General features: G+C 70.5%; 49 protein-coding genes and 1 pseudogene (1 of these 50 running past the window's edge). 17 read left to right on the forward strand and 33 right to left on the reverse strand.

The genetic code is table 11. The features are described from left to right. Positions 1-95 precede the first annotated feature (95 nt). From ABD256_RS27315 to ABD256_RS27360, 10 genes are all read right to left on the reverse strand, one after another. Positions 96-767, reverse strand: a complete 672-nt coding sequence (locus ABD256_RS27315) for a DNA alkylation repair protein (RefSeq protein ID WP_344424890.1) — start codon at positions 765-767, stop codon at positions 96-98. 86 nt (positions 768-853) lie between these two features. Continuing rightward, complete coding sequence (locus ABD256_RS27320) at positions 854-1,597, reverse strand: dienelactone hydrolase family protein (protein WP_344424893.1); 744 nt, start codon at positions 1,595-1,597, stop codon at positions 854-856. Positions 1,598-1,687: 90 nt separating this feature from the next. Continuing rightward, positions 1,688-2,452 (reverse strand): ion transporter, encoded by a 765-nt coding sequence (locus tag ABD256_RS27325; RefSeq protein ID WP_344425249.1) that lies wholly within the window; start codon positions 2,450-2,452, stop codon positions 1,688-1,690. Positions 2,453-2,706: 254 nt separating this feature from the next. Continuing rightward, a complete protein-coding gene (locus ABD256_RS27330; RefSeq protein ID WP_344424896.1) occupies positions 2,707-3,510 on the reverse strand; it encodes a S1 family peptidase in 804 nt (267 codons plus the stop codon). A 150-nt stretch (positions 3,511-3,660) separates the two neighbouring features. Next, positions 3,661-5,034, reverse strand: a complete 1,374-nt coding sequence (locus tag ABD256_RS27335; protein ID WP_344424899.1) for a TfuA-like protein — start codon at positions 5,032-5,034, stop codon at positions 3,661-3,663. A gap of 6 nt (positions 5,035-5,040) precedes the next feature. Then, positions 5,041-6,207 carry a YcaO-like family protein gene (locus ABD256_RS27340; RefSeq protein ID WP_344424902.1) on the reverse strand — a complete coding sequence of 389 codons (1,167 nt, stop codon included), beginning with the start codon at positions 6,205-6,207 and terminating at the stop codon, positions 5,041-5,043. Positions 6,208-6,292: 85 nt separating this feature from the next. After that, the gene (locus tag ABD256_RS27345) at positions 6,293-6,433 is read right to left on the reverse strand and encodes a hypothetical protein (protein ID WP_344424905.1); all 141 of its coding nucleotides are present in this window, start codon (positions 6,431-6,433) and stop codon (positions 6,293-6,295) included. Between the two features lie 110 nt (positions 6,434-6,543). Further along, positions 6,544-7,755, reverse strand: coding sequence for a cytochrome P450 (locus tag ABD256_RS27350; protein ID WP_344424908.1), 1,212 nt, complete (start codon positions 7,753-7,755; stop codon positions 6,544-6,546). 156 nt (positions 7,756-7,911) lie between these two features. After that, a complete protein-coding gene (locus tag ABD256_RS27355; RefSeq protein WP_344424911.1) occupies positions 7,912-8,829 on the reverse strand; it encodes an LLM class flavin-dependent oxidoreductase in 918 nt (305 codons plus the stop codon). A gap of 10 nt (positions 8,830-8,839) precedes the next feature. Beyond that, the gene (locus tag ABD256_RS27360; RefSeq protein ID WP_344424914.1) at positions 8,840-9,394 is read right to left on the reverse strand and encodes a TetR/AcrR family transcriptional regulator; all 555 of its coding nucleotides are present in this window, start codon (positions 9,392-9,394) and stop codon (positions 8,840-8,842) included. 95 nt (positions 9,395-9,489) lie between these two features. On the opposite strand from ABD256_RS27360, the gene ABD256_RS27365 reads away from it, so the two are divergent. Together ABD256_RS27365 and ABD256_RS27370 are read left to right on the forward strand one after the other, a co-directional pair. Further along, positions 9,490-10,917 carry an MFS transporter gene (locus tag ABD256_RS27365; RefSeq protein WP_344424916.1) on the forward strand — a complete coding sequence of 476 codons (1,428 nt, stop codon included), beginning with the start codon at positions 9,490-9,492 and terminating at the stop codon, positions 10,915-10,917. Positions 10,918-11,195: 278 nt separating this feature from the next. After that, positions 11,196-12,797, forward strand: a complete 1,602-nt coding sequence (locus ABD256_RS27370) for a hypothetical protein (RefSeq protein ID WP_344424920.1) — start codon at positions 11,196-11,198, stop codon at positions 12,795-12,797. On the opposite strand, the gene ABD256_RS27375 is transcribed toward ABD256_RS27370, so the two are convergent. Then, the gene (locus ABD256_RS27375; protein WP_344424923.1) at positions 12,787-14,910 is read right to left on the reverse strand and encodes a hypothetical protein; all 2,124 of its coding nucleotides are present in this window, start codon (positions 14,908-14,910) and stop codon (positions 12,787-12,789) included. The genes ABD256_RS27370 and ABD256_RS27375 overlap by 11 nt on opposite strands. A gap of 71 nt (positions 14,911-14,981) precedes the next feature. Next, positions 14,982-17,375: a cation-translocating P-type ATPase gene (locus ABD256_RS27380; RefSeq protein WP_344424926.1), complete on the reverse strand. Its 2,394-nt coding sequence runs from the start codon at positions 17,373-17,375 to the stop codon at positions 14,982-14,984. A 91-nt stretch (positions 17,376-17,466) separates the two neighbouring features. Here ABD256_RS27380 and ABD256_RS27385 point away from each other — a divergent pair, with 91 nt between their 5' ends. The 7 genes from ABD256_RS27385 to ABD256_RS27415 all read left to right on the forward strand — a co-directional run bounded on the left by ABD256_RS27385 (position 17,467) and on the right by ABD256_RS27415 (position 25,542). After that, the gene (locus ABD256_RS27385) at positions 17,467-18,657 is read left to right on the forward strand and encodes an ROK family transcriptional regulator (RefSeq protein ID WP_344424929.1); all 1,191 of its coding nucleotides are present in this window, start codon (positions 17,467-17,469) and stop codon (positions 18,655-18,657) included. A gap of 211 nt (positions 18,658-18,868) precedes the next feature. Next, positions 18,869-20,383 carry a sugar ABC transporter ATP-binding protein gene (locus ABD256_RS27390; protein ID WP_344424932.1) on the forward strand — a complete coding sequence of 505 codons (1,515 nt, stop codon included), beginning with the start codon at positions 18,869-18,871 and terminating at the stop codon, positions 20,381-20,383. Further along, positions 20,380-21,405: an ABC transporter permease gene (locus ABD256_RS27395; RefSeq protein WP_344424935.1), complete on the forward strand. Its 1,026-nt coding sequence runs from the start codon at positions 20,380-20,382 to the stop codon at positions 21,403-21,405. The genes ABD256_RS27390 and ABD256_RS27395 overlap by 4 nt, the downstream gene beginning before the upstream one ends. A gap of 15 nt (positions 21,406-21,420) precedes the next feature. Then, positions 21,421-22,467: a substrate-binding domain-containing protein gene (locus ABD256_RS27400; protein WP_344424937.1), complete on the forward strand. Its 1,047-nt coding sequence runs from the start codon at positions 21,421-21,423 to the stop codon at positions 22,465-22,467. 19 nt (positions 22,468-22,486) lie between these two features. Further along, the gene (locus ABD256_RS27405) at positions 22,487-23,641 is read left to right on the forward strand and encodes a Gfo/Idh/MocA family protein (RefSeq protein WP_344424940.1); all 1,155 of its coding nucleotides are present in this window, start codon (positions 22,487-22,489) and stop codon (positions 23,639-23,641) included. Then, positions 23,638-24,642: a sugar phosphate isomerase/epimerase family protein gene (locus ABD256_RS27410; RefSeq protein WP_344424943.1), complete on the forward strand. Its 1,005-nt coding sequence runs from the start codon at positions 23,638-23,640 to the stop codon at positions 24,640-24,642. Before ABD256_RS27405 ends, ABD256_RS27410 begins: the two co-directional genes overlap by 4 nt. A 351-nt stretch (positions 24,643-24,993) precedes the next feature. Then, positions 24,994-25,542, forward strand: a complete 549-nt coding sequence (locus ABD256_RS27415) for a snapalysin family zinc-dependent metalloprotease (protein ID WP_344424945.1) — start codon at positions 24,994-24,996, stop codon at positions 25,540-25,542. Positions 25,543-25,689: 147 nt separating this feature from the next. Here ABD256_RS27415 and ABD256_RS27420 read toward each other — a convergent pair whose 3' ends face one another. The 4 genes from ABD256_RS27420 to ABD256_RS27435 all read right to left on the reverse strand — a co-directional run bounded on the left by ABD256_RS27420 (position 25,690) and on the right by ABD256_RS27435 (position 29,665). After that, entirely contained in the window at positions 25,690-26,787 is a 1,098-nt protein-coding gene (locus ABD256_RS27420) for an AAA family ATPase (protein WP_344424947.1), read from the reverse strand. Between the two features lie 11 nt (positions 26,788-26,798). Further along, positions 26,799-27,836, reverse strand: a complete 1,038-nt coding sequence (locus ABD256_RS27425) for an aliphatic amidase (protein ID WP_344424950.1) — start codon at positions 27,834-27,836, stop codon at positions 26,799-26,801. Positions 27,837-27,865: 29 nt separating this feature from the next. Further along, positions 27,866-28,483, reverse strand: coding sequence for an AmiS/UreI family transporter (locus tag ABD256_RS27430; RefSeq protein ID WP_344424953.1), 618 nt, complete (start codon positions 28,481-28,483; stop codon positions 27,866-27,868). 102 nt (positions 28,484-28,585) lie between these two features. Further along, complete coding sequence (locus tag ABD256_RS27435) at positions 28,586-29,665, reverse strand: substrate-binding domain-containing protein (RefSeq protein ID WP_344424956.1); 1,080 nt, start codon at positions 29,663-29,665, stop codon at positions 28,586-28,588. Positions 29,666-29,756: 91 nt separating this feature from the next. Here ABD256_RS27435 and ABD256_RS27440 point away from each other — a divergent pair, with 91 nt between their 5' ends. Then, the gene (locus ABD256_RS27440) at positions 29,757-30,176 is read left to right on the forward strand and encodes a MarR family transcriptional regulator (protein ID WP_344424958.1); all 420 of its coding nucleotides are present in this window, start codon (positions 29,757-29,759) and stop codon (positions 30,174-30,176) included. Between the two features lie 89 nt (positions 30,177-30,265). Here ABD256_RS27440 and ABD256_RS27445 read toward each other — a convergent pair whose 3' ends face one another. After that, positions 30,266-32,038: a hypothetical protein gene (locus tag ABD256_RS27445; RefSeq protein WP_344424961.1), complete on the reverse strand. Its 1,773-nt coding sequence runs from the start codon at positions 32,036-32,038 to the stop codon at positions 30,266-30,268. A 188-nt stretch (positions 32,039-32,226) separates the two neighbouring features. Between ABD256_RS27445 and ABD256_RS27450 the strand changes: the two genes are divergently transcribed. Further along, entirely contained in the window at positions 32,227-33,234 is a 1,008-nt protein-coding gene (locus tag ABD256_RS27450) for a LacI family DNA-binding transcriptional regulator (protein ID WP_344424964.1), read from the forward strand. Here ABD256_RS27450 and ABD256_RS27455 read toward each other — a convergent pair. The 8 genes from ABD256_RS27455 to ABD256_RS27490 are packed head-to-tail and all read right to left on the reverse strand — an operon-like array spanning position 33,231 to position 41,933. Further along, the gene (locus ABD256_RS27455; protein ID WP_344424967.1) at positions 33,231-34,721 is read right to left on the reverse strand and encodes an aldehyde dehydrogenase family protein; all 1,491 of its coding nucleotides are present in this window, start codon (positions 34,719-34,721) and stop codon (positions 33,231-33,233) included. The two genes, ABD256_RS27450 and ABD256_RS27455, sit on opposite strands and share 4 nt — an antisense overlap. Further along, positions 34,718-35,845 (reverse strand): C45 family autoproteolytic acyltransferase/hydrolase, encoded by a 1,128-nt coding sequence (locus ABD256_RS27460; protein WP_344424970.1) that lies wholly within the window; start codon positions 35,843-35,845, stop codon positions 34,718-34,720. Before ABD256_RS27460 ends, ABD256_RS27455 begins: the two co-directional genes overlap by 4 nt. After that, positions 35,842-36,840 (reverse strand): P1 family peptidase, encoded by a 999-nt coding sequence (locus ABD256_RS27465; RefSeq protein WP_344424973.1) that lies wholly within the window; start codon positions 36,838-36,840, stop codon positions 35,842-35,844. The genes ABD256_RS27460 and ABD256_RS27465 overlap by 4 nt, the downstream gene beginning before the upstream one ends. Further along, positions 36,837-37,583, reverse strand: a complete 747-nt coding sequence (locus ABD256_RS27470) for an ABC transporter ATP-binding protein (RefSeq protein WP_344424976.1) — start codon at positions 37,581-37,583, stop codon at positions 36,837-36,839. Before ABD256_RS27470 ends, ABD256_RS27465 begins: the two co-directional genes overlap by 4 nt. After that, positions 37,580-38,527 (reverse strand): ABC transporter ATP-binding protein, encoded by a 948-nt coding sequence (locus ABD256_RS27475; protein ID WP_344424979.1) that lies wholly within the window; start codon positions 38,525-38,527, stop codon positions 37,580-37,582. Before ABD256_RS27475 ends, ABD256_RS27470 begins: the two co-directional genes overlap by 4 nt. Beyond that, positions 38,524-39,354, reverse strand: a complete 831-nt coding sequence (locus tag ABD256_RS27480) for an ABC transporter permease (RefSeq protein WP_344424982.1) — start codon at positions 39,352-39,354, stop codon at positions 38,524-38,526. Before ABD256_RS27480 ends, ABD256_RS27475 begins: the two co-directional genes overlap by 4 nt. Further along, the gene (locus ABD256_RS27485; RefSeq protein ID WP_344424985.1) at positions 39,351-40,310 is read right to left on the reverse strand and encodes an ABC transporter permease; all 960 of its coding nucleotides are present in this window, start codon (positions 40,308-40,310) and stop codon (positions 39,351-39,353) included. Before ABD256_RS27485 ends, ABD256_RS27480 begins: the two co-directional genes overlap by 4 nt. An 18-nt stretch (positions 40,311-40,328) precedes the next feature. Beyond that, positions 40,329-41,933: an ABC transporter substrate-binding protein gene (locus ABD256_RS27490; RefSeq protein ID WP_344424988.1), complete on the reverse strand. Its 1,605-nt coding sequence runs from the start codon at positions 41,931-41,933 to the stop codon at positions 40,329-40,331. A gap of 351 nt (positions 41,934-42,284) precedes the next feature. On the opposite strand from ABD256_RS27490, the gene ABD256_RS27495 reads away from it, so the two are divergent. Both ABD256_RS27495 and ABD256_RS27500 read left to right on the forward strand, forming a co-directional pair. Beyond that, positions 42,285-44,189, forward strand: coding sequence for a primary-amine oxidase (locus ABD256_RS27495; RefSeq protein WP_344424991.1), 1,905 nt, complete (start codon positions 42,285-42,287; stop codon positions 44,187-44,189). Position 44,190: 1 nt separating this feature from the next. Beyond that, positions 44,191-44,850: an FMN-binding negative transcriptional regulator gene (locus ABD256_RS27500; RefSeq protein WP_344424994.1), complete on the forward strand. Its 660-nt coding sequence runs from the start codon at positions 44,191-44,193 to the stop codon at positions 44,848-44,850. On the opposite strand, the pseudogene ABD256_RS27505 reads toward ABD256_RS27500, so the two are convergent. Both ABD256_RS27505 and gabT read right to left on the reverse strand, forming a co-directional pair. Then, positions 44,835-44,930, reverse strand: a pseudogene (locus ABD256_RS27505) (cupin domain-containing protein); the annotation flags it as partial. The gene ABD256_RS27500 and the pseudogene ABD256_RS27505 sit on opposite strands and share 16 nt — an antisense overlap. A 119-nt stretch (positions 44,931-45,049) precedes the next feature. Next, the gene (gene gabT, locus ABD256_RS27510) at positions 45,050-46,396 is read right to left on the reverse strand and encodes a 4-aminobutyrate--2-oxoglutarate transaminase (protein WP_344424997.1); all 1,347 of its coding nucleotides are present in this window, start codon (positions 46,394-46,396) and stop codon (positions 45,050-45,052) included. A 165-nt stretch (positions 46,397-46,561) separates the two neighbouring features. On the opposite strand from gabT, the gene ABD256_RS27515 reads away from it, so the two are divergent. Both ABD256_RS27515 and ABD256_RS27520 read left to right on the forward strand, forming a co-directional pair. Beyond that, positions 46,562-47,710: a CaiB/BaiF CoA transferase family protein gene (locus ABD256_RS27515; RefSeq protein ID WP_344425000.1), complete on the forward strand. Its 1,149-nt coding sequence runs from the start codon at positions 46,562-46,564 to the stop codon at positions 47,708-47,710. Continuing rightward, positions 47,707-48,867, forward strand: a complete 1,161-nt coding sequence (locus tag ABD256_RS27520) for an acyl-CoA dehydrogenase family protein (RefSeq protein WP_344425002.1) — start codon at positions 47,707-47,709, stop codon at positions 48,865-48,867. Before ABD256_RS27515 ends, ABD256_RS27520 begins: the two co-directional genes overlap by 4 nt. A 35-nt stretch (positions 48,868-48,902) precedes the next feature. Here ABD256_RS27520 and ABD256_RS27525 read toward each other — a convergent pair whose 3' ends face one another. Both ABD256_RS27525 and ABD256_RS27530 read right to left on the reverse strand, forming a co-directional pair. After that, positions 48,903-49,337, reverse strand: coding sequence for a VOC family protein (locus ABD256_RS27525; protein WP_344425252.1), 435 nt, complete (start codon positions 49,335-49,337; stop codon positions 48,903-48,905). A gap of 41 nt (positions 49,338-49,378) precedes the next feature. Then, on the reverse strand, positions 49,379-50,839 hold the full coding sequence (locus ABD256_RS27530) for a PucR family transcriptional regulator (protein WP_344425005.1): 1,461 nt from the start codon (positions 50,837-50,839) through the stop codon (positions 49,379-49,381). 178 nt (positions 50,840-51,017) lie between these two features. Between ABD256_RS27530 and ABD256_RS27535 the strand changes: the two genes are divergently transcribed. Continuing rightward, positions 51,018-51,731, forward strand: a complete 714-nt coding sequence (locus tag ABD256_RS27535) for an SDR family NAD(P)-dependent oxidoreductase (protein WP_344425008.1) — start codon at positions 51,018-51,020, stop codon at positions 51,729-51,731. Positions 51,732-51,741: 10 nt separating this feature from the next. Here ABD256_RS27535 and ABD256_RS27540 read toward each other — a convergent pair whose 3' ends face one another. The 4 genes from ABD256_RS27540 to ABD256_RS27555 all read right to left on the reverse strand — a co-directional run bounded on the left by ABD256_RS27540 (position 51,742) and on the right by ABD256_RS27555 (position 56,370). Beyond that, positions 51,742-52,329: a carboxymuconolactone decarboxylase family protein gene (locus ABD256_RS27540; RefSeq protein ID WP_344425011.1), complete on the reverse strand. Its 588-nt coding sequence runs from the start codon at positions 52,327-52,329 to the stop codon at positions 51,742-51,744. 68 nt (positions 52,330-52,397) lie between these two features. Further along, positions 52,398-53,417, reverse strand: a complete 1,020-nt coding sequence (locus tag ABD256_RS27545; protein ID WP_344425014.1) for a TolB family protein — start codon at positions 53,415-53,417, stop codon at positions 52,398-52,400. Further along, entirely contained in the window at positions 53,414-54,670 is a 1,257-nt protein-coding gene (locus ABD256_RS27550; RefSeq protein WP_344425017.1) for an MFS transporter, read from the reverse strand. The genes ABD256_RS27545 and ABD256_RS27550 overlap by 4 nt, the downstream gene beginning before the upstream one ends. A 113-nt stretch (positions 54,671-54,783) precedes the next feature. Further along, positions 54,784-56,370 (reverse strand): galactose-binding domain-containing protein, encoded by a 1,587-nt coding sequence (locus ABD256_RS27555; RefSeq protein ID WP_425546527.1) that lies wholly within the window; start codon positions 56,368-56,370, stop codon positions 54,784-54,786. Positions 56,371-56,564: 194 nt separating this feature from the next. On the opposite strand from ABD256_RS27555, the gene ABD256_RS27560 reads away from it, so the two are divergent. Next, positions 56,565-56,729, forward strand: the beginning of a protein-coding gene (locus ABD256_RS27560) for a GNAT family N-acetyltransferase (protein ID WP_344425020.1). 468 nt of this gene lie beyond the right edge of the window; the window shows 165 of its 633 coding nt (coding positions 1-165); it begins with the start codon at positions 56,565-56,567; its stop codon lies off the right edge, out of view.

The following is a 56,729-nucleotide window of genomic DNA, read 5'->3' on the forward strand; positions in this document are numbered from 1 at the left end:
ATCCGCTATGACCGCTACGCCAACCACTTTTGCGCCTTCCTCACCCTCGCCGCCACGCTTACCTGCTACAAGAAACTCACCAAATGAGACACGCTCTAAGCGCTGTGCTCTCGCCGCACTATTTCGGTGATCCAGGTGGGCGCGAACGGAGACGTGCAGTTCGGTGGGGTCGGGTAGTCCTTGAGCACCTCGAGACGTTCACCGATGTCGATCGCACGGGCCCGGTGCTCGGCGTGGGAGATGCCGATCTGGGCCAGGCAGTGGTTCATCGCCCACTGCAGGCGTTCCGGAGCGTCCTTCAGCTCCGCCTCGATGACGTCGAGCAGTCCCGCGAGGTCGAGGCCATCGGGTTTCTTCGCCACGCGTTCGGTGGTCAGCGCCCAGCCGGCACTCGCGACCACGGGATCCGGATCGGCTGTCCAGGCCACGCGGAGCTCTTCGGCGTGCGGGCTCTTCTTCACCACGTAGTTCACGAGCCAGTCGTGCACCTTGGGGGCCCGCGCCTCGCGCATCATGGCGTCCAGTTCGGCGCGTTCGAACGCCTTCGGGCGGCAGATCAGGGTCGCCAGCAGCCTTGCCGCGGTGTCACCGGTCGCCCAGAGACGGCGCGCGAGATCCTGCTGCGTCTTCAGCCGCTTCGCGACCGCACGCAGCTTGCCGAGGTTCACCCCGTGGTCGTCACCACGTTTCTCGTTCACCTCGCGTACCTTCGGATCCTCGAGCGCCGCCAGTTCGGCCAGCACCTCGGCCACGGCCGTATCGGTCACCTCGGTCTCCCCTCCGTCGCGCGTGGGAGCCAGCCTACGAGGAAGCACCGGGCGCCACCGAACAGCCGTACCGGACGGCCGCTGGGTCAGCCGCCGAGGGTGTCGGCGTACAGCCGGGTCAGCGCGGCCCAGTGGCGTTCCGCCGCGTCGGCGTCGTAGGTGGGGTTGTCCGCGACCGCGAACCCGTGCGCGGCCGGGTAGGTCTCGACGGTGTGCCGCACCCCAGCGCCGGTGAGGGCGCCTTCCAGCCGTTCCGCCTGCTCGGCGGGGAAGGACGCGTCGTCCTCGGCACCCGCGACGTAGACGCTCGCGCCGATCCGGTCGGCGCGCAGGTGCGGGCTGTCCGGATCGTCCTCCTTGGCGAGGTTCCCGCCGTGGAACGACGCGGCGGCGGCGATGCGGCCGGGGTAGTGCCCGGCCGCGGTCAGGGAGGCACGGCCGCCCATGCAGTACCCGGTGGTGCCCACCGCGGTGCCGGACACCTCGGAGCGGCTTTCGAGGAACGTGAGGAACGCGCCGGTGTCGCGGACGATCGTCTCCGCCGTCACGCTCGCGACCAGGTCCATCAGCCGCTTCCGTTCGTCGGGGTCGCCGAACACCGTGGCGACGTCGAACGGGGCGTACCCACCGGTCCGGTAGTAAGGATCGGGCAGCAGCACCGCGTACCCGAGCGCGGCGAGCCGGTCCGCCATCACGGCGAACGTCTCGCGCGGACCGGCGGCGTCGGGGTAGAGGATCACCGCGGGCGAGGGCGCATCACCGGCGGGCGTGTGCAGGGTGGCGGCACAGACGCCGTCCCCGGTCGGTACGGCGACATCCGTTCGTGGCATGCGGGCTCCTGCGCTGTGGTGGGCACTCGCTCCCGTTCTACTCCGGACGCGACCGTCCCCCCGCGCTTTTCGCCCACCGCGAAACGATTTCTACGCCCGCCCTCGGCGTTCGTCGAACTCGCGTGCGGCGGCGCGCTGGGTGCGGGTGGGCAGCTTCCCGTCGTCGTCCGCGCCCTCCTCGTTGAGGCCGAGCTCCACCGCCTGCCTGATCTGCAGCCGGTTGTCCCTGACCACGGCCGAGAAGAAGTCGTCGATGCGCGGGTCCTGGAGCACTTCCAGTACCACGCGGAACGAGGTGTCCACGACGCCGCGAACGATCTCGTCGTGGAACGGGATGTGCCGGAGCTTGCCGAGCTGCCGGTCCTCGCTGAGCTTTTCGCTGATGATCGCGCGCAGCTCGTCCTGGTTCGCGGTGAGCGACCTGGCCAGGTTCTCCGGGTAGTTCCCGGTCTCCACCACCTTCACCACCTCGTCCATCACCGCGATCGTGATCGGTTTCTTGATCGCGCGCACGATCGGCTCGGACAGCTTGTCGACGAGCCGGTAGGTGAACTGCTCGCCCACCGCGCGGTCGGCCGCCCTGCCGATCCGCACCAGCAGCAGGACCACCAGGAGGAACTGGTGCCCGGCGAGGCCGGGGTGGGCCACCGGGATCATCGCGAACAGTTCGTACCAGTTGCGTACGAGGAAGCGCACGTCCCAGCGCCGCTTGCGCCAGCGCCAGCCGAATTCGGCCAGGAACAGCGCGCAGACCGCGCAGTCGGTGTAGAACACCCACATCCCGGTGTCGCGGGCGGACGGGCTGAACGCCATGAATCCGAGCAGCCCCACCGAAACCACGGCGAGCGCGAGCATGATCCAGTCGTCGGCGTGCACGTTCCCCGGCAGCACCCCGGTGTTGAGTTCGGGCTCCCGGCCGTGCGCACCGGCTCCCGGTTCGCCGGATTCCCCGTTCGTGGCCATCGCCGAGCCTCCCAAGTCGCGCATGCGGTGATCGGCCTCGATCATGGCACGGACGAGTGCATCGGGCCGGCACGTCACGCCGTGGCAGGGCACGGCGATCGCGGCCACCCGTGGCACCGGGTGGCCGCGATCCCTCCCCTTCCCGCTCAGACGCCCGCGGTCTGCTTGATCCAGTCGCGGACTTCCTGGCTCACGACGGTCTGGTAGCCGCCGAAACCGTCGCCCTGGGTCGGTTTGTGGCCGAACGAGCAGACCCCGATGATGTTCCCGGTCGCGTCGTCGATGGCGGGTCCGCCGGAGTCGCCGCCAGAGGTTTCGCCGTCGTTGTGGATGCAGAACGCGTCGCCGAAGCCCTGGCCGCAGTCGGTCTGCTGGATGTCGCCGCTGGAGGTCTTGAGGTTCTCCGGCAGGTTCGTCCAGTCGGAGTTCTCGTAACCCCAGCCGAACACGTGCTCGGCGACCCCGACCTTGGCCTCGCCCACGTCGCCGACCTTGGCGTACTGGCTGACCTCGACCTCCTTGGCCAGCTTCACCAGCGCCACGTCGTCGGCACCCGGCGCGGTCCGGATGTCCGCGCTGTCGGCGGTCTGCCCACCGCTGGACCTGGTCAGCGAACCGATGCGGAACGTCTTGGCCGCGCCGTCCTGCACGCAGTGCTTCGCGGTGAGGATCCACTGCGGCGCGATGATCGAGGCGGTGCAGTGGAAGCGCTGGTCGTCCTTGCCGTGCAGGGCCGCGATGAACGGCACGTCCTCGGTCACCCTGTGCCCGCCCACCATGTTCGGCGTCGCGGAAGGCGGCGGCGTGGCCGGATCGCCCGGCACCGCATGGATGGTGGACGGGCCCGGCGAGCCGAGCGCGGTCGCCGGTGCGGCGGTGACGATCGCCCCCGCCGTCAGCGCCAAGCAGCACACCGCTGGGATCAACTGCCGGATGGTCGGTTTGCGCATCGCGAAGACTCCGAACACTCAACTGTCCCCGGACCCGGGGAACTCACGCGGACTGGACCCACCCAATGAAGCCCAGCGCGGATTCGCGAACAATCGAGGCGGCGGCCCGTAGGCGTACGCAACTAATTCACCGGCAACCCCACCGGTCCGTTATGAACCGGAATGCCCGTCCATCCGGAAGTCGGTGAGCGCCGCGTTGTACTTCGCGGCGAGGTAGTACGGACGGGCGGAGGCGACCAGGGTCGGTACCGAGTCGATCCCCCTGTCCAGTGCGTGCAGCTCGAGTTCGTCCGGTGTGGTGCGCCACCGGGCGGCGAACCAGTCGACGACCTGCCGTTCGGCGAGTGAAAACAGGTCGAATCGGGGGTTCTCGGCACGCGCGCCCTCATTGACCTGACGCGCGGCGCCTGCCAGCTCCGTGGCCAGTGAAACCGCCACCGGGGCGGACCGCATCGCGGTCAGCGCGCCGATGTCGTCGGGAACACCCGGCGAGACCTGGAAGCTGCGCACGAGGAAGGTGAGCACCTTCTCCGGCAAGGACAACCGGTCCTGTTCGTCGCCGGTGAGCCACGGGACCAGGAAGGAGAACTGCTCGTGATCGGTCAACGGCGGGTAGAGCCCGATGTGCACCCCGTGCGCGATCGCCCGTTCGGCGGTGTCTCGTGGGAAGACCGGGCAGTCGCGCGCGCATTCGGCGGCCAGCCGGTCGATCACCCTGGCGCGATGCCGTACGGGGTAGTCGGTCGCGAAGAGCTGGCAGATGCGCAGCACGGCGAGATCGGGCACCGGACCCGCACCCGCGGCCTTGAGCTCCCAGGAGTGCAGGAAGATCGTGCGGCTGAGCACCGGCAGCCCGGCGTGACGCGCCGGTTCGCGCGCCGCATGGCGAAGCGTGTCGAGCAGGAGCAGCGCGTCGGTTCGCTTGCGGTTGGCCGGGTTCGAGCTCTCCAACCGCTCCAGCGCGGCGATCGTCTCATCGGCCGCGCCCCGTTCCCGCGCGAGCTCGGCCGCGGCGCGGAAGGTTCGCTCGGGGTAGTACCGCTCGCCGAGGTCGCCGACGAGGGATTCCCGCATGGCGGCGTCGATCAGGCTCCGCGACTCCAGCCAGGACAGTGCGGCGCGGATGTTCACCAACGGCTCCGAGAACGCCCGGTAGCCGCTTTCGGCGGGACCGTGGCTGAGCGTCACTTCGTCGTCGGCGATCAGGGTCCCGTCGAGGTAGTCGCGGTAGATCCCGCCGACGCCTTCCATCCCGTACCCGGTGAGCTCGGCGGCGCGCAACGCGCCGATGCTGGCGGCCCCGATGACCCGTGCCCCCGAATCCAGCACCGCCATGATTTCCTTGTGCCGCACGGCTCTCGTCTGGTGGAAGTAGCCGTCGACGATGCCGACGACGTCACCGGGGGCCAGCGGAAGCCGCAGCAGGTCCCCCGCGGCCACCGGCGGCCGAACTTCGATGTCGTCGCCAGCGGCCAGTTCGGCCGCGTCGGGCAGGCTGGGACCGCAGAACAGGTGACGCCGCATGTGTCCTCACACCAGATCCGGGTTGAACACCAGGCCGGGACAGACCACCCGCGCGACCGGGATGCCGATGTCCGGCCGGGTGTGGTCGACGACGAGCGGGTCCCGCCCCGTGTGGGCCTGTACGAGCTCGCCTGCCAACCGCAGGTCCTCGGCGATCGTGCCGTGGCGCCGCGATTCGACGTCCACAAAGGACAGCGGGACGTCACCCGTCGACCACTGCGCGAGATCGGGCCTGCTCACCCGCCCGGACGAGATTCCTTCCGCGCGCACGAAACGGTCCCCCGTCACGTCGTCACGGGTACCGGCGATCGTGGTGACCCTGGACTGCACGGCCTCGGTCAACGCACGGCACAGCGCCACATCTCGGTCGAAGTGGCAGCCCATCCCGACGAAGACGACCGGGAACGAATCGCTGATGATCCTGGCGCGGAAGCAGGGCAAACCCGTCGGGCTCGGCAGCAGATCGGCCGCCGCGTCGACCCCGGCGTCGCGCAGCCGCCGGAACAACTCGCCCGACTCGCCGTCGACCGTCCGCGAATCCACCAGGTGCCGTACCGGCCCGTTACCGGCGCGGGTCAGCGCGTCTCGCTCGATGACCTCGTAAAGACCGTGCAGCACCGCTTCGTCGAGGATGTTGCCGCTCGCCAGCCCGTTGCTGCTCTTGACGAACAGCGGAGGCCGCCACCGGTCGGTGATCCGGCCGTCGAGGTCGAGCACATCGGTGGGCACCAGGGTTTCTTCCCCGCCGAGGAGGTGCCGCGCACGAGTCCAGCGCAACTTCGCCGCGGGGTTCAGATAATGGCGAGGGGCCAGCGTCAGCTCGTCCAGCCGGTAGGCGAGATCCGGCTCGACCTCGCCTGCTGTCGCCACCAGATCGCCCTCGCCGACCCGTTCCGCGTGCCAGCTCTCGATGGACTCCATCGCCGCGGACACGATCGCGTGCGCGCGGGACAGCCCTTTTCCCTGCGACACCGACATCAGGTAGGAGTTGGGCCGGACGGCCTGGTACACCGGCACCCCGATGTCGTCGAGCCAGGTGACATCGGCGAGCCGGGTGATGCCCATCCGGGGCAGCAGCGGCCGGATGCGGCGAAGGGTCTGCTCGGGATCGCACACCCGGTGTGTTCCATCGAAACACACCTTCGCCGATCCGCGTTCCGCTGCGATGGACATTTGCGCTCTCGTAGAGTTCGACCGTCAGGTTTTCGCATTCCCGAAAACCGCGCCGGGAATGCGAAAACCGTCAGACGGACAAAGGTCAGTGTGCCGCGAGATCGTCGGCGTCCAGCACCGTGCGAACCTGCGGATGACCGATTCCTGCGTTATGTGTTTCCTCGACGGCGAAATCCGTAGCCAGCTCAGCCTCGACCTGAAGGCGCGACGGAATCACAATATGCATGATCTACTCCCCAGTAGAGTGGACAACTAAGTTGAATTCCCCCGAAGCATAGCGATCATCACCCAAATCGGGCAAGCCCCCGAGTGGACCAGTCATCGAACGCCGAGGAGTCACCAGGTCACCGGCAACTCGTGGAGGCCGTAGACGGTCGCGTCATCCTTGAACGGCAGGCTCTCCACCTCGGCCGCGAGCCGCAACGCGGGCATCCGGCGGAACACCGTGTCGAACACGATCTGCAGCTCCATCCGTGCGAGGTTCTGCCCGAGGCACTGGTGGGGCCCGAATCCGAAGGCGACGTGGTGGCGTGCCCCGCGCTCGATGTCCAGCACGTCAGGCTCCGCGAACGACGTTTCGTCGCGATTGGCCGAGTGGCTGAGCGCGATCACTCCCTCGCCCGCACGGATCACCGTGCCGGCGATTTCGACGTCGGCGGTGGCCGCCCGCGACGTCGCGACCTCCGCGATCGTGAAGTACCGCAACAGTTCGTCCACCGCGCCGGGGGTCTTGCCTGGATCCGCCTTGAGCGCGGCGAGCTGCGCGGGGTGCTCGAGCAACGCCAGTATGCCGAGCGAAATCATGTTCGAAACGGTTTCGTGCCCCGCGACGAGCAACAGGGAGGCCAGCGCGACCAACGCTTCGTGGTCCACCTCGCCGGACGCTCGCTGATGGAGCACCTGCCTGCCGATGAGGTCGTCGCCGGGATCGGCTTCCTTGGCCGCGACGAGTTCGTCCAGGTAGTTCCACAGGTCTTCGAGCGCCTGCTGGCGATCGTCGAGTCCGATGTCCCTGGTGAGCACGATCCTGGTGCGCCCCTGGAAGAACTCGTGGTCGGCGTAGGGCACGCCGAGCAGCTCGCAGATCACCAGCGACGGCACGGGGAGTGCGAGCTCCGCGACCAGGTCGGCGGGCTTCGGCCCGGCCAGCATCGCGCTGATCAGCCCGTCGACGGTCTTCTGGATCCTCGGGCGGAGCTCGGTCATGCGCTTGACCGTGAACTCGCCGACCACCGCACGCCTGGCAGGCCCGTGCTCCGGCGGATCCATGCTGATCAACGACGGTTTGAACCGGGTCTTGGCCGTTCTGCCGGACTTCAGTATCAGCGGGAACCCTGGGTGGAACCGGTCCGAGCTGAACCTCGTGTCGCCGAGCACGGCGCGGACCTCGTCATAGCGCGTCAGTACCCAGGCGTTCCTCCCGGACGGGAGCTCGGCGCGAACGATCGGGCCCGCTTCACGCAGGGTCCGATATTCAGGTGGCGGCTCGAAGGGACAGGTTCTTTTCATCGGGTACCGCACGGGGCCGGGTTCGGCCAATTCGGTCATGGTGAAACCCCCAGTACAACGAAGACGACCTCGACGATTCAAAGTCGAGGATTCGAGAGTAATGAGACGCGACCACGTCGCGCAACACGATCGTCCAAAACAATGATGCGGTGGGCGGACGCGAGAAAAGGCGGTGTGAATTTCCGGCGCGGAACCTCAGCCGACGCGCGGCAACACCTCGGCCGCGAGGCGTTCCATCTGCTCCCGCTCGTCGAACATCGGTGTGCACAGCACCATCTCGGCTCCCGCGTCGGCGACTTCGCGAATACCGCGCACGCAGTCGTCGGCGATGCCGGTGATCGCCACGTTCCCGAGGGTGTCCGCGAAGGGCCCGTACAGCTCCCGCAGCGCCCGCGACATCCGCTCCCCCGCGCGGTCGGCGTCGTCGTCGACCGCGATGTAGACGCGCTTGGCGAGCTGGAACCCGGCCGGATCCCGGTGCTGCGCCACGAGTTCCGCCCGCACCGCCTCGACCTGGCCCACGAAGTTTTCGGTGGTGGTGGACCCGGCGCCGAAGAACCCGTCCGCGAGGCGCGCGGCACGCCGCAGCGCCGCGGGCGCGCTGCCCCCGATCCACACCGGCGGCGAAGGCTTCTGCACCGGCTTCGGCTCCATCGACGCGTCCGCGAGCTGCCAGAACCGGCCGTCGAAGGTGACACTCGGCTCGGCCCACAGCGCCCGCATCACCGCGAGCCCTTCGGTGAACCGGCTGACCAGTCCCTCCGGGCTGAGCCCGAACGCGGCGAAGTCCCGGTTCCGCCCGCCCGCGCCGAGACCGACCTCGACCCGGCCGCCGCTCATCTGGTCCAGCGTCGCCATGCTCTTCGCCAGGTGCACCGGGTTGCGCAGCGGGAGCACGAACACCGAGCAGCCGAGCCGCAGCGTCGTCGTGCAGGCGGCCGCGAACGCCAGCGTCTCGATCGCACCGAGGTGCGGCTTGGTGCCGAGCACCTGTTCCTGCGTCCAGCCGCCCTCGAACCCTAGTTCTTCCGCCCGTCGCAGGTGGGCGCGCAGGGCGTCGGGGTCGAACTCGCCGTCGGAGTGGAACTGGGGAATCGAGATCGAAAAGCGCATGCGCCCAACCCTACGACTGCCGGTCGTCGACGAAGCCGGGTATCGAGCCGATCAGCTCGGTCATCCACGGTTCGGCCGGCACCGCGCCAGGGCCGGCGACCTGGAGCGCGCCGAGCACGGTGAGCAGCATCCCGGTGGCGAGGAAGCGCTGGACGTCCTCGGCCTCGGCACCGGTCAGCTCCCTGATCAGCAGGTAGATCCGCCCGAACCGGTCGCGCACCACCGCGCCGATCTCCGGGTCGGAGCTGGCGGCGTACCCCTGCAGCAGCATCGCGAGCAGCTCCCGCTCCGCGAGCAGCCGGTCGTAGGCGGCGCCGAGGCTGTCGAGATCGGTGCCCGCGTCCCGGAAGGTCTGCTCGATACGCGACGCCGCCCGCTCGATCCCGGCGACGAACAGCCGTCGCTTGGTACCGAACAACCGGATCACGTACGGCTGCGACACGTTCGCCAGACGGGCGATGTCGTCCGTCGTGGTCGCCGCGTACCCCGAGGCGGAAAACGCCGAGATGGCCGCGGAAACGAGCTGGTCGCTGCGTTCCGCCGCGGTCAGGCGGACCTTGCCCATCGGCTCCTCCTCGTGTCGTCCGTTGACATGTTATCAGTCAATAAGTACTTTATTTAGTTATCAGTGAATTACAACTTGTTGTGGGGGATACACCAATGTCCACTGTGGACATCCAAGGCACGGGCACGTCCCGGCCGCCCGAAGCACCGCGTCGCCGCCCGCTGGTCGTCGTGCTCGCCGCCACCGGCATCCCGATGTTCATGGTCACGCTCGACAACCTGGTCGTGACCACCGCGCTGCCGGTGATCAAGACGCGGCTCGGCGCCTCGCTCGCCGAGCTGCAGTGGTTCGTCAACGCCTACACGCTCTCGTTCGCGGCGCTCCTGCTCACCGCGGCCGCGCTCGGCGACCGGCTCGGCAGGCGACGCGTGTTCCTCGGCGGGATCGCGGTGTTCACGGTGGCCTCCGCCGCCTGCGCCGTGGCGAGCGAGCCGTGGATGCTGACGGCGGCGCGCGCCGTGCAGGGCATCGGGGGCGCTGCCGTGATGCCGTTGTCCCTCACCCTGCTCAGCGCCGCGGTGCCGGAGCGGAAGCGGGACGCGGCGATCGGCATCTGGAGCGGGCTCAGCGGGCTCGGTGTCGCGATCGGCCCGCTGGTCGGTGGCGCGGTCGCGAGCGGGCTCGACTGGACCTGGATCTTCTGGCTGAACGTCCCGGTCGGACTCGTCGCGTTCCCGCTCGCCGCCGTGGTGCTGCGCGAATCGCGCGGCGGGGCAGGGCGGCTTGACCCGCTCGGCCTCGCGCTGTCCACGGCGGGGGTTTTCGCGCTGCTGTGGGGCCTGGTGCACGGCTCGGAGCACGGCTGGTACGAGCCAGCCACGCTGCTCGCGCTGCTCGGTGGTGCCGCGCTGCTCGGCGGGTTCCTGGTGTGGGAACACCGGTCCGCGGCGCCGATGCTGCCGCTGCGGCTGTTCCGCTCACGCGCGTTCAGCGCGGTCAACTCGACCGCGTTCCTGTTCTCGGTCGGCGTCTTCGGGTCGGTCTTCCTGCTCTCCCAGTTCTTCCAGATCGTGCAGGGCCTCAGCCCGCTGGACGCCGGTCTCCGCACGCTGCCGTGGACCATGGCCCCGATGGTGGTCGCACCGCTCGCGGGCCTGTTCGCCGAGAGGATCGGCCCCCGCGTGCTGATCGTGACCGGCCAGGCCCTGCTCGCCGCCGGTCTCGGCTGGCTCGCGCTGCTCGTCTCCACCGACGTCCGGTACGCGGCCATGGTGCCGCCGCTCGCGCTCGCCGGGATCGGCATGGGGCTGACCTACGCGCCGATGAGCACGGTGGCGCTCGCGAGCGTTCCTCGCGACTCGCACGGGATCGCGTCCGGCTCGCACAGCACCGTCCGCGAACTCGGCGTCGCGTTCGGCGTCGCCGTGCTCGCGTCCGTGTTCACCGCGTTCGGCGGCTACGGCGACCGCACGGCCTTCGTGGCGGGCCTGGTGCCCGCGATGAAGGCGGGCGCGGCCGTGGTCGCCGTCGGCGGCCTGCTGGCGGTCCTGCTGCCCAGACGTCCACAAGTGACAGTCCGGTAGGTGTGAACAATCGCACAGCACCACGGCCCGATGGGGTAAGCCCCTCCTCCGAAGGCACGTAAGATCGGTAGCCGTGTCAGACATCGACGGCGCTGCCGGACCCGGCGATAGGCAGCAGTGTATTCCCTTCGGGGGATCATCGGCGATTTCCCGCTCGCGAGCAATAACAACGCTATACAATAAACCCGGAAACCCGGAAACCCGGAAACCCGGAAACCCGGAAACCCGGAAACCCGGAAACCCGGAAACCCGGAAACCCGGAAACCCGGAGCTGACGAGTGACGCGGGAATGGGGAACCGTTCCCGCGGAACGCACCGTGCTCGTGGTGTCCCGAACGCACACCTCGCTGGACCGGCTGCTCGACGTGCTGCCCGCGATCGCAGGGGACACCCGGATCCAGGTGAGGTTCACCGTCGACAAGGGATCCGTGTTCAACGACGGCGTCGCGAGGCGGCTCCGCCGGCTGGGTACCAACGTGATCGCGTGGCACAAGGCGAAAAAGCAGCGATTCGATCTGATCCTCAGCGCCAGTGACCACAGCGACCTGCACGAACTCGACGGAAAGCTGGTACTGCTTCCGCACGGTGCCGGGTATCAGAAGTTCTCACCGCACGCCACCCCACCGCAGTTGTCCGGGCTCACCGATTCCGCACTGCGGTACGCAGGAAAACCTCTGGTGAGCACGCTCGTGCTCTCCCATCCGGCACAGTTCGAGCAGGTCGCCGCGACGGCACCCGACCTGCTCGAACGGGCGAGGGTGGCGGGTGATCCGTGCCTGGACCGGATGCGGGCGGACCGGCGACGGGCGGAGCACCGTGCGGCGCTCGGGCTGCTGCCGCACCACAAACTCGTCACCGTCACGTCCACCTGGGGCCCGGAATCCACCATGGGGCGCTGGCCCGACCTGCCGACCGGGTTGCTCGCCGAACTCCCGCACGATGAGTTCAGGGTGGCCGCGGTGCTGCATCCGAACGTGTGGGTGCACCACAGCCCGTGGCAGGTGCGCAACTGGCTGGAACGGGCGGAAGAGGCCGGGCTGGCGCTGATCCCGCCCACCGGGCCGTGGCAGCTCGGCCTGCTCGCCGCGGACTGCGTGCTCGGCGACCACGGATCGCTCTCGGCGTACACCACGGGACTCGCGATTCCCCTTCTCCTCGCCGCTTTCGGCGATAACGAGGTCGCCCCCGGCACTCCGATGGAAACCCTCGGCAGGAAAATGGGCCGGTTCGACCCGAACCGCGCCGCCGCCGAGCAGATCGGCAAAGCGATCGAGGACTTCCGGCCCGAACACCACCAGGAATTGGCGAACCAGGTCTTCGCACTCCCCGGCGCGTCCTTGCGGACGCTCCGTGACACGTGCTACGAACTGCTCGAACTGAGCCAGCCGCCGTTCCCGCCGCGGTTCAGCCCGTTCCCCACCGATCCTCTCGACATCGCGCAACCGAAATCGTTCGACGTCACGACCGGAACCGGCGCCGGCGGCGCACTGGACCTGAAGCGGTTTCCCGCGGTTCTCTCCGAGTTCGCCACCGACCGAACGGCCCGGCATCTCGCGTCCTTTGTGGACGAAACGGACCCGCGACTGATCGAGAGCGCGGCGATCCTGCTGCGCTGGGGCACCGAGGACGGCTGGGCCGCCCGTGCGCTCGCGGCATATCCCGGCAGCCGGATGGCGGCAACGCTCGAACCATCAGGGCGGGTGGTGCTGCGGACCAGGGACGGCAGCACCGCGGTGGCCGATATCGACGACGCGACACCCGGTTTCCCCGCCGAGCTGATCGCGTCCGCGGCGTACCACCGGCTCCTGAGCGGACGCGGACCGGCGACCTGCCGCCTGTCCGCGGGCGCCGCGACCGCGGTGCTGCGGCTCAGGACGTGAGCGAATCCAGCCGCCGCCGGAACTCGGCCGCCCTCGGCGAACCCGTCCGGTCGTGCAGTTCGCACACCTGCCGGAGATAGGTCCGCTCGGCTTCGGCGTCACCGTACCGGTGCGCGAGATCGGCGAGGAGTTCAAGCGGCTTGTCGATCAGCGCCACGGTGCCGAGCGCCCCGGCGATTTCGACCGCTCGGTGCAGGCTCGCCACCGCGCCGGCGTCCCTGCCCAGCGCGACCAGCACCGCTGCCCTGCTGGTGGCGATCTGGGACAGCGTCCTGGCATCACCGGAGTCCGCGAGCAGCTCGTCCGCCCGGTCGAACGCGGCCAGTGCCGCCACGTGCTCCCCCAGTTCGCCGAGGCACCGGCCGACGAACTGGGACTGCAACGCGATACCCCGTCGATCCTCGATCTGTTCGTGCAGCCGCAGCGATTCCCGGTACACGGCCAGCGCTTCGGCGAACTCCCCTTCCACGTACTTCGCCTTGCCGAGGAAGTCGAGCACCGAAGCGAAGTACTTGACCTCTTCGTCGTGCTCGGTCAGCTCTCTGGCGCGAACGAGTTCGGTATGCGCCGATTCGAACTCGCCCAGCTCGACGTAGGCACGGGAGAGGTAGCACCGGATCCTGGCTTCCACCCGTGGTGGTCCGCTGCGCCGTGCGGCCTTCACCGCCAGTGCGCCCGCCTCCCGCCACGCGTGCAGGAGCTTGTGGGTGCTGTAGAACGGCCACATCGCTTCGAACAGCTGCCAGGTCTGCTCGTCCCAGTGCCCGGCGTCCGCCGTCCGCAGCACCGCGAGCAGGGCATCGTGGTTGGCGGCGAACCAGTCCATCGCCGCCCGGCTCGACGTGCACAGCGGTTCTCGACCGGCACGCCTCGCGTCCGTGACGCGGAGCCGGTTCGCGTTGACCGCGTAGTCCGCGTCGGCGGCATCGGCGACCCATGCCTTGACCGCCTCCTCGACCATCGCCTCCGATTCGTCCGCCGCTTGCCTCGCCACGCGGTGCGCGTGCCTGCGAATGGCACCGGGCAACCGGAAACCGGTCGGCAGTTCCTCCACGAGGTACACCCGCAGCAGTTCATCGGCGAGCAGCCCGGCCTCCTCGCCGGGCACACCGAGCGCGGCGGCGATGATCCGGATCGGCACCGCGGGCGCCGCCAGCGCACCGAGCAGCCGGTACATCCGGGCGGCCGGTGCGGACAACCACCGGTACGCGGGGTCGAACCGGTTCGTGCTCCCGAGCGCGCCGCGCGGTGCCTCTTCCGGCGCGCGCCGGAGTTCTTCGGTCAGCTCCTCGATCAGATGGCCGACTTCGAGTGTCTTCCTGGTTTTGAGCCGCCCGCCCGCGACGCGCAGGTCCACCGGCGAACCCCCGAGCAAACCGACCAGTTCCCGCACCTGGCCCTCGTCACCGAGATCGCGCGCCGGTCCGCAGATCTTGGCGAGCAGCTCGACGGCGTCGTCCTCCGGCAAACCCGACAACGGCGTGAGATCGGCCCTGACCGCCAGGTCGCTCTCTTCGGGGACGTTCATGTCGTCCAGCGAGAATTCGCTCGCGGCCAGCACCAGCGCATGGCGCGAGTTGGGGATCAGGGCGAGCACCTCCGCGGCATGGTGCACATTGTCCAGCAGCACCAGCACCTTCTCCCCCTCGGTGAGGGACAGGTACCGCTTCCGCCTGTCCGCAAGGGTCGCCGGAATCCACCGCTGGTCCACGTACAGCTCGGTCAGCATGCCCGCCAGCGCGTCCGAGAGGCTGACCCCGCCCTGTGGCCAGAGCGGCCCGAAATCGGCGGTGACCGCGAATTCGAAGTGCGGCCGCAGCAGGGCCGCGCACCGGTGCAGCACCGCGGTCTTTCCCACGCCCGCGGCCCCGGTCAGCACCACCACGGCGGCGGTCTCCCGGTCGGCTTTCGCGACGGCGCCGATCCGGGCGAGGATATCGGCGCGATCGGTGAACGTGCCCTCTGGTGCCGCGACGGCCCAAGACCGCTGCTGCGGCGGCGGCGCGAACTGCTGGGTCGTCATGGTGACCGACCCCGCGTACCGGAACATCGCCACGTTCTCGGCGGTTCCCCCGAACTGGTTGTTCGTCCCGTCCCCCGGTGCTCCCGGCACGTCAGTCCTCCCCGATCGACGTCATCGCCGTCACTCTACGGGAGAAAACCGGTACCGGCGGTGAGTTCACCTCAGCCCATGTGCGTGACCTCGGTGTCCACCTCGGCGCGGCGGGCGACGACGGCGCGGTTGATCCACCACGCCGCTTCGACGAGCACGATGCCGACGGCGCCGCAGGCGAACGCGATGCCGGTGTAGCCGAGGTTGCTGGGGTCGAGCAGGAAGAAGTCCTGGGTGAACGGGATCAGGAACATCGCCAGTGTCAGCGCCACCATGCCCGCGATGAGGGCGATCTTCCACCACGCGTAGGGCCGGGCGATGATCGCGAGCACCCACAGCGCGATCGAGATCAGGGTGATCAGCGCGGTGGTGCCCGCCTGTTCCTTGTCCAGTTCGGACGCTCCGGAACCCTGGTACACCAACAGGTACGACACGAAGGTCGCCGCCGCGATCACCACACCGGCGGGCAGCGCGGCCCGCATCACGCGCCCGACGAAGCCCGAGCGGGCGCGTTCGTTGTTGGGCGCCAGCGAAAGCACGAAGGCGGGGAGGCCGATGGTGAACCAGGCGGTGATCGTCACGTGCCGGGGCAGGAACGGGTACGGCACCTGCGCGATCCCGACCGCCAGCGCGAGCAGTACCGAGTAGACGGTCTTGGTGAGGAACAGGTTCGAAACGCGTTCGATGTTGCCGATCACCCTGCGGCCCTCGCCGACGACGTGCGGCAGGGTCGCGAACTTGTTGTCCAGCAACACGATCTGCGCCACCGCGCGGGTCGCCGGGCTGCCAGCGCCCATCGCGACCCCGATATCGGCGTCCTTGAGCGCGAGCACGTCGTTGACGCCGTCGCCGGTCATCGCGACGGTGTGCCCCTTCGACTGCAGCGCGCCGACCATCGCCCGCTTCTGCAACGGGGTGACCCGCCCGAACACCGCGGACTCCTCGACCACGTCGGCGAGTTCGTGCGACTCCTCCGGCAGGCGGCGCGCGTCGACCGGGTCCTGCGCGCCGGGCAGGTCCAGCTTGCCCGCGACAGCGCCGACCGAGACCGCGTTGTCGCCCGAAATCACCTTCACCGTCACCGACTGGTGCGCGAAGTAGTCCAAAGTGTCCTTGGCGTCCGGGCGGATCTTCTGCTCCAGCAGCACGAGCGCCAGCGCGGTCACCGCGCCAGGACCCTCCGGTGCGTCGACCCTGCGCTCGGCATGGCCGAGCAGCAGGACTCGCAGGCCCTGCGCGCCGACGCGCTCGGCCTCCGCGCGCTCGGGGTGGTCGGCGTCGAGCAGGACGTCCGGCGCACCGAGCACCCAGTTCCCGTGGCCGTCGAAACTCGCCCCGCTCCACTTGCGCGCCGAGGAGAACGGCATCACCGCGTCGGTTCGCCAGCCGGGGTCGTCGGGGAACGCCTCGCCGATCGCCAGCATGCTCGCGTTCGGGCGGGCCTCGGCACGGGCGAGCGCCGCCAGCGCGACCGGCACCGGCACCCCGTCCACGCCGAGTTCCCGCACCTCCCCCAGCCGCATCGCGTTTTCGGTGAGCGTGCCGGTCTTGTCCGCGCACACCACGTCGACCCTGGCGAGCCCTTCGATCGCGGGCAGCTCCTGCACGAGGCACTGCCGCTTGCCGAGCCGGATGACACCGACCGCGAACGCGACGCTGGTCATCAGCACCAGGCCCTCCGGCACCATCGGCACCAGCGCGGCGACCATGCCGCGCAGCGCGTCCGGCAGCGCCTGGTCACCGGCGAGCTGGTTGTAGATCGTCAGCGCGCCCGCGGGGACCAGCAGGTAGGTGATGAACTTGAGGATCTTGTCGATACCGGCCCGCAGCTCGGACTTCACCAGCGTGAACTTGCTCGCCTCCTCGGCGAGCCGCGCCGCGTAGGCGTCCTTCCCGACCTTCGTGGCGCGGAACGCACCCGAACCGGCGACCACGAAGCTGCCCGACATCACCTCGTCGCCCGGCCGCTTGACGACCGGGTCGGACTCGCCGGTCAGCAGCGACTCGTCGATCTCGAGCGCCTCGCCCGCGAGCACTTCGCCGTCGACCACGACCTTGTCGCCGGTGCCCAGTTCGATGACGTCGTCGAGGACGACCTCCGCCGGGTCGATCTCCGTGCTCTCCCCGTCGCGGCGCACCCGTGGCCGGGCCTGCCCGACGATGGCGAGCTGTTCGAGCGTCCGCTTCGCGCGCAGTTCCTGGATCATGCCGATCGCGCTGTTCACGATGATCAGCCCGCCGAACAGGCCGTCCACCAGGTACCCGGTGGACAGGATGATCGCGAACAGCACCCCGTAGATCGCGTTGATCCTGGTGAACACGTTGGCGCGGATGATCTCGCCGGTGGTCCGGCTGGCCTTGGTGCTGACGTCGTTGGTCCGGCCGGCGGCGACGCGCTCGGCGACCTCCGCCGCGGTCAGTCCGCGCACGACGTCGGCGGGGAGGACATGCTGCTCGCTGGGCATGGCCGCACTCTAGGCGTCCCGGCATACCGGACACATCACCCCACGGTCGAATCCTTGACCAGCCTTTGGGAGGGGGTCCTAGGCTTCGGGGATGGGATCCGGACAGCCGAGGATCGAGACCCGGCACCAGCGCGCGATGCTGGCGCTGCTCCGCGACGAAGGCGTTCTTTCCCGCGTCGAGTTGGGCGAACGCCTCGAACTGTCGCGGGCGCGGGTCGCGGTGGAGGTCACCAGGCTGAGCGAACTCGGGCTCGTCGAGGCGGCGGGCCCGTCGGTGAGCAGGGGCGGGCGCCGGTCGACGCTGCTACGACTTGCGACGGACCTCCGGCTGCTCGGCGTGGACGTCGGCGCGACCTCGATCGGCGTCGCGGTGACCGACGCCGCGTGCGAGGTGCTCGCCCACACCGTCGAGGACGCCGACATCAGGGAAGGGCCGCACGCGATTCTGAGCCGCGTCCTCGACCTGTCCGAGAAGATGCGCGCGCAGGCGCCGGGACGGCTGCTGGCCGCGGGCATCGGGCTGCCCGGCCCGGTGAGCTTCGCCGAAGGGATGCCGGTCGCGCCGCCGATCATGCCGGGCTGGAACCGGTTCGCGGTCCGCGACCACCTCGGCGGCGCGCTGCACTGCCCGGTGGCCGTCGACAACGACGTCAACGCGATGGCGCTCGGCGAACGGCACTCCGGGGTGGCGCGCTCGCTCGACGACCTCGTCTTCGTGAAGATCGGCACCGGGATCGGCTGCGGGCTCGTGCTCGGCGGGAAGGTCTACCGCGGGGTCGCGGGGACCGCCGGCGACATCGGGCACATCCGGCTCGACGAATACGGGCCGGCGTGCGCGTGCGGCGAGACGGGATGTCTCGAGGCGTACTTCGGCGGGGCGGCGCTGGCCCGCGACGGGCTGACCCTGGCCCGCAGCGGGCGCTCGGCCTTCCTCACCGCCGCGCTCGCGGAGCACGGCAGGCTGAGCGCCCGCGACGTGGGAGAAGCGGCCGCGGCGGGCGACCCCGGCGCGGCCACCCTGATCCGCGACGGCGGGCGGCGGCTCGGCCAGGTCGTGGCGTCGCTGGTCAGCTTCATCAACCCGGGCATGGTGGTGATCGGCGGCGGGGTCGCGCGGCTCGGGCACCCGCTGCTCGCCGAGGTCCGCGGTGCGGTGCACCGGCGCTCGCTCCCGCTGGCCACCGGGAACCTGCCGATCGTGCTTTCGGAGCTGGGCGAGACGGCAGGGGTGATCGGCTCCGCGTGGTCGGCCGCGGACCGCGCCTTCACGCTGTCGTCGTGACCCGCGCTCCGCGGGCCCGCGGGGATGCGAAAAGTCCTGAAGATGCCTTCGAGACATGAGCACTTTCGATGAAAATGTGCAGAAGTCCTCGTGATGACGTCACTCGAATGGACGCAAGTGGCGAAATCCGACACAAGTTCACCTTGACGAGTGAACTGGCTCACCTTACTTTTGCCGCTGACGAGACAAAGTCAGGAACGGCGGTGAGGACGTGGGTGCTGCACCGCCGCTGCTCGCGGTTCGCGGCGTCGTCAAGTCCTTCCCCGGTGTCCGCGCGCTCGACGGCGTCGACCTGGAGGTCGCGCCGGGCGAGGTGCACTGCGTGCTCGGGCAGAACGGCGCGGGCAAGTCGACGCTGATCAAGGTGCTCTCGGCCGCGCACCGGCCGGACGAGGGCGAGATCCGGTGGCTCGGCGAACCGGTGCGCCCTGCTTCGCCGTCGGCGGCGCTGCGGCTCGGCATCGCCACCGTCTACCAGGAGCTGGACCTGGTCCCCTGGCTTTCGGTGGCGGAGAACATCTTCCTCGGTCACGAGCGCCACCGGTTCGGGTTCACGAAGGTCGCCGAGTCCCGCGCGCGGGCACGGGCGCTGCTCGCCCGGCTCGGCCATCCCGAGATCCGGCCCGCCGCGGCGGTCGGCACCCTCCCCGCGGCCTCGCAGCAGCTCGTCTCGATGGCACGCGCGCTCGCCCACGACGCGCGCCTGCTGGTGCTGGACGAGCCGACCGCCGCGCTCGCGGGCGAGGAGGTGGACAACCTCTTCCGCATCGTCGGCGAGCTCACCGCGGCCGGGGTCGCGGTCGTCTACATCTCGCACCGCCTCGACGAACTGAGGCGCGTCGGGCACCGCGTCACCGTGCTGAAGGACGGCCGGACCGTCGCGAGTGGACTCGACGTCCGCACCACCCCGACCGCCGAGCTGGTGACGCTGATGACCGGCCGGCGACTCGACGCGATGCCGGGCGCACCGGGGAAACCCGGCACTTCCGAAGTGTTGCGTGTGGACGGTCTCGCCCGGCGCGGCGAGTTCGACCGCGTCGGCTTCTCCGTGCACGCCGGGGAAGTCCTCGGTATCGCCGGGCTGGTCGGCTCCGGCCGCAGCGAGCTGCTGGAAACCATCGCCGGAGCCAGGAAACCCGACGCGGGCGCGGTTTCCGTCGACGGGAAGGCCGTGCGTCCCGGCAGCGTCCGCGCCGCGGTGCGCGCCGGAATCGGGCTCGCCCCGGAGGAGCGCAAGAGCCAGGGCCTCCTGCTCGATCTCCCCATCGCGCACAACGTCACGCTCGCGAGCCTCGGCCGGTACGCGAAGCTCGGTTTCACCGATCGCGCCCGCGAGCTGCGCGACGCACGGGACACCTTGCGGCGCCTCGATCTCCGGCCCGCCGACCCCCGCCGCCTCGCGCGGACGCTGTCCGGCGGCAACCAGCAGAAGGCGATGCTCGCGCGGTGGCTGGTACGGGGCTGCCGCGTGCTGCTGCTCGACGAGCCGACGCGTGGCGTCGATGTCGGCGCGCGTGCCGAGTTGTACCGCCTCATCAGGGAACTCGCCGCGACCGGGGTGGCGATCGTGCTGGTGTCGAGCGAGATCCCGGAGGTGCTCGGCCTCGCCGACCGGGTGCTCGTGCTCGGCGGGGGCACGGCGGGCCGCGTGCTGGCCGACCGGCCGTCCGGCGAGCTGACCGAGGCCGCGGTGCTCGACGTGATCTTCGAAGGAAGTGCGGCATGACCGAGACGCGCCACGACGAGGCGGCTTCGACTGGGACGGGGCCGGTCCGGCCGGAATCCGAGCCGACTAGGGGCGGCACCGGCTTCCGGCCGGACATCCGGCTGCTCGGGCTCACCGGGGTGCTGGTGGCGCTGTGCCTGGTCGGCTACTTCACGCGGCCGGAGGTGTTCTTCACCGAGGGCAACATCTCGACCGTGCTGAGGCTGGCGGCGGCGATCGGTGTGGTGAGCGTCGGGATGACGTTCGTGATCATCAGCGGCGGCATCGACCTGTCCGTCGGCTCGATCGTCGCCCTGTCGAGCGTCTGGCTGACCACGCTGGCGACGCAGTCGTACGGTCCGGTCGTGATGGTGTTGTGCGGGCTCGCCGTCGGGCTCGGCTGCGGGCTGGTCAACGGCGTGCTGGTGGCCTACGGGAAGGTCGTGCCGTTCATCGCCACGCTCGCGATGTACGCGGCGGCGCGCGGGCTGGCCGAGCGGATCAGCGGCCGCCGCACGCAGGTGGTCGCCGACGGCGGGTTCCTCACCTTCTTCCGCGGCGACCTGCTCGGCGTGCCGGTGCTGATCTGGATCTTCGCGCTCGTCTTCGCCGCCGGCTGGGTGGTGCTCAACCGCACCACCTTCGGCCGCCGCACCTACGCCGTCGGCGGCAACCCCGAGGCCACCCGGCTGGCCGGGATCGACGTGCGGCGCCACACCGCGATCGTGTACGCCGTCGCGGGGCTGTGCTGCGGGATCGCCGCGCTGATGGTGGTCGCCAGGACGACGGCGGGCGCTTCCACCAACGGCCTGTTCTACGAGCTGGACGCGATCGCCGCGGTGGTGATCGGCGGGACGCTGCTCTCCGGCGGGCGCGGCTCGCTGACCGGCACGCTCGTCGGCGTCCTGATCTTCACCGTGCTGTCCAACATCTTCACGCTCAACAACCTCGACACCGACATCCAGAACATCGCCAAGGGCGTGGTCATCGTGCTCGCCGTGCTGCTGCGGTTCCGCGGGCGTTCGGAACGCCACCCCACCTGAGCCTTCGGAGGAGCAATGACTCGATTGGGTCGCCGTGGTTTCCTGCTCGGCGGAACCGCGCTGGGCGCGAGCGCGCTGGTGGCGGGCTGCACGTCGAACACCCCGCCCGCGAGCGACGGCGGCGGCCGCCCGGTGGCCGCGGGGTCCAGCGCGCAACCGGGAAAGCACGTCACGATCGGCTTTTCGGCACCGGCCGCCGACCACGGCTGGATGGCCGCGATGACGACGAACGCCCGCGCGCAGGCCGAGAAGTTCAGCGACGTCACGTTCAAGCCGACCGAGGGCACGAACGACGTGAACCAGCAGATCGCCGGTGTGGAAACGCTCGTCACGGCCAAGGTCGACGTGCTGGTGGTACTCCCCTTCGACGGCAAGGCGCTCACCGCGGCCGGGCAGCAGGCGATGGACGCGGGGATCCCGGTGGTGAACGTGGACCGGGTGTTCGGCACCCCGCTGGCGTACCGGACGTGGATCGGCGGGGACAACTACCGCATGGGCGTCAACGCGGGCAACCACATCGCGGCGCAGCTCAAGGCCAAGGGCGTGACGGCGCCGGTGATCGGCGAAGTGGCCGGGATCGACTCGCTGCCGCTGACCCAGGACCGGAGCAGGGGCTTCAAGGATGCCCTGGCGCGCCACGGGTTCGCCGTCGGGCCACGGGTTTCCGCGCAGTTCACGCCGGAGTCCGGCGAGTCGCAGACGGCGAACCTGCTGCAGTCGGCGGCGAGGCTGGACGCGCTGTGGAACCACGACGACGACCAGGGGGTCGGGGTGGTCGCGGCGATCGAGAACGCGCGCCGCACGGAGTTCCTGATGGTCGGCGGCGCCGGGTCCAAGACGATGATGAACCGCATCAAGGCCGATTCGGGGCCGGTCAAGGCGACCGTGCTCTACAGCCCGTCGATGGCGTCCTCGGCGATCGCGCTGGCGCGCCTGCTCGGCCAGGCGAAGGGCGTCGGCGACCTCGCCGAGCACGAGATCCCGTCGGAGGTCACCACGTTTTCCGCGGTCGTCACCAAGGAGAACGTCGACCGGTACCTCGACGTCGGCTTCGATTCCTGACACACACCCTGGAGGGGGCATGGGAACGATCGGCATCGGCATGGCGGGGCACGCCTTCATGGGCGCGGTGCACGCGCACGCGTGGCGCACCGCGCCGAGGGTCTTCGACACCCGCCTCACCCCGGTGCTCGCCGCGCTGGCGGGCCGGGACGGGGTGAGGACGGCCGCGGCCGCGGCGAAGTACGGGTTCGCCGCCGCGGAAACGGATTGGGGCGCGCTGGTCGCCAGGGACGACGTCGGCCTGGTCGACGTGTGCACCCCCGGTGACACGCACGCCGCCATCGCGATCGCCGCGCTCGAGGCGGGAAAGCACGTGCTGTGCGAAAAACCGCTCGCCAACACGGTGGAAGAGGCCGAGAAGATGGCCGGCGCGGCACGGGCGGCGGCCGCCAGGGGCGTCCGCGCGATGGTGGCCTTCAACTACCGGCGGGTGCCCGCGCTCGCGCACGCGGCACGGCTCGTCGCGGACGGTGCGCTCGGCGAGGTGCGGCACGTGCGCGCGAACTACCTCCAGGACTGGCTTTCCGACCCCGCCGCGCCGATGACCTGGCGGCTGCGGCGGGACAGGGCCGGTTCCGGCGCACTCGGCGATCTCGGCGCGCACCTCGTCGACGCCGTGCAGTTCGTCACCGGCGAGCGGATCACCCGCGTGTCCGCGGCGACGACCACGTTCGTCCACACGCGACCCGACGGGAACGGCGGCCGCGGCGAAGTGACCGTGGACGACTGCGCGTTGTTCACGGCGCGGCTGTCCGGCGGGGCGGTCGCCGCGTTCGAGGCGACGCGGTACGCGCTCGGCCGGAAGAACGCGATGCGCCTGGAAATCAACGGGTCCAGGGCCAGCATGGCGTTCGACTTCGAGTCGATGAACGAGCTGTGGTGGTTCGACGGCGAGGCACCGGCCACCGAGGCCGGGTTCCGCCGGATACTGGTGACCGAGCCCGGCCATCCGTACCTCGCCGGCTGGTGGCCGCCGGGGCACGGGCTCGGCTACGACCACACGTTCACCCACGAGGTCGCCGACCTGCTCACCGCGATCGCCGAGGGCGCCGATCCCCTGCCGGGGTTCGACGAGGGCCTGCGCGTGCAGCGGGTGCTGCACGCGGTCGAGGCCAGCGCGGCGGACGAGGCACGATGGACCACGGTGCCCGACGACGAGGAGACAGCGCGATGAGCCGACCGATCACCCTGTTCACCGGCCAGTGGGCGGACCTCCCGTTCGCCGAGGTGTGCCGCCTCGCCGCGGCATGGGGTTACGACGGGCTGGAAATCGCCTGCTCCGGCGACCACTTCGAGGTCGGCCGCGCACTGTCCGAAAAGGACTACGTGCCGAACCTGCGGAGGCTGCTCGACGAGCACGGGCTGAACGTGTGGGCGATCTCGAACCACCTCGTCGGGCAGGCGGTCTGCGACGACCCGATCGACGAGCGGCACCGGGCGATCGTGCCGGGCAGGGTGTGGGGCGATGGCGAAGCCGAGGGCGTGCGGCAGCGCGCCGCCGTGGAACTGGCCGACACCGCGCGCGCCGCGGAAAAGCTCGGCGTGGACACCGTCGTCGGGTTCACCGGTTCCAAGAGCTGGAAGTACGTGGCGATGTTCCCGCCCGTGTCGCAGGCCGTGATCGACGACGGCTACGAGGACTTCGCGCGCCGGTGGAACCCGATCCTGGACACCTTCGACGAATGCGGCGTCCGCTTCGCCCACGAGGTGCACCCGTCGGAGATCGCTTACGACTACTGGACGACGAAGCGCGCGCTGGCCGCGATCGGCGACCGCGCCGCGTTCGGGCTCAACTGGGACCCGTCGCACTTCGTCTGGCAGGACCTCGACCCGGTCGGCTTCATCCTCGACTTCGCGGGGAAGATCTACCACGTGGACTGCAAGGACACCCGCAAGCGGTTCGACGGGCGCAACGGCAGGCTAGGCTCGCACCTGCCGTGGGGCGATCCCCGGCGCGGCTGGGACTTCGTCTCCACCGGGCACGGCGACGTGCCGTGGGAGGACTGCTTCCGCGCGCTGAACGCGATCGGCTATTCGGGGCCGATTTCCGTTGAATGGGAGGACGCCGGGATGGACCGGCTGCGCGGTGCCGCCGAAGCGGTGGCGTTCCTGCGCGGCCTGCTGTTCGACAAGCCGTCGGCCGCGTTCGACGCCGCGTTCAGCAACCAGAGGTAACCGCGGGGCGCCCTGGCCGACGCCACCGTCATCCGATTGCCACAATCGGGAATTCACCGTGACTGCGCCGGTAGATACCGAACCGGCCGGAAGTAAGCGGGTCTGCGGATCAACCTGCTTTCTCGGTGGCATACTTCCGGCCTCCTTGGTAATGCACCCACTTTCGTAGGGTGTCGATCCGGACACAACGTGCTAAAACTGATTTCGCCCGGAGCAACCGCCCCTGGCAAGGGCGATGCGCTCCTGGCACGGATCCGAGGTACGCGGTACCGCAGTTCTCCCGCTCGTTCCCCGAAACCCCGCACGTTCGCGTCCGCTGACGCGAATGGTTTCCAGTAAAGGAACCAGAGTATGTCCCTGCGCAAATTCGTCTCGACTGTCGGTGTCCTGTCCGCCATCGCGCTCCCCACCGTGTTCGTCGGTGCGGGTGCCGCCGAGGCCGCACCCGCCATCAACGCGACGACCATCACCTACAACCTCACGGGCGCACCGAACTACGCTTCGGCCATCCGCACCGGCGTCTCGCGCTGGGGGACCCTGCGCAACGTCAAGTTCCAGGAGACCACCGGGCGCGCGAACCTGACCTACCGCCAGGGCAACTACTCCGGTGGCTCGTACTACACCGGAAACGGGCACGGCACCGGGAACATCTACCTCGACATCCGCCAGATGGGGCAGTACGACCACGTGCGGGTCGCCGCGCACGAGACCGGGCACGACCTCGGGCTCCCCGACCACTACAGCGGCCCCTGCTCCGAGCTGATGTCCGGCGGTGGCCCCGGCCCGAGCTGCACCAACAGCTACCCCAACGCCAACGAGGTGGCCAGGGCGGACGCGAACTTCCGGTTCGCCGCCACCGAGGCCGAGCTCAACCGCACCGTGGTGGTCCGGGGCTACTGACCCGCGACCGGAGCAAGTCCGCGGCCCGCGCCCTCCCCCTCCGGCGCGGGCCGCGGACACCTTTGTCCACAGTGGATATCAGGCCCGCTGGTCCCGGGAAGCAGCCGAGCAGGGCGATTTCGCGGGCGGGGCCGTCCTTCCGGGGTGTCAGCGCCCGGGTTCCGAGGTTTCGACGGTGACCGTTCCCCCGTCGGACTTCGCGCGCAGGTGCAGCGGCTCCCGCCCGGTGGGTCGTGCGCGCAGCACGGCTTCGGCCACCGGGCCGGCGAGCACCGTGCGCACCGACCTGCCCAGCCCGCGCGCACCGTAGACCGGGTCGAACCCGACCTCGGCCAGCAAAGCCCGCACGGAGTGGTCGACCTCGAGGTGCACCGAGCGGCGGGCGAGCCGCTGCCGCAACTGGTCCACCTGGAGATCGGCGACTCGTTCCGCGGTGGTGGAATCGAACTCCGAGAACACCACGGTCTCGTCGATGCGGTTGAGGAACTCCGCGTCGAAGAAGTCGCGCAGTGCCCCGGTCACGACCGCGTGGTTGCCGCGCGCGGTCAGCCTGGCCGCCACCGCGCCCGCGCGGCGGCCGACCCGGTCGGTCAGCCGCCGCCACCCGAGGCCGCGCCGCTTCGCGAGTTCGGACGAGCCGAGGTTCGAGGTCAGGAACACGAAGCTGTTGCGGAACGAGATGCTCTCCGTCCCGTTCGCGAGCCGGAGCGTGCCGTTGTCCAGCACGTGCAGCAGTGCGCGCAGCACCGTGGGATGCGCCTTCTCCACCTCGTCGAACAGCACGATCCCCGGCCGGTACGCGTCACCCTCCACAGTGGACCGGTCGAAGACGGTGAACGCCTCCTTGCTACCGGCGTATCCGGGCGGGGCGCCGGTGAACGAGGCCGCGTAGTGCTCCTGTGCCAGCGAGTTCATGTCGACCCGGCACAGGTCGTCCGGCCCCGCGCGCAGTTCCGCCGCGACCTGGCGGACCAGCTCGGTCTTGCCGACCCCGGTGGGACCGACCAGCAGCAGGTTCGCCAGCGGGCGGTACGGGTCGGCCGCGCCGGCGTTGGCCAGCGTGACCGCCCGCACCACCGCCTCCACGGCGGCGTCCTGGCCGAGCACCTTCGCGCTCAGCCTCGCGGCGAGCGCCGCCGGGTCGGCGGACTCCGGTGGCCGCCGGGCACCGTCGCCATCGGCGGCCACCGGCTCGGCGGCCGCGCGCCGGTTCTGCTCGTGGTACATGTCGGTCAGGAACGGCACGCTTCGCCTCCTCAGGCCCGCATCGTCTTCTCGGCGGGCAGGTCGCCGACCTGGCAGTCCGCCACTCCGACGGTGTCACGGGTGAGCGCTTCGACGTTCTCGCGCGCCTTTTCCGCGTCGGTGACCCAGAGCTTGTAGAACTCGAAGGGGCAGTCCGCGACGCCCTTGTCCCCGTCACCTGCCGCGTGCACCCCGGAGTACCCGCGGTGCAGCAGCTTGAACAGGTGGTTCTGCGACTGGTCGTACTCGCGCGCGTCCCTGATCGCCGACAGCGACAGCTGGGCGTACTGGATGCCGTACTCCTCCTCGCCCGTTTCGCCGAGGGTACGGCCGTCGAACCCGATGATCGACGAGTGCCCGAAGTAGGAGTACACGCCGTCGAACCCGGCCGCGTTCGCCACCGCGACGTAGCAGTTGTTGGCCCACGCCATCGCCTTGGCCATCAGCACCTGCTGGTCCTTCGCCGGGTACATGTAGCCCTGGCACCGGACGATCAGCTCCGCGCCCTTCATCGCGCAGTCGCGCCAGATTTCGGGGTAGTTGCCGTCGTCGCAGATGATCAGCGAGATCTTCATGCCCTTCGGGCCGTCGGTGACGTAGGTGGTGTCACCGGGGTACCAGCCCTCGATCGGGCACCACGGCAGGATCTTGCGGTACTTCTGCTTGATCTCGCCGTGGTTGTCGATCAGCACCAGCGTGTTGTACGGCGGCTTGTCCGGGTGGTCCTCGTGCTGCTCGCCGGTGATCGAAAAGACGCCCCATGTGTTCGCCTCGCGGCAGGCGGCGGAGAAGATCGCGGTCTCGTCGCCGGGGATGGTGGCGGCGGTCGCGAACATCTCTTCGGGGTCGTACATGATCCCCTGCGTCGAATACTCCGGGAACACCACCAGGTCCATGCCGGGCAGCCCGGTCTTCATGCCCACCACCATGTCGGCGATCCTGCGGGCGTTGTCCAGCACCTCGTCCTTGGTGTGCAGGCGCGGCATCTTGTAGTTGACCACCGCCACCCCGACCGTGTCGGGACTGGCCGAAATGTCACCGTGTCGCATCGCGTTCTCCTTACGGTTGGGCGGAAAATTCAGGCGGGCACCGGCACGCGCGCGTCGCGGCGGCCCCTGGTGGCGAACAGCGCGGCGAGCGCGACGAGCACGACGCCCACCACCGCGGCGAGCACGGCGAGCCAGCCGTCGCTGCGGTAGCCGCCGGTCATGCCGAGGAACGCGGGCACCGCGCAGGTCGGCATGCTCAGCAGCACGGTGACCCAGCCGGTGAACCGGGTCAGCCCTTCGACGCCGAGGCCGAGCACCAGGAAGAACAGCGTCCACAGCAGTGCCCAGCACAGCCAGATCACCCCGAACACCGGATCGGCGGTGCGCCAGAACGAAAGCCCGGCGTAGACGACGGCGGCGACGGCCACGAAGCACGAGAACCAGCCGATGCCTTCGGGCTCCAGCCCCGCCAGGTTGACGATCCCGACGTAGAGGTAGGTGAACCCGAACAGGTAGAGCCCGGAGGCGGCGAGGATCGCGTCGCCGTCACCACCGGCCTGGATGATCAACACGGTCGGGGTCACGCACTGCAGGCCGCCGACGAACAGGTTCAGCACGGCCGCCGACCTCGCGGGCACTCTCCCGAGCAGCATCAGCCCGTTGACCAGCAGCACCGCACCGACGTAGAGCAGACCGACGTTGGCCATGGCTCTCCTCCGTCTCCGTCACACCTCCGCTTGAAATAATTTCAAGTGAAAATAAGTGTGATCGGCGACGCCGTCAAGTGCCGGCCTGCCCGGGATTTCGGCTCAGAGCCGGGTGATCACGTCGAAGTCGTAGCCGTCGGCTACTGCCAAGTGCACTTCCTGGCCCGCTTGGCTGCCGCGGAACTCGACCGTGCCGCGGGGCCCGTGGTAGGCGGCCCCGTCCGCGGCGGCGTTCAGCTCCGGCAGGTCCGCGCTGCCCGCGCGGCGCACCAGGTTCGCCAGCGTGTGCAGGCCCTCGTAGCAGGATTCCGCCGCGTTGTTCAGCGCGGGCGCGTCCGTGCCGTGCAGTCCGACGTAGCGGCCGAGCAGGTCGAGCGCGTCGGCGTTGACCAGCGACCGGAAGTACGCGGCCGAGACGAACAGGTTGCGGGTCGCGGCGCTGCCGCTGGCGAGGAGCATGTTCTCCTCCATCAGCGGGCTGAACCGCATCATCCGCTCGTGCAGGCCGTGCGCGGCGAACCGCCGGTTGAACTCGACCGCGTCCTGGCCGACCAGCAGCATCAGCACGCCGTCGCAGCTCGCCGCCTCGACCCTGCCGACCAGCCTCGCCATGTCACCGGCGCCGAGACCGGCGAACGCCTCGCCCTCGATGCTCAGGTCCAGCTCGCGCGCGAACCCGCGCACCGCCGCCGCCGAGGCGCGGGGCCAGACGTAGTCGTCGCCGACCACGAACCAGCGGCGGGCGCCGAGGTTGTCCCGCAGCCAGCGCAGCGCGGGCGCGATCTGCTGGCGCGGGGTCTCCCCCGTGCAGAAGATGCCGGGACGGCGCTCCCCGCCCTCGTACAGCGAGGTGTAGGCGTAGGGGACGCGGTCGGCGAGCACCGGCGCCAGCGCGTTGCGGACCGACGAGATGTGCCAGCCGCTGACCGCGTCCACCGCGCCGGTGCGGACCAGCCCGGCTAGTTCCGCCGCGACGCGGCCCGGCTCGGCACCGCCGTCGACCACCTCGAAGGCGACCTCCCTGCCGAGGATCCCGCCTTCGGCATTGAGCTCGCGCGCGGCCAGCTCGGCGATCGCCTCGCAGGACGGCCCGAACAGCCCGGCCGGCCCCTGCAGCGGGATCACCATCGCCACGCGCCAGGTGTCGCGATGACGGGGGTGACGCGTCGCGCCAACGGTCATGGGTGCTCCGCGAAGCGGGTCGGGTTGACTTTCTTTCAGGTGGAAGTTTTACAATCGACCCACTTTTGCGCAAGAGGGAGGGACGGCGGGGATGCTCGAACGAACGGCGGCCACCGAGTCCCTGATTACGGCGCTGACCAGGGCCACCCGCGCGGTGACCACCCGGATCGCGCGCACACTGGAAACCGAGGACCTGACCCTCGACCAGTGGCTGGTGGTCGACGCGCTCTCCCGGCAGCGCGGGCTGGCGATGACCGATCTGGCCGAGCGCACCATGGCCACCGGCCCCACCCTCACCAGGGTCGTCGACAAGCTGGTCTCGACCGCGGCGGTCTACCGGGAGGTCGACCCCGCCGACCGGCGCCGCGTGCGCGTCTACCTCAGCCCTCGCGGCAGGGCGCTGCACAAGCGCATCGCGGTGAAGGTGCGCGACGCCGAACGCGAGCTGCTCGAACGGACCGGCAACCCCGAAGCGGCGTTGACCGTGCTCGACGAGCTGGCCGGACGCTGATCCGCAGCGCCCGCCGGGCTCCGGAGGTTCGGCCTTCGCGCATGCCCTGAAGGACGCCTTCGGGGCATGCGCACGGGGTGCAGAAGCGGCTAGCGCGGCGCCCACCTGCCGACGAAGCTCCCGCACGTCACCGGTGTCCCGTGCAGCGCGTCGCGGATCCCGTTCTCCACGCCGAGGTAGTCGATGATCGGGGCGTCCGCGGACACCGTCGCGGGCACCGGCCCGCCCTTGGCGAGCACGTCGGGGTCGACCGTCTGGAACAGCACCAGGTAGTCACCCCTGGCGTTCAGCCCGGCCGCGGTGTCGAGCATGCGCTGCGGCGCGTCGGCCACGACCTCCAGCGGCAGTGGCCATTCCAGCGGGAACGGGTTGTGCAGGCCGAACGCGGGGTAGGCGAAGGGATTGTTCGCCAGCACCGCGACGTCGGCGGCGGGGAACCGGCGCACGCAGTCTTCGATCTGGGCGAGGTAGGCGTACGTGCCGGGGTTGGTCCGGACCCCGGCCATCGCGGGTGTCACCGTGCCGAGGTCCTCGGTCAGCCGGTCGTGCGAAACGTCGAGATAGGCGCCTTCGTCGTGCTTCTTGACGACGAGGACACTCGCGGCCACCACCGCGGCGAGACCGAGCGCGCCCGCGGCGACGAGCCGCTCCTGTCTTCGCCACGGCACGGCGGGCAGCCCGTCGGCGAGCACCACGGCCACGGTCAGCGCGAGACTGCCCGCCAGCAGCGTAGGCGTGTCCTGGCCCCACGACAGGCTGATCATCAGGCCGAGCGCGGGCACCAGCAGCGCGGGCCACGGCGGGCGGTGGGCCAGCACGCCGGCGAGCAGCACCGCGGCGACGGCGGCCCACCACAGGATGTCCGCCCACCTGAGTTCGGCGGAGAAACCCCCTCGTACCACCACGCGCACCACGACGGCCGCGCCCACGAGCAGGAAAACCCCGTGCAGCGCCCGAAAACGATCTCCGCGGCGGCGTACCAGCGCGATGCCCGCCATCACGATGACCACGGCGAGGACCGGCCACACGAACCGGATCGACGCGCCGTCCCAGAACGTCAGCAGTCGCTCGGCGTAGGCGGGCAGGCCACCGGTCAGCTGGTCGGCCATCGTCGTGAAACCGCCGTCGAGCGCCACCACTCCCACATAACCGGCACCGCAGGCCCCGAGGCAGCAAAGATCCACCAGGATTCGCGGCCACCGCACCGGCCGCCGCGTCGACGGGTGCAGCGCCAGCCAGGCCAGCCCGACCAGCGCCGCGGGCGCGAAACTCTGCTTCACCAGCGGCGCCAGCCCGAACAGCACCAGCCCGGCCCGGCGCGCCAGCGGGTTGCCCGAGCGCAGCCCCGAGTCGAGCGCCCACGCCCCCAGCGCGGTCAGCGCGATCCCGTCGATGGTGTGCCATGCCATGAGCGGGAACGAGTTGAGGTTGAGCAGGGCGGCCGCGGCGACGAGGCCGGTGAGCCCCGGCCCCCAGGTCAGCAGCGGCTTGCGCGTGACGAGCACGGCGAGCGCGACGGTGCCCATGATGATCTCGACCATGCTGAGCACCGACGAGGACACGAACAACGGCGCCGGGATCGCGAAGTCCAGCACGTGCAGCACGGCGGATCCGAGCGGGCGCGCGGAAATGATGTCGGTGTGCGGGATTTCGCCGTGCAGCACGCGCCAGCTCTGCGCGAGGATGAACCCCTGGTCCGACGGGTGGAATCCGAACCTGCCGACGCGCAGGCCCGCGGCGAGCGCGAGCGCTCCGATCCACGCGACGTGCAGCAGTGCACGGGTGCGTCTTCGCGGCCCTTCCGGCGACGGTGCTTCCGCGGCCGGAACCCGGACCGCCGTGTCGAAACCGGCTGTCGCCATCGGCGTCCCCATTTATCCCCAGTGGAACGACGGATGTGCCGGGCGACTTACCGTCGCGCGCGATCCTCACGTCGTCTGGGCGAAAGCCTATACAGCACCGCGAACAACGAATGCGCGAGGCATTCTTTCGCCGACTTGGAAATTGACCAACAGCTTGCCTGCGGGCGCGGTCGGCTATCGTGCTGGTGGTGAACACAGACGGGCCGGTCACACTGGTCGAGGTGGCAAGGGCCGCTGGCGTGTCCAAGACGACGGCGTCCGACGCGCTGCGCAACTCCGGCCGGGTGTCCGAGCGGACGAGGAAGCTGGTCACCAGTACCGCGACCCGCCTCGGGTACTCGCCGAACGCCTCCGCGCAGTCGTTGCGCCGCGCGAGCACCGGCGCGATCGGGCTGCACGTGCCGGAAGTCCTCACCCGGTCCGAGTACTACATGTCGTTCGTGTTCGGCGTGGTCGACCAGGCCGCCGAACGGAACTACGACGTCACGCTGATCACCTCGAAGCACGTGCCGGCGCCCGGCGCCTTCCACCGGGTGGACGGGATCGTGCTCGGCGACCCGCTGGAGACCGACCCGGTGGTCCGCGGCCTGCTCGGCGCGGCGGTGCCCACCGTGACCTGCGAGCGGTTCACCGGCGAGGCGGTGCCGTCCGGCGTCGTCCGGTCGGACCATGCCGCGCTGCTCGAACGGCTGCTGGCGCACCTCCGCTCGGCGGGCGCGCGCCGACCGGCGCTGCTCGCGTCCAGTTCGACCACCGACTGGGGAAACCGCCTGCAGCAGACGTTCCGCGCCTGGTGCGGCGAGCGGGACCTGCCGGTGCTGATGCGGGAGCAGGCGTTCGGCTCCTCGGCGGAGGTGGTGCGCGACAACGTGCGCGCGCTGCTGGCGGCCGATCCCGCCATCGACGCACTGGTCTGCGCGCCGGACGGGTCCGCGGTGGCCGCGCTGCCCGTGCTGCGCGAGGCGGGCCGCGAGGTCGGCGGCGACCTGCTGCTGGCCGCCTGCGTGGACAGCAGCCCGCTCCTGCACAGCGATCCGCCGATCACCGCCATCGACCTGCACCCGCGCGCGGCGGGCGCGGCCTGCGCCCAGCTCCTGTTCGACCTCCTCGCCGGGAAGGCACCGGAGGGGACCGAGCGCTCGCTGCCGATCGGCCTCGTCGAGCGGCGGTCCACCACCCGGTCGAGCACTTTCTAGCCGATCGCGCCGTCGATTCGGCGCGGGAGCTGCCACGGGTTGGCCTCGCGCAACGCCGGGGGCAGCGCGGCATCCGGCACGTGCTGGTAGGCGACCGGCCGGGTGAACCGGCCGAGCGCGCCCGCGCCGACCGAGGTGGTGCCGGGCGCGGTGGTGGCCGGCCACGGTCCGCCGTGGTGCTGCGCCCAGGTGATCGCGACGCCGGTCGGCCAGTCGTTCACGGTCACCCGCCCGGCGAGCGGGGCGAGCCGGGACACCGTCTCGGCGACATCGGGGTCGGCGTCGGGGTTCTCGGTGCTCATCACCGCGGCCGTCAAGGTGCCCTGCAACTGCGCCAGCGCCGCGTGGAGCTGGTCGCGGTCCTCGTACTCGGCGACGAGCACCACCGGGCCGAAGCATTCTTCGAGCAACCGCGAGCCGCTGACCAGTTTTTCGATCGGCACCCGCAGCACGGTCGCGGAAACCGCCCAGCCCGCACCGGGACCGTCGGCGCGCCCGGCAACGGTCCCTCCCGCGTCGACCAGTTCCCCCACCCCGCCGTTCGCGTCCTGCGCGATCCGCGAGGTGAGCATCCACGCCTTCGGCGCGCGCTCTTCCAGCTCCGCGGCGACGATCTCGGCCGCATTGTGTCCACTCGGGACGAACAGGAGCCCCGGCTTGGTGCAGTACTGCCCCGCCCCGAGGGTGAACGAGGCGACGAATCCTCCGGCCAGCTCGGTGAGCCGCGCGGTCGCCGCGGGGGTCACCACGACCGGGTTGACGGTGCCCATCTCGGCGAACACCGGGATCACCACGTCGCGCTCGTTCGCCATCCGCCACAGCGCGAGCCCCGCCCGCTGCGAGCCGGTGAACGCCACCGCGGCGGTGTGCTCGGACCGCACCAGTCGCGCCCCGGCCTCGAAACCGGTGACCAGGCTGAAGAATCCCGCCGGTGCGGAGGTTTTCGCGAGCGCCTCCCGCGTCAGCTCGCCGAGACGGCGGCTGAGCCTGGGGTGGGCGGGGTGCCCCTTGACCACGACCGGGCAGCCCGCCGCGAGCGCGGACGCCGTGTCGGTGCCGAGGACGCTGAACGCGAACGGGAAGTTGCTCGCGCCGAACACCGCGACCGGTCCGAGCGGGACTCCTGCCCTGGCCAGTCCCGGTTCCGTCCGGTCGATGGTGGCGTCCAGATAGGACCCTTCGACCGCGACGTCCGCGTAGTACCGAAGCTGGCCGGAGGTGCGGCCGATCTCCATCCGGAGCCGGGCTTCGCCGAGCGCGGTCTCTTCGTCGGCCAGCGCGACCAGTTCGTCCACTGTGGATTGAACGTCGAGCGCGTCGGCGATCTCGTAGAGCCAGTCGGCGCGCTCCGACGGCGCGGTGGCGGCGACGACGGGTGCGGCCGCCGCCGCGGCGGCCAGCGCCGCATCCACCTCCTCGTCCGAGCTGACCGCCACCTCACCCGAGGCCAGGCCGGTACGGGGGTCGTAGCTGAGGTCCGCGGTCATGCGATTTCTCCCTGTGGTTCCGGTGGTGCGGCCTGCCAGCCGTCCTGCTCGACCCGGCACGGCCCGCCCTCGTGCGCGTAGAGCCGCCCCGCGCCGAGATCGAGGCTGATCGTGGCCAGGCTTTCCCACCGCAGGTGGGCGGGCAGCGCGTGATCGGCGTGCGCGCAGATCGGGACGCCGCCGTCGCGGTGCGAATGCAGGGCGCGCGCCCGCGCGGTGCGATCGGCCGTGTCCACCGCGCCGATCCGGTCCCGCAGGCCGGGCAGCCGGTCGTACGTGCTGGAAACAGCCGCGGTGGTCCCCTCGCCCTCGGCCAGCTTCGGATCGAGGAAGTGGTTGGTGTGCACCAGAACCCGGTCCTCGTCCAGCGGAAGCTCGGCGACTCCGGCCGGCGACAGTTCCAGTCCGGCCGCCTCGGCGCGCTCGCCGTCGAAGGTGATCACGGTGATCACCGAGGACGCGGACAGGCGCGCGGAACGAGCCAGGTCGACGGCGTCCCGCACGGTGTCCGCCTCGTCCAGGATCCGGCGAGCGACCACGTGCACGGGAACCCCGATGCCGGTGTGGTCCGACGCGTGCCGCAGCACGTTGAAGTGCACGCCGAGCCCGGTGCTGGTGACGCCGATCTTGCCGACCACCCCGAATTCGGTGAAGGTGTGCACCCGTCGTCCGGAGCCCTGCTCCAGCGACCAGAGCAGCATCCCGTCGCGGAAGGTGTCGTGCCAGTCCCAGGTCTGCACCGTCCGCGGCGCACCGGTGCGCGGGAGCACGACCGCGGTCGAGCACTCCCCTTCGCCGGTGACCGCCAGCGCCGCCAGCACCTCGGTCCGGCCGTTGAGCGCGCCGAGCCGCCACCGGTCGAGACCGGCGCCGTCCGCCATGCCCGCGATCTCCTCGGCCAGCGCGGGTGCCCACGCGGCCGTCTCCGCCAAGGCCCGTTCGCCCCATTCGGCGATCAGCCCGGTTTTCCCGCCCAGCGCCTCGAAAAGCGTTGTGTAGCGGGCGAAAGCGGCATGCAGCTCGGTTCGGTTCGCCCTGCCGAACGCGCGGCCGCGCTCGGCCGGATCCAGCTCCGCCGAGACGTGGGTCGCGATGTCCGTCCGCTGTGGATCGAAGCCGCTCATTCGGCTGCGCTCAGCACGGCGTCCCACGCCACCTCGGAGGCCAGCGCGCCGAGCCCGGTCGCACTGACGCCTTCGAGGTCGACTTCGTCGGTGGTCACGGTGAACAGGATGTCGCCGTCGATCTCGGTGTGGAACGGCTGGATCGCGCGGTGCATCGAGCTGTGCACCTGCGTGCCGAGCTGGTTCAGCGAGACCTCCGGCAACCGGACGTTGGTCACCAGCACGGTGAGCGTCGTGTTCCCGGCGAGCGTGCCGACCGGCGCGCCACCGGTGGCCGCCGTCGCGTAGTCCTCGACGGGCAGGCAGCGCCGCGACGTGCCGGAGTGCAGGTTGCCGCGCACCACGGTGCCGTCCCGGTCCACCACCACGCCGACCGCGTTGACCACGGTGGCGACCAGCACCTTCATCCCGCCGAACTCGCGGAACGCCGCGCCCTGCCCGGCGAACTCCGCGCGCCCGAAGTCGATCTTGCCGACCGACGCGGCGAGACCCGCGCCGCAGCGCCCGACCGGGAACTCGCCTGCCTTGGCGTCGCGCAACGCCGCCTTGCCCAGTGCCGCGTCCGGCGCGATCGCGGTTTCCCTGGTCGAGAAGTCGTAGATCACCGCGCCCGACACGTGCTGCAGCGCGGCCCAGTGCGTCCGGTTTTCCTTGCGGTGCAACAGTTCCGTGCTGACGCCGGCAGCGGCCTCCAGCCCGTAGACCGACCCGCCCGCGAACACGATCGCCTCGTGCCACCGGTATCCGCCGGACAGGCCGACCGCGCCGCCCCTGGCGTCGATCGCGGTGCGGGCGCCCTCGGGGAAGTGCAGGACCGTGCAGCCGGTCGGGCCCTCGGCGTATTCGGCGGTGCCGACGAGCACCCCCGGCAGGTCGAACGGGACGCTCGCGCGCCCGTCGCTTCGCTGCGGGGTCAGCTCGACGTCGTCGTTGGACAGCGCGCCGGGCGCGTAGGCCGACGGCTTCGCGAGCCGGTCGTCCGAAGCGGTGCTCAAAGTGCCTCCATCAGTCGTCGCGAGTATTCGTGTGCCGGTTTCCGGTAGAAGACCGCCGCGTCGGCGGTCTCCACGAGCTCACCGCCGCGCATCACGGCAACCCGATCCGCGACGTACCGGACGGCGCCGAGATCGTGTGAGATGAACAGGGCCGCGAACCCGAACTCGGCCTGCAGATCCTTGACCAGGTTCAGGATCTGCGCCTGCACGGAGACGTCGAGCGCGCTCACCGCCTCGTCGAAGACCAGGAACGGCGGCCGGGTGACCAGTGCCCTCGCGATGGACACGCGCTGGCGCTGCCCGCCGGAAAGCTGGTGCGGGTACCGCTTGGCGAACGAGGCGTCCAGCCCGACCTGGTCGAGCATCGCGAGCGTCCGCTGCTCGGCGTCCGCGTGCCCGAGCACCCCGAGTGGCTCGGCGACGGACCTGCCGACGCGCATCCTCGGGTCGAGTGACCACTGTGGATGCTGAAGGACCGCCTGCATCCGCCCGGCCAGCGCGCGGCGGCGCCTCGGGAACGGCTCGCCTTCGAAGCGCACCGCGCCGCTCGACGGTGCCCGCAGGCCGAGCGCCACCATGCTGGTAGTCGTCTTGCCGGAGCCGGATTCGCCCACCAGCCCCACCGTCTCACCGGGATCGATGCGCAGCGACACCTCGCGCATCGCGTGTGTGGTGCGGCGCCGGAACGGCGGGCCAGCGGCGAACGAGACCGACACCTCGTCGAGTTCCAGTACCGGTGTCATCGGGCCGCTCCCACCGTTTCCGACGCGCGATGGCACAACACGTCATGGCCGCCGCTGACGTGCGACCGCGGCCGCTCCCCCGCGCACGACTCGAGCACGGCGGGACAGCGCGGCGCGAACGAGCACCCCGGCGACGCGCCCGAAAGCACCGGTGGCTGGCCGGGAATGGCGACCAACCGCTGTCCCTCGGACACGGCGCCGGGCACCGAGCCGGCCAGCGCCGCGGTGTAGGGGTGCCGCGGCTCGGCGAGCACGGCCGACGCGGGCCCGGACTCCACCACCCGCCCGCCGTACATCACGGCCACGCGCGAGCAACGGCGGGCGACCGCGGGCAGGTCGTGGCTCAGCCACAGGATCGTGGTGCCCGCTTCGGCGGCGAGCGCGAACACCAGGTCGAGCACCTCGTCGCGGACCTGGCTGTCCAGCGCGGCGGTCGGCTCGTCGGCGATCAGGAGCTCCGGCTCGGCTGCCATCGCCATCGCGATCGCCACCCGCTGCGCCATCCCGCCGGAAAGCTGGTGCGGGTAGCCGCGGGCAACGCGAGCGGGATCGGCCAGCTTGACCGTGGCGAGGCGGTCGAGCACGTCCGCCCTGCTTGCCCTGCCCCGCAGTGCGAGCGCGACCTGCCTGCCGATCCGCATCGTCGGGTCCAGCGAGCCGATCGGTTCCTGGAACACGTACCCCAGCCTGGTGCTCCGCAACGCGCGCAGCTCGCGCGCACTCATCGAGCCGACCACCGAACCGTCCACTTTGACCTCTCCGCCGGTGACCTCGGCCGCCTTCGGGAGCAGGCCACCGATCGCGGAGCCCAAAGTGGACTTCCCGGAGCCGCTCTCCCCGACGATGCCGACGGTTTCCCCGCGCGCCACCGAAAGCGTGGCACCGTCGAGGGCGCGCACGGCGCCGTAGTCGACGACGAGCTGGTCTACTTCGAGTAGCGTCATACCAGTGACCTCGACTCCCTCGGTTCGAGCCGGTCGCGCAAACCGTCCCCGAACACGTTGATGGCCAGTATCGCCACGACCAGCACCACGCCGGGGAAGGCGAGCAGCCACGGCGCCGCGAGCAGGTAGATCCCGCCCTGCTGGATGAGCACGCCCAGCGACGACTCCGGGGGCTGGACGCCGAAGCCGAGGAAGCTCAGCCCGCCCTCGACCAGGATGCCGACGGACAGCGCGTAGGTGCCCTGCACCGCGATCGTGCCCGAGACGTTCGGCAACACGTGCCTGGCGAGGATCCGCCACCAGCCGACCCCGCTGATCACCGCCGAGGTGATGTAGTCCCGTTCGGACACCGTCATCGCGGCAGTGCGCACGAGCCTGGTCATCAGCGGGATGGTGACCAGCACGATGCTGCACAGGGTGGCGGCCTGGCCCGGCCCGAGCACCGCGGCGACCAGGATCGCCAGCACGATCGTCGGGAACGAGTACAGCACGTCCACCATGCGCAGCACCAGTTCGGCGAGCCAGCCGCCGCGGTACCCGGCGACGATCCCGAGCACGGTGCTCAGGCTCGCGGTGACCAGCACCGCGAGCGTGGACAGCAGCAGGGTGGTGCCGATGCCTTCGAGCACCCTCGGCAGCATCGACCGGCCGAGCTGGTCGGTGCCGAGCGGCCACTGCCAGCTCGGCGGCGCGAGCCGGGAGCCGACGATCCCGTCCGGGTTCCCGCCGAGCCCGAACACCGAACCGGCCAGCGCCGCGAGCACCAGGACTACCAGGCACACCAGTCCCGTGCGGGACAACGGGTCGAGCCGCCGCCACGTGGTCATCGGACCGCCTTTCCGAGCCTCGGATCGAGCACGCCGGAGGTCGCGTCGGCGAGCATGGTCAGCACCACGAAGACCGCGGCCGCGAGCAGGACGCCCGCCTGCACCACCGCGTAGTCGCGGCGGCCGACGGCCTGCACCACGTAGGAGCCGACGCCGGGCAGGTTGAACAGGTTCTCGATGATCACCGCGCCGCCGAGCAGGTACGCGGTGATCGTGGTCAGCACGACCAGGATCGGGATCGAAGCGTTGCGCAGCACGTGCCTGCGGATGATCGCGAGCGGCGCTTCCCCGCGCGCCACCGAGGCCGTGATGTAGGGCTCCACCAGTACGTTCAGCACCGCGTCGCGGGTGGTCCGCGCGGTGACGGCGATCGCGAACACCGACAGCACCGCGGCGGGCAGCACCATCGAGCGCAGGTTCGCGCCGACGTCCTCGCCGAGCGGCCGGTACCCGCCGACGGTGAGACCGAGCGCGTACCGGGAGAACACGAACACGACCAGGCTGCCCAGCACGAACTCGGGCACGCTCACCCCGAGCCCGCCCGCCAGCCTGCCCAGCGCGCCGCCGCCACGCTGCCCCGCGCGCACGGCCGTGTACACGCCGAGGGGGATGCCGATCAGCACCGCGGCGGCGATGCCGAGAACGGTCAGCTCCACGGTCACCGGGATCCGCAGCAGGAACTCGCCTGCCACCGGCTCGCCGGACAGCAGCGAGGTGCCGAGATCGCCCTTGACCGCGGCGGCGAGCCACAGCCCGTACTGCACCACCAAGCTCTGGTCGAGCCCGTACTTGGCCGACACTGCGGCCCGCTGATCCGGGCCGGCGAACGGACCTAGCACGACCTCGGCGAACCCGCCCGGCATCAGCCGCGAGGCGGCGAAGATCAGCACGGACACCACGAACAGGGTCAGCACCGCGCTCAGTAGCCGGCGGGCCCACCAGGAAAGCAACCGCATCGTGCGTCTTCCTTCCGGTCAGGGGCGCGACGAAAGCCGGTAGTCGGCCACATCGCGGAACGCGTTGCCGTAGCCCTCGGTGGCGTAGACGGTGGGGCTGACCGAATCCGCGCGGTAGCCGACGATCACCGGCCGCGTCACGAGCGGGATCATCTGGGCGTCCCGGTCGACCGAGGTGCACAGCTCGCGCAGCGCGGGCGCCCTGCCGGGACCGTCCGGTTGCGACGTCGCCGAGTCGAGCACCCGGTTCAGGTCCGGATTCGGCTTCATGAAGCCGATGTTGAACCCCGCCGCCTCCGGGTTCCACCACTTCGCTACCATCCCCGCGCCCGCGTACCCGGCGAACCAGGACAGCGCGGCGTCGAACCCCGCCGGCGCGGTGCCGTAGACCTTCCCCGCCCAGCTCCCCTCGTCGAGCTGTTCGATGGTGACCTCGATGCCGACGCGCGCCAGGTTCTGCTGGATCACCTGCGCGATCGCGGGTGCGGGCTCGGTCGCGTAGGCGGTGATCGAGAACTTCAGGTGCTCGGCACCCGCCTCGTTCAGCAGCCGCCGCGCGCGGTCGAGCCCCGCGGTCGCCGACGGCAGGGTCGCCGGATCGCAGGCGTCGGGCAGGTCCACCGGGGTGACCCCGGTCGGCTTGCCGAGCCCGTTCGTGGCGATCTTCGCGATCTGCGCGCGGTCCATCGCGATGTTGATCGCGGTCCGGACCCGCTCGTCCGCGAACTTCCCGCCTGGCGCGTTGCTGTTGAGCATCAGGTAGTAGAAGTCCGTTGTGGACTGTGCGCGCACGCGAACCCCGCGCACGCCCGCGAGCACCTGCGGCGCGTCCACGTTGCCGAGCACGGCGAGCCCGGCGCTGTTGTTCTGCAGCGAGGCGATCCTGGTCGGGTCCTGCGGCACGATCGCGATGTTCACGCCGTCCACACCCGGTTTGCCCTCCGCCCAGTAGCCGTCGTGGCGCTTGAACCGCCACAGCACGTCCTGGCGGTGGAAGGTGGCCACGAACGGGCCGGTGCCGAGCATGGTCCTGGTGACGTCGAGCGAGCCGTTTTCGATCTCGGTCATCGGCAGTACCGCGGTCGGGGTGTTCGCCAGCGCCGACAGAAACGGCGTGTACGGGCGGGAAAGCGTGAACCGCACGGTGTCCGGCCCGGCCGCGGTCACCGATTCGACCGGGCCGATCTGCGTCCGCCACACCCCTTTTCCGGCCAGCAGCCGGTGCATGCTGCCCACCACGTCGGACGGCGTCATCGCGCGGCCGTTGGAAAAGGTGACGCCCGCCCGGAGGTGGAAGACGTATTCGGTCGGGCTTGGTGTTTCCCAGCTCGTGGCGAGCCCGGGGCGGGGTTCGAAACCCGGACCCACGGTCACGAGGGTTTCGTAGACGAGCGACATCAGCTCCCACGACGTCGCCACGTCGGCCAGTTGCGGGTCGAGACCGGACGCCGCGCCGGTGTCGACCGGTAGCTGCAGTTCGAGCGTGCCGCCGCGGGGCAGCGCCCTGTCCGCGACGGCGAGGTAGCCGGGGCGATCCGGCGCGGTCGGCTCGGGCGGCGCCTGCGCGGCACAGGCGGCCAGCGGCAGCGCGGCCAGCACGGCCAGTGACCGTCGGATCCGCATGAGACCTCACTCTCCGGGCGGTCTCCCGCTTCCCGCCGACCCCGCACGACAGCGGGTAGTCACGGGGCGGACCGCCTTGTCCTGCCGGAACGTTCCGACATGGGGAGTGATTAAACGATGGCCATCCCGTCCCGTCAAGGCCCTTTCCGAACTTCGGCCGCACGGATATCCGTGGGAAACAACGAAAACATCCACCGGAAACCGTCATCGTGTTGACCTGGCCCGCGATCCGGAGTTAGCCTTTCCGCCGATGCCGGAACGTTCCGGCTCTCGGTTTTCACCAGGCAGGGAGAACACGTGACGGACTGTTGCCATCCGCGATCCGAGAGTGCGCCCGCGCCTGGGACGGTCTTGCATCCGCTCGCCCCGCTGACCGGCGCCGAATTCGGCCTCGCCCGCGAAATCCTCGATACCGCCGGGGTGCTGACCGAGCACACGCGGTTCTCCTACGCCGGGCTCGCCGAGCCCGCGAAGGACCTCGTGGCCCGGCACGATCTCGACGGCACCCCGGTCCCGAGGGACGTGCGCGCGCTGCTACTGGACGTGTCCACCGGCGCCGCCGAGGACGTGGTCGTCCGGCTCACCGACGCGACGGTGCTGTCGCGCACGCCGATCGATCCCGCGACCGCGGGCCAGGTCCCCGTGCTGGCCGAAGAGCACGAGACCGTCCGCGAGATCATGGCCGCGGACGAAGGCTGGCTCGCCGCGCTCCGGCTGCGCGGCATCGACGACCCCGCGCACGTCTACCTCGCGGCACTGTCCGCGGGACGCTTCGAGTCCATTCCGGACCGGGGGCGGCGACTCGTCCGGGTGCTCGCGCACTGGCGTCCCGATCCGTCCACAATGGTCTGGGCGCACCCCGTTGACGGACTGGTGGCCTACGTGGACCTGATCGAGAGGTCGGTGTGTGAGATCGTGGACACCGGCGCCGTCCCGATCCCCGCCGAATCGGGCGACTACGACGATCCCACTGTCCGCGGTCCACATCGGACCTCGCAGCGGCCGATCGAGATCACCCAGCCGGACGGCCCGAGCTTCACGCTCGAAGACGGCGAACTGGGCTGGGAGAACTGGCGCGTGCGGCTGGGCTACGACATGCGCGAAGGGCTCGTCCTGCACCAGCTCGGCTTCCTCGACGGCGGCCGGGTGCGGCCGGTGGTCTACCGCGCGTCGGTCGCCGAGATGGTGGTGCCCTACGCCGACCCCGGCCCGATCCGGTTCTGGCAGAACTACTTCGACACCGGCGAATACCAGCTCGGCCGCCTCGCCAACGCGCTCGAACTCGGCTGCGACTGCCTCGGCGACATCACCTACGTGGACGCCGTCGTGGCGGGTGGCGACGGGCGGCCGGTGACGCTGCCCAACGCTATCTGCATCCACGAGGAGGACGACGGCGTGCTGTGGAAGCACACCGATCCCGCCAACAAGAGCAGGCAGACCCGCAGGCAGCGGCGGTTGGTGATCTCCTTCTTCGTCACCGTCGGCAACTACGACTACGGCTTCTACTGGTACCTGTACCTCGACGGCACGATCGAGCTCAAGACCAAGGCGACCGGCGTCGTGTTCACCGCCCGCTACGACGAGCGGATCGCCCCGTACGCGTCGCAGGTCGCGCCCGATCTCGCCGCGCCCTACCACCAGCACCTGTTCAACGTGCGGCTGGACATGGCGGTCGACGGCGATCTCAACGCGGTCGACGAGGTCGAGGTCGAACGGGTGCCGATCAGCGCGGAAAACCCTTACGGCAACGCGTTCCGCCGTCGCGCCACGCGGTTGCGCAGCGAGCTGGCGGCCCAGCGGATGGCCGATCCCGCGCGCGGGCGGACCTGGCTCGTGGTGAACCCGGAGCGGCGCAACCGGCTCGGCGACGCGCCGGGGTACGCGCTGATCCCCGAGGGCCAGCCCGTCCTGCTCGCCGACGAAGCGTCCTCGATCCACGGCAGGGCCACCTTCGCGGCGAAGCACCTGTGGGTCACCCCGTACCACCCCGAAGAGCGGTTCCCGGCGGGCGATCTGGTCAACCAGTGCCCACCGGGGCAGGGGCTGCCCGCCTACACCAGGGCGGACCGCGACCTCGACGGCACCGATCTCGTGCTGTGGCACACCTTCGGCCTGACGCACTTCCCCCGGCCGGAGGACTGGCCGGTGATGCCGGTCGACCACTGCGGGTTCGTGCTGCGACCGGTCGGCTTCTTCGACCGGAACCCGACCCTGGACGTGCCGTCGCCGGGCGGGCACTGCGCGGCGGCGAACTGACATGCGCGTCTACGGGCCCTACGTCGCCCCGTCGCCGTCGATGGAGGTGGACCTCGTCCGGCGCAACCCGTTCGCCGTGGTGATCAGCGCCGAACCGGGCCGCGCCCCGGTCGCCACGCACGTCCCGGTGATCTTTCCCCGGCACGACGAGGTTCCGCCCACCTTCGACGGCGTGACCATGATCGGGCACCTGGCGCGGAAGAATCCACAGTGGACCCAGTTCGCGGCGGAACCGGAGATCCTGCTCGTCTTCTCCGGCCAGCACGGGTACGTCTCCCCCAGCACCTACGGCCACGAGCCCGCGGTCCCGACCCTGAACTACGCGGCCGTACACCTCACCGGCAGGGTCGAGCTGACCGACAGCCGCGAGGAATCGCTGTTCGTCGTCGAGGAAACCGTGCGGGCACTGGAATCGATGCGGAACCCGCCGTGGGACATGACCGCGTCCAGGGAGAAGTTCGCCTCGCTGGTGCAGCACGTGGTGTCCTTCAAGGTGCACGTGACCGAAGCCCGCGCCCTGTTCAAGCTCAGCCAGGACATGGCGCCCGAGGTCCGCGACCGGGTGCGCGCGGACCTCGCCACGGGCGGCTGCCCGCACCTCGCCGACCTGATGGCCGCCGTCGACCCGCGCTCGGACCTCGGCGGTCAGCCCTCCGGGTAGAACAGGAACAGGGTGCACCCGGTCGCGCTCGCGGGCAGGTGCCAGGTGCGCGCCGGGGCGTGCAGGAACGCCCCCGCCGGCGGTGCGGAACCGGACGCGCTCTACATCGGCCACGGTGACGTCGCCACGAGCGCCGCCGCTTCCAGGGGCTCGTCGGCACGACCCCCGGCGCCTACCGACGGGCGTTCCGGGTGGCGCCCTAGAGCGCTTTCGCCAGCACCTCCAGGCCCTCCGCGAGCAGTGAGTCCGAAATGGACAGCGGAGGGAGGAAGCGGAGCACGTTGCCGTGGCTGCCCGCGGTGAGGGTGAGCAGGCCGTCGCGGTGGCAGCGCCCGCTGATCTCCGCGGTCCGCGCGGGATCGGGCGTCCCGTCCGGCCCGCGGACGATCTCCACGGCCTGCATCGCGCCGCGCCCCCGCACGTCACCGATGAAGGGATGCCGCTCGGCCAGTTCCGCCAGCGCCGGCCGCATGACGCGTTCGATCTCACCCGCCCTGCGCACCAGGTCGTGCCGCTCGATCTCGTCGAACACGCCCAGCGCGGCCTCGCAGGCGACCGGGTTGCCGCTGAACGTGCCGCCGAGCCCACCGGGCGGCACGGCGTCCATCAGCTCCGCCCTGCCCGTGACGGCACCGAGCGGGAGACCGCCACCGAGGCCCTTCGCGGTCGTCACCAGGTCCGGCCGGATGCCCTCGTGCTCGCAGGCGAACAGGGCGCCGGTGCGCGCGATACCGGTCTGCACCTCGTCGGCGATCAGCAGGATGCCGCGGGCCGCGCAGATCTCGGCCACCGCGGGCAGGAAACCGGTCGGCGGCACGATGAACCCGCCCTCGCCCTGGATCGGCTCGACGACGACCGCCGCCACGTTCGCCGCGCCGACCTGCCGGTCGAGCAGGTCGGCCAGCGCGGCGGCGGCCTCTTCGGCACACCGCTCCCGGTCACCGCGCCACCGGTACGGGTAAGCCATCGGCGCGCGGTGCACCTCGGGCGCGAACGGGCCGAAACCCTGTTTGTACGGTGCGTTCTTGGCCGTCATGCTCATCGTGAGCAGCGTCCGCCCGTGGTAGCCGTGGTCGAACACCACGATCCCGGGACGGCCGGTCGCGGCGCGCGCGATCTTGACCGCGTTCTCCACCGCCTCCGCGCCGGTGTTCACCAGGAACGTGCGCTTCTCGCCCGGCACCGGCGAGAGGCGGTTCAGCGTCTCGCACACCTCCACATAGGACTCGTACGGGTTGACGAGGAAGCAGGTGTGGGTGAACCGGGCCAGCTGGCCCGCCGCCCGCTCGACCACGCGCGGTGCCGCGTTACCGACCGTGGTCACCGCGATCCCGCTGCCGAAGTCGATGAACGAGTTGCCGTCCACGTCGACGACCACCCCGCCACCCGCCTCGGTGACGAACACCGGCAGGGACGAGCCCACCCCGGCAGGCAGTGCCGCGTGCTGCCGCCGCAGCAGTCTCGCCGACTCCGGGCCGGGGATCTCGGTGCGCACCCGGCGAACCTGCGCCAATCCTGGCCCGCTTTCCCGCTCGACCACGCCCATACCTCCGTCTCTCCGGCTGAATCGCGGACCACGGTAGGTGCCGGGCCGAGGCGGAACGATCGACAAGGCGTCCATCTCCGGACGCGAGGAATGGACATCGTGTCGAGTGCCCACGCACCGGTGCGCGGGTGATGCTGGCCCGGCCAAGGCGGACAGGAGGAACGGATGACCATCGACGGGGCACTCGACGGCCTGCTCGTGGCCGACTTCTCGCGGGTGCTCGCCGCGCCCTACGCGACCATGCTCCTCGGCGACCTCGGCGCGGACGTGATCAAGGTCGAGCGGCCGGACGGCGGAGACGACACCCGGGCGTGGGGCCCGCCGTTCGCCGGTGACCAGGCGACCTACTTCCTTTCGGTGAACCGGAACAAGCGCTCGCTGGCGCTCGACCTGCGCACCGCGGACGGGCAGCGGCGGGCGGCGGAGCTGGTGCGCCGTGCCGATGTGGTGATCGAGAACTTCCGGCCGGGAACCATGGCGGGGCACGGGCTCGACCACGAGCGCGTCCGCGCGCTGAACCCCCGCGCGGTGTACTGCTCGGTGACCGGTTTCGGCGCGGGCGGCGGCGCGACGCTGCCGGGGTACGACCTGCTGGCGCAGGCGGTCGGCGGGCTGATGAGCGTCACCGGGCCCGCGCCGGGCGAACCGGTGAAGGTCGGCGTCGCGCTGGTGGACGTGCTCACCGGCCTGCACGCCGCGGTCGGGATCCTCGCCGCGCTCCGGCACCGCGAGCGGACCGGCGAGGGCCAGCTCGTCGAGGTGAACCTGCTGAGCACGCTGCTGTCCGGCATGGTCAACCAGAGCGCCGGGTACACCCTCGCCGGCGTCGTGCCGTCGGCCATGGGCAACCGGCATCCGTCGATCGCGCCGTACGCGGTGTTCGACACCGCCGACCGGCCGATCGTGCTCGCCGTCGGCACCGATCGCCAGTTCGCCGCGCTGTGCAAGGGAATCGGGCTCGCCGAGGAGCCGCGCTTCGCCACGAACACGCAGCGGGTCGAGCACGCGGGCGAACTGACCGAGCTGATCACCGAGCGGCTCACGGCCCGCACCGCGGACGACTGGTTCGCGACGCTCAGCCCGCTGGGCGTGCCGTGCGGCCCGGTCAACGATCTCGCCGGAGCGTTCGCCCTCGCCGGGGACCTGGGCCTGGAACCGCTCGTCCCGACCCGTGACGGCGACCTGGTCGCCAACCCGATCGGGCTGTCACGGACCCCGCCCGGTTACCACCGGCCACCGCCACGGCTCGGCGAGCACACCGAGGATCTCGCGGCCTGGCTGGACACCCCACTATCCACAGGAGACCGATCATGACCGACCCGCTGCGCCTGCTCGACATTCCGTCGATCGTCCCGCCGGAGGAACGGGACATCCAGGAGACCGTGGCCAAGTTCGCCGAAGACCGCCTCCGGCCCGGAATCCGCGAATGGTACGAATCCGGGGAGTTCCCGCGCGAGCTGGCGCGGGAGTTCGGCAAGCTGGGCGTGCTCGGAATGCACCTGGACGGGCACGGCTGCGCCGGCGTGAGCGCGCTGGGGTACGGCTTGGCCTGCCTCGAACTCGAAGCCGCCGACTCCGGTTTCCGCAGTTTCGTTTCGGTGCAGGGCTCGCTGGCCATGTACTCGATCCACCGGTACGGCTCCGACGAGCAGAAGGCCGAGTGGCTGCCCCGCATGGCGGCGGGTGGGGCCATCGGCTGCTTCGGGCTCACCGAGCCGGACTTCGGTTCGGACCCCGGCGGCATGCGCACCCGTGCCGTCCGCGACGGCGACGACTGGGTGCTCGACGGCAGCAAGATGTGGATCACCAACGGCTCGATCGCGGACGTGGCGACGGTGTGGGCCCGCACCGAGGACGGGATCCGGGGTTTCCTGGTCCCCGCGGGCACCCCGGGATTCACCGCGAGATCGTTGGGGCACAAGCTTTCCCTCCGCGCGTCGGTCACCGCGGAACTCGTCTTCGATGGTGTCCGCCTGCCCGGCAGCGCGCTGTTGCCGTTGGCGCGCGGGCTGTCCGCACCGTTGTCCTGCCTGAACGAAGCCCGGTTCGGCATCCTGTTCGGCGCGGTCGGGGCGGCCAGGGACTCGATCGAATGCGCGCTCGGCTACGCGAAGACGCGCACGCAGTTCGGCAAGCCGATCGCGGGATTCCAGCTCACCCAGCGGAAACTCGCCGATATGGCGGTATCGGTGAACTGCGCGATGCTGCTCGCACTGCACCTCGCCGGGCTGAAGGACCGCGGCACGATCCGGGGCGAGCAGATCAGCGCGGGCAAGCTGAACAACGTGCGGGAGGCGCTCGCGATCGCCAGGGAGTGCCGCACCGTACTGGGCGGCAGCGGGATCACCACCGAGTACGCGCCGCTCCGCCACGCGAACAACCTGGAATCCGTGCTGACGTACGAGGGCACATCGGAGGTGCACACTTTGGTGCTGGGGCAGGCTTTGACGGGGATTCCGGCGTATCGCTAGCCGGTGCCGGTCGTCGTTTCCGGCCGGAGGCTGCCTCAGTCGATGCAGAACTCGTGGCCCTCGATGTCCTGCATCGCGATGCAGGACTCGTTGAAACCATCGGCAACCAGCACTTGGACGCATACCGCGCCGAGCGCGACCAGTCGTTCGCACTCGGCCTTGAGCGCGGCGAGGCGCTCTTCGCCCACGAGCCCGGTGCCGACCCGCACGTCGAGGTGCACCCGGTTTTTGACGACCTTCCCTTCGGGAACGCGCTGGAAGAACAGTCGCGGGCCCACGCCCGAGGGATCGACGCAAGCGAACCCCGATCCCTGGCGCTCGGGTGGCAGTGAGCGATCGAACTCGCCCCAGGTGGCAAACCCCTCCGGTGGCGGCGGTACGACGTACCCCAGCACCTCGCACCAGAAACGAGCGACCCGCTCGGGATTCGCGCAGTCGAAGGTGACCTGGAACTGTTTGACCGATGCCATGGGGCAACCATAGTGCCGCGTCCGGTCGAGGCGCACCTCGATTAGCGCGGGCGTGCGTCCCAGGCCAGTGCGGCGAGCAGGAGTTCGGCTCGCACCCGCGCCGAACCGAGATCGCACCCGAGCACGTCGGCCGCCCGGTCCAGCCGGTTGCGCAGGGTGTGCCGGTGCACACCGATCGCGGCCGCCGCGGTTTCCCACTGCCCGTTGGCTTCCAGGAACGCCCGCAGCGAGGTGACCAGGACGGGATCGTGCTCGTGCAGTTTCGAGATCGTGCCTTCGGCGACGGAGTCCAGAACCGCCCTGCTGCCGGGTGCGGCGAGAAGTGCTCCACCGGCCAGCGATCCGAACTCGGTGAGGTGGTCTTCGCCCGCAGCAGCGGCCAACCTCGCCTCCGACAGTGCTTCTCGGAGCGCGGAAAGCGGATGGGGGCCGCTCAACCCGGCGCGCGCAAGAGCGGGCGACAGCGCGGTGACCTGGTCCCCGGTGAACCCGCCTGGCAGCAGAACGACCGCCTCGCCGCCCGATTCCCGCGCGAGCAGGGGAAGATCACGCTCGGTCAGCGCGCCGTCGATTTCGGAGAGAACCGGCTCCGGATCATCCGCGCGAACCACGAGAACGCGGATACCGGTCGCGGGGTCCACCACGTCGGCGAGTTGCGATCGGAGCTGTGGTTCCAAGGCAGGATCGGACAGCAGCAACCCGAGCAGGGTCGCGCCGAGCCGGTTCCGCTCGGCGCGCAGCCGTCGCGGCTTCTCCTTGTCCAGCGCCAGCAACGACGCCGCGTGCCCGAGCAGCACCTGCTCGGCGGGACCGAGCGACTGCTCGCCGACGACCGCGAGCCAGCCGTGCAGGGAACCACCGACCCCGACCGCGTGCACGCTGATGGCCCGCTCCTCGGTCACGACGGCCGAACCGGTCGCCGTGCCGGCCAGCGCCACCACCTCCTCGACATCGGCCGGTGCCGCACGAGAGCAAGTGGCCTCGACTTCCTTGTCCGGCCCGAGGAAAACGGTGGCCGCCCCGGTCGTGGCGGACAGTTCGCGGACGATGCCGCCGGCGCCGTGCCGCAGCGCCGCGCGGGTCATCCGGGGCTGCGCGCGGGAAACCCGGAGCACCTCCTCGTACCGCAGTTCGGCGAGCCGGTCCAGCACCGCCTTGGTGACCGCGGCGAACGGCGTCGGCAACGGGACCTCGAGCACCGGCAGCCCCAGCTCGTCCGCGACCTCCACAATGGACCGGGGAACGGTGTCGTGGGAGAGCCCGACACCGAAGCCCAACGCCGCCACCCCCGCGCTGTCGAGACCGCGCACGTAATCGGCCGCTCGCTCCGGCAGGTGCGCGCCGGTGGTCAGCACCAGTTCCCCGCCGGAGAGCCACGGGACGGGGTCGGCCAGGTCGATGCTGTGCGCGAAGCGCAGCGGGCGATCGAGACCGGCCTCCCCCGCGACCAGTGCCAACCCGAGTTCCGGCTGGTTCAGCAGCCATCGCGAGGACAAGTTCACGTCGCCACCGTAGCTCCCCCACTACGCCACCGCCGCACAACGACTGCCCGCCCAAAGCCGAAGCGTCCCAACCACAACCACCACCGCAGCCCCACGAACGAAAGCCGACCACCATGTCCGGTCCGTGGGGAACCCGCACCGCACCAGCAAAAAGAACAAGATCCACTAAACTACCCCCATGCAACCCGCAACCGCAGTAATCACCGGCGCCGCAACCGGAATCGGCCGAGCCCTAGCCGAAGCCCTCCACACCAGAGGAACCACCCTGGTACTAGCCGACATCGACACCACCAACCTCGACAGGACCGCAAGCCGCCTCGACGCAACCCCGATAAGAACCGACGTAGCCGACCCCCAAGCGATGGAGTCCCTGGCAGCGCAGACACCGCAAGCCCGGCTGATCTGCCTCAACGCCGGAATCGTAGGAACCAACCTCGGCGCACCATGGGAAGTCCCGCCCGACGACTGGGACCGCGTCTTCGCCGTCAACGTCAACGGTATCGTCAACGGCCTGCGCGCATTCGTCCCGAAGCTACTCGCCACAGGCGAACCGGCGCACGTGCTGATCACCGGCTCACTGGCCGGACTGACCGCGTTCCCCGGCGGCGGCGCCTACGGTCCGTCGAAACACGCGGTCGTCGCACTGACCGAGCATGCGGCGATGGCACTGGTGGGCACACCGGTGACGATCAGCATGATCTGCCCCGCGCTAGTCGCCACCGGCATGTCCACCGAAGGGGAAGACCCCGCCGACGTCGCGGAGCAGGCCCTGCGCACCATCGATGACGGTGTGTTCGCCGTGGTCCCCGGGGAATGGCAGGAGACTGTCGTCGCGCAGACCAGGAACCTCGTGACCGGGCAACGGCCAACCCCACCCGCTCCGGCAGACTGACCCGGGGCCGTCACTCCCCGCCGAACACGTCCCCTGCAACGGCCATCGCGTTCAGCGCGGCGGGGAATCCGACGTAGAAGGCGAGGTGCAGCAACGTTTCGACGATCTGCTTCCGCGTACCGCCGATCGCGAGCAACGCGTGCAGATGCGTCTCCAGCCGGGACGAGGCGGATCCCAACGCGACGCAGGCCGCGACCGCGACGGTTTCCCGCTCCACCGGGCTCAACCCGCGCGAACCCGAATCACGAGTCGCCAGCTCCTGCACCACCTCGTCCGCGGGCGAACCCGAAATCTCCCCCGCACACGTGATCGCCTCGGTGACCTGTCGTCGGGTGCACCCGACGTTCAGCGCGGCGTTCGCGTGGAACCGAAGCTGGGATGACGCGTACCCGAGCGCGGTCAACGCGCCGACCGTGACGAGCTGGCGTTCCGGCAGCGAAAGCCCCTCGCGGTGGTAGACCTCGCCGTAGATGAACCCGACGCACCGTTCGCCGAAGCCGGGCTCGCCGATGCTCGCGAACAGGTCGAGCACCGCGGGGCGCTCCAGCCCGCCCAGCTTCTGGATCAGGGCCAGGCCCCGGTCGAACGAATCGGTCATCGCACGCTCCCCAGTCTTCGCGTCCACTCCCCGGCAAGGTACCCCACCCGGGCAGTGTCCACTGACGACTAGGTCATCCCGGCGGCGGGCGACGCACCCCCGGTGACGAACAGGGCGGCGGCACCGGTGCCGTCGGCGGGCACCGACCAGATGTCGCTGCTCCCAGCACGACCGGGAAGCGCGTAGAGCACGGTCTTCCCGTCCAGCCAGGCGGCCTGGTCGTCGACGCTTCGGGTCTCGGCGAGCAGGGTTTCCTTCCCGGTCGCCAGCTCCAGCACGGCCAGCCGCCACGGCGCCGCGGCATCCGCTGCCACCCGTTTCTTGAACGCCACCCTCGTGCCGTCCGGCGAAAGCGACGGGCATTCCACGTTCTCGCGCAGCACTCGCGCGCGATAGGCGCGGAAATCGGCCTCCACCAGGTAGGTCTTCCCCCTGCTCGCCATCGTCAGGTAGAACCGGTCATCGTTCGAGGAGAAGGTGATCCCCCAGTAGTTCACGTCGGCGGCGAAGTACTGCTCCCCGTTGAGCTGCACCGGGATCTCCTCGACCGTCTTGACCAGTTCCCCGGTCTCGGTGTCGAGAATGCCCGCCCTGGTCGAGAATCCGGTCGCCGCGTAGGAGTCACCGGTGACGAAGAGCGTCCACGCCGCCATCCGCCCGGACGGCGAAAGCCTTGCCCTGCTGGGAGAACCCGGCAGGTCGAAGGTCCGGAGCACGTGCAGGTCCCGGTCCAGCACGGTGACGTCGGTGATCGGCGGCAGCACACCGGGGCGCGCGGCGAGGCAGAGCGCCTTCCCGCCGGAGGCCGCGAACCGGTCGCACGACAGGTCTGCCGTGTGCCGTGGTGAGCCGGGCGTGGCAACCGGCACCTGCGCCACCCGGCCGTGATCCGGCCCCGCCGCGGTGTTGCGGAACAGGACCTGCCCCGGCGACGGCACCGACAGCGCCTGCCCGGACACCACCGGGACCACGTTGACATCGCCGTGCCGCGCGGTCTTTTCCCTGGCGTACCAGGTGTAGCCGACCGCGGCCCCGGCCAGCAGGAGCACGGTCACCAGCACGGGCAACCAGCGGGAGCGCCCCTTCACGCGGACACCCCCGCCCGGCGCAACGGCCTCGCGACGGCGGCGGCGAGCACCACCACCGCCAGCACGCCCGCGGTCACGAGCACGGCCGGGTACAGGTCCCACGCCGTCCAGGCTGCCCCGAACAGCACGGAGGAAACCATTCGCGCGGTCGCCTGCCCGGTCTGGACCAGCGCCATCCCGCTCGCGCGAAGGTGCTCCGGCAACGACGGACCCGCGGCCGCCATCAGCACGCCGTCGGTGGCCGCGTAGAACACGCCGTGCAGTGCGAGCGCGATGACCGCGAGCAGCACGCCGTCGAACGGGCCGACCAGTGTGAGTAGCGCGCACACGAGCGCGACGTGCCCGCCGAGGAACACCTTCCACCGCCCGATCCGGTCGGCGAGATGGCCGAGCGGCACCGCGAGCAGCAGGTACACCCCCGCCGTGCCCAGCGGGAGCAGCGAGAAGTACACCTGCGCGAGGTCCGATCGACGCTGCAGCAGCAGGTAGACGAACGAGTCGCTGACCGTGACGAGCCCGAGCAGCGCGGCCCACCAGCAGATGCGCCGGAACGACGCGATCTTCAGCAGGCCGGCGGACTCCGCGAGCGAGGGCTTCGCGCGAACGGCCGCTGCTTTCTTCCGGTCCCGCACGGCCACGAAGAGCACCAGCACCCCGAGCGCGGCGACGCAGAAGCTCGTGAAGAACACCGCGTCGTAGCTGCCGAGGCTCAGCCACAGCACGGTCATCGCCACGAGCGGCCCGAGGAACGCGCCGACCGTGTCGAGCGCGCGGTGCACCCCGAACGACCGGCCGAGGAACTCGGGCTCGCTGCTGAGCGAGATCAACGCGTCGCGGGGTGCGGTCCGCAGCCCTTTCCCGGTCCGGTCGGCGGCGAGCACCGCACCGATCGCCCCGACCGAGGAACCCGCGGCCAGCAGGCCGAGCTTGCAGACCGCCGAGAGGCCGTAGCCGAACCCCGCGACCGCCTTGAACCGGCCGAACCGGTCGGCGACGTGCCCGCCTGCGAGCCGCACGAGCGCGGTCACGCCGGAGTACAGCCCGTCGAGCACGCCGAACTGCAGCGGGCTCAGCCCGAGCCCGAGCACGAGGTAGACCGGCAGCACCGCGGTCACCATCTCCGACGAGATGTCGGTGACCATGCTGACCATGCCCAGTGCGAGCACGTTGCCGCTCACCCTGCGGCGCGCGGCGCTCCTTGCTTCGGGTATTCCTGCCGCCGAATCCGCGCTGCGGCTGGTCGCGATGTACATCCCTGCTCCCCTGGCCACGTCGTGACGGCCGCCGACTGGACGCGGTGGCCGGTGGATGAGTCCTGAGTGGACTCCTGGTCACCCGAGGATGACCAGGAGTCCCGTCGAGGCCGTCAGTGACAGGTGTAAGCCGGGCTGCTGTCCAAAGTGGACCCGTCGGTGCCGAGCAGCTTCGTGGCGAAGCCGGTGTCGGTCAGGTCCAGCCGGAGCACGCCGAACGCCGAGAGCAGTTTCTCGGTCGACGGGTGCTCGGCGTGCACCGGGTACAGGTCCATACCGCCGGTGCCGCCGATGATCTGCACCGGGCCGTTCGGGTCCTTGCGGCCGTCCACGTTCTGCGGCGCGAACCGCTCGTAGTGGTGGTCGTGCCCGTTGAGCACCAGGTCCACCTTGCCCTTGACCAAAGTGGACCAGATGTCGGCGACGGTCCTGTTGTCGCCGTGGTCACCGGAACTGAACCGCGGGTGGTGGTAGTAGGCGGCCACGCAGCCCTTCTTGTTGGCAGCCAGGTCCTGCTTGAGCCAGTCGAGCTGTTCGGACTTGCCCGCGGTGAACTCCTTGTCGAACTGGGTGGAGTCCAGCGCGACGAAGTGCCAGTTGCCGAGTTCCCAGCTGTAGTAGGTCTTCCCCTGCGGCGTGGCGATCTTGCCGAAGTACTTCTTGTACGCGCCGAGCGGGGTGTGGTCGTAGGTTTCGTGGTTGCCGGGGACGGGGTGCATGATGTCCTTGAACCTGCCCCACGTCTTGTCGAAGTACTTCTGGAAGTCCTCGATGTGGGCGTCGTCGTACTGGTTGTCGCCCATCGTGATCACCGCGTTCGGGTTCATCGCGCCCACCTGCGCCGCCGTCTTGGGGTGCACGCACTTCGAGTCGCTCGCGGTGCACTGCGCGGCGATGTCGCCGGCCGCGGCGAGCACGTAGGTGCCCGCCTTCCCCTGCGGGGTGGTCACTTTCAGCTCGCCGGCCGACGAGGACGTGTTCCCGGCCGCGTCGCGCGCCCTGACCGTGTACCGGTACGCGGTACCGGGGGTGAGACCGGTGTCGGTGTAGGCGGGCGTGGTGGTCGTGGCGATCACCTTCCCGTCGCGGAGCACGTCGTACCCGGTGACGCCGACGTCGTCGGTGGCCTCCGCCCAGCTCAGTCCGGCCGTCGTCGCGGTGATCGCGCCCGCCTGCGACGACACGGACCCGGTGCCCGCGGTGGGAGCCGTACCGTCGCCGGTGGAGTCCGGGATGCCGTAGACCGCCAGCTCGCCCAGCGGATGCCCGGTGCCGGGAGCCAGGTCGACGACCCGCACGAACCGGCCGTGCGCGGACAGGCCGGTGAGGTCGTCGACACCCCCGTCGCCATCGGTCACCAGGCTCGCCTGCCGCCATTGGCTGCCGTCGTCGGACACTTCGACGCGGTACGCGGCGGCCGGACCGGCGCCCCAGGTCAACCGCACCCGGTGCACGGCGGCGCGCTGGCCGAGGTCCATCCTGATCCACTGTGGATCGGGCCGGTCCGCGCTCCTCCAGCTCGTCGCGGCGTTGCCGTCCACGGCGTTGCCGGCGCCGGACGAGGCGTCCCGCATGGTCGAGGAAACGACCTGTCTTCCTTGGGAGAGCAGAATATCGGCGGCCTGCGCGCTGGCCGTGAGCAACGGGGTGAGCACCAGTACGGCCGCCGCGGTGGACACGGTGGCAAGGCGTGCGTTCACGTCATACTCCTCGAATACCATGGCGGCGGTGTGAGGAAGTCGTGCCGTCTTCAATTGTTAAGAAACCTTCTTAACAAGAATTCGGGTACTTGGTCAAGACCTGCCGCCCGTACGGACGCATCGGGCACCGCTGCCGAAACCGGACGAACGCGGCTACCCTGGCGGGGAGCAGGACACGGCACCCGGGGGATGACATGGCAGAGATCCGCGCGTTCGCGGAGGCGGACCGCACCGAATTGCGGGCGCTGTTCGGCTACGCGGGGGATGGCTCCCCGACTGCTTCGCTGTGGGGGCACGAGGAGTCCGAAGCGGCGATCTACCTCCACCCCTATCTCGACCTCGACGCGGGTGCGGCGTTC

Origin of the sequence: Amycolatopsis minnesotensis, assembly GCF_039529815.1 — a bacterium.
In the GTDB taxonomy this organism is placed as follows: domain Bacteria; phylum Actinomycetota; class Actinomycetes; order Mycobacteriales; family Pseudonocardiaceae; genus Amycolatopsis; species Amycolatopsis minnesotensis.

What these genes read in the sequence shown, in the direction of transcription:
- ABD256_RS27320 (WP_344424893.1), bottom strand. Translation starts at nt 1,597, where the DNA reads ATGCCACGAACGGATGTCGCCGTACCGACCGGGGACGGCGTCTGTGCC.
- ABD256_RS27325 (WP_344425249.1), bottom strand. Translation starts at nt 2,452, where the DNA reads ATGCTCGCGCTCGCCGTGGTTTCGGTGGGGCTGCTCGGATTCATGGCG.
- ABD256_RS27330 (WP_344424896.1), bottom strand. Translation starts at nt 3,510, where the DNA reads ATGCGCAAACCGACCATCCGGCAGTTGATCCCAGCGGTGTGCTGCTTG.
- ABD256_RS27335 (WP_344424899.1), bottom strand. Translation starts at nt 5,034, where the DNA reads ATGCGGCGTCACCTGTTCTGCGGTCCCAGCCTGCCCGACGCGGCCGAA.
- ABD256_RS27340 (WP_344424902.1), bottom strand. Translation starts at nt 6,207, where the DNA reads ATGTCCATCGCAGCGGAACGCGGATCGGCGAAGGTGTGTTTCGATGGA.
- ABD256_RS27345 (WP_344424905.1), bottom strand. Translation starts at nt 6,433, where the DNA reads ATGCATATTGTGATTCCGTCGCGCCTTCAGGTCGAGGCTGAGCTGGCT.
- ABD256_RS27350 (WP_344424908.1), bottom strand. Translation starts at nt 7,755, where the DNA reads ATGACCGAATTGGCCGAACCCGGCCCCGTGCGGTACCCGATGAAAAGA.
- ABD256_RS27355 (WP_344424911.1), bottom strand. Translation starts at nt 8,829, where the DNA reads ATGCGCTTTTCGATCTCGATTCCCCAGTTCCACTCCGACGGCGAGTTC.
- ABD256_RS27360 (WP_344424914.1), bottom strand. Translation starts at nt 9,394, where the DNA reads ATGGGCAAGGTCCGCCTGACCGCGGCGGAACGCAGCGACCAGCTCGTT.
- ABD256_RS27365 (WP_344424916.1), top strand. Translation starts at nt 9,490, where the DNA reads ATGTCCACTGTGGACATCCAAGGCACGGGCACGTCCCGGCCGCCCGAA.
- ABD256_RS27380 (WP_344424926.1), bottom strand. Translation starts at nt 17,375, where the DNA reads ATGCCCAGCGAGCAGCATGTCCTCCCCGCCGACGTCGTGCGCGGACTG.
- ABD256_RS27385 (WP_344424929.1), top strand. Translation starts at nt 17,467, where the DNA reads ATGGGATCCGGACAGCCGAGGATCGAGACCCGGCACCAGCGCGCGATG.
- ABD256_RS27395 (WP_344424935.1), top strand. Translation starts at nt 20,380, where the DNA reads ATGACCGAGACGCGCCACGACGAGGCGGCTTCGACTGGGACGGGGCCG.
- ABD256_RS27400 (WP_344424937.1), top strand. Translation starts at nt 21,421, where the DNA reads ATGACTCGATTGGGTCGCCGTGGTTTCCTGCTCGGCGGAACCGCGCTG.
- ABD256_RS27405 (WP_344424940.1), top strand. Translation starts at nt 22,487, where the DNA reads ATGGGAACGATCGGCATCGGCATGGCGGGGCACGCCTTCATGGGCGCG.
- ABD256_RS27410 (WP_344424943.1), top strand. Translation starts at nt 23,638, where the DNA reads ATGAGCCGACCGATCACCCTGTTCACCGGCCAGTGGGCGGACCTCCCG.
- ABD256_RS27415 (WP_344424945.1), top strand. Translation starts at nt 24,994, where the DNA reads ATGTCCCTGCGCAAATTCGTCTCGACTGTCGGTGTCCTGTCCGCCATC.
- ABD256_RS27425 (WP_344424950.1), bottom strand. Translation starts at nt 27,836, where the DNA reads ATGCGACACGGTGACATTTCGGCCAGTCCCGACACGGTCGGGGTGGCG.
- ABD256_RS27430 (WP_344424953.1), bottom strand. Translation starts at nt 28,483, where the DNA reads ATGGCCAACGTCGGTCTGCTCTACGTCGGTGCGGTGCTGCTGGTCAAC.
- ABD256_RS27435 (WP_344424956.1), bottom strand. Translation starts at nt 29,665, where the DNA reads ATGACCGTTGGCGCGACGCGTCACCCCCGTCATCGCGACACCTGGCGC.
- ABD256_RS27440 (WP_344424958.1), top strand. Translation starts at nt 29,757, where the DNA reads ATGCTCGAACGAACGGCGGCCACCGAGTCCCTGATTACGGCGCTGACC.
- ABD256_RS27445 (WP_344424961.1), bottom strand. Translation starts at nt 32,038, where the DNA reads ATGGCGACAGCCGGTTTCGACACGGCGGTCCGGGTTCCGGCCGCGGAA.
- ABD256_RS27455 (WP_344424967.1), bottom strand. Translation starts at nt 34,721, where the DNA reads ATGACCGCGGACCTCAGCTACGACCCCCGTACCGGCCTGGCCTCGGGT.
- ABD256_RS27460 (WP_344424970.1), bottom strand. Translation starts at nt 35,845, where the DNA reads ATGAGCGGCTTCGATCCACAGCGGACGGACATCGCGACCCACGTCTCG.
- ABD256_RS27470 (WP_344424976.1), bottom strand. Translation starts at nt 37,583, where the DNA reads ATGACACCGGTACTGGAACTCGACGAGGTGTCGGTCTCGTTCGCCGCT.
- ABD256_RS27475 (WP_344424979.1), bottom strand. Translation starts at nt 38,527, where the DNA reads ATGACGCTACTCGAAGTAGACCAGCTCGTCGTCGACTACGGCGCCGTG.
- ABD256_RS27480 (WP_344424982.1), bottom strand. Translation starts at nt 39,354, where the DNA reads ATGACCACGTGGCGGCGGCTCGACCCGTTGTCCCGCACGGGACTGGTG.
- ABD256_RS27485 (WP_344424985.1), bottom strand. Translation starts at nt 40,310, where the DNA reads ATGCGGTTGCTTTCCTGGTGGGCCCGCCGGCTACTGAGCGCGGTGCTG.
- ABD256_RS27490 (WP_344424988.1), bottom strand. Translation starts at nt 41,933, where the DNA reads ATGCGGATCCGACGGTCACTGGCCGTGCTGGCCGCGCTGCCGCTGGCC.
- ABD256_RS27500 (WP_344424994.1), top strand. Translation starts at nt 44,191, where the DNA reads ATGCGCGTCTACGGGCCCTACGTCGCCCCGTCGCCGTCGATGGAGGTG.
- gabT (WP_344424997.1), bottom strand. Translation starts at nt 46,396, where the DNA reads ATGGGCGTGGTCGAGCGGGAAAGCGGGCCAGGATTGGCGCAGGTTCGC.
- ABD256_RS27515 (WP_344425000.1), top strand. Translation starts at nt 46,562, where the DNA reads ATGACCATCGACGGGGCACTCGACGGCCTGCTCGTGGCCGACTTCTCG.
- ABD256_RS27520 (WP_344425002.1), top strand. Translation starts at nt 47,707, where the DNA reads ATGACCGACCCGCTGCGCCTGCTCGACATTCCGTCGATCGTCCCGCCG.
- ABD256_RS27525 (WP_344425252.1), bottom strand. Translation starts at nt 49,337, where the DNA reads ATGGCATCGGTCAAACAGTTCCAGGTCACCTTCGACTGCGCGAATCCC.
- ABD256_RS27535 (WP_344425008.1), top strand. Translation starts at nt 51,018, where the DNA reads ATGCAACCCGCAACCGCAGTAATCACCGGCGCCGCAACCGGAATCGGC.
- ABD256_RS27540 (WP_344425011.1), bottom strand. Translation starts at nt 52,329, where the DNA reads ATGACCGATTCGTTCGACCGGGGCCTGGCCCTGATCCAGAAGCTGGGC.
- ABD256_RS27550 (WP_344425017.1), bottom strand. Translation starts at nt 54,670, where the DNA reads ATGTACATCGCGACCAGCCGCAGCGCGGATTCGGCGGCAGGAATACCC.